At 63.6% G+C, this 41,007-nt stretch carries 36 protein-coding genes, 1 pseudogene and 1 riboswitch; of the genes and pseudogenes, 17 read left to right on the forward strand and 20 right to left on the reverse strand.

Annotated features, from left to right (window positions below):
• From ACK41V_RS16260 to ACK41V_RS16285, 6 genes are all read right to left on the reverse strand, one after another.
• On the reverse strand, positions 1-432 hold a 432-nt coding region (locus tag ACK41V_RS16260; protein WP_409783711.1), incomplete at its 3' end, for a branched-chain amino acid ABC transporter permease.
• A gap of 167 nt (positions 433-599) precedes the next feature.
• The gene (locus ACK41V_RS16265; protein WP_409783713.1) at positions 600-1,811 is read right to left on the reverse strand and encodes an ABC transporter substrate-binding protein; all 1,212 of its coding nucleotides are present in this window, start codon (positions 1,809-1,811) and stop codon (positions 600-602) included.
• Positions 1,812-1,892: 81 nt separating this feature from the next.
• The gene (locus tag ACK41V_RS16270; RefSeq protein ID WP_409783715.1) at positions 1,893-2,477 is read right to left on the reverse strand and encodes an amino acid synthesis family protein; all 585 of its coding nucleotides are present in this window, start codon (positions 2,475-2,477) and stop codon (positions 1,893-1,895) included.
• Between the two features lie 53 nt (positions 2,478-2,530).
• On the reverse strand, positions 2,531-3,172 hold the full coding sequence (locus ACK41V_RS16275) for an amino acid synthesis family protein (RefSeq protein WP_409783717.1): 642 nt from the start codon (positions 3,170-3,172) through the stop codon (positions 2,531-2,533).
• Between the two features lie 20 nt (positions 3,173-3,192).
• On the reverse strand, positions 3,193-4,113 hold the full coding sequence (locus tag ACK41V_RS16280; protein ID WP_409783719.1) for a UPF0280 family protein: 921 nt from the start codon (positions 4,111-4,113) through the stop codon (positions 3,193-3,195).
• A 13-nt stretch (positions 4,114-4,126) separates the two neighbouring features.
• Positions 4,127-5,764 (reverse strand): 6-hydroxynicotinate reductase, encoded by a 1,638-nt coding sequence (locus ACK41V_RS16285; RefSeq protein ID WP_409783720.1) that lies wholly within the window; start codon positions 5,762-5,764, stop codon positions 4,127-4,129.
• 175 nt (positions 5,765-5,939) lie between these two features.
• Here ACK41V_RS16285 and fdxA point away from each other — a divergent pair, with 175 nt between their 5' ends.
• The 4 genes from fdxA to ACK41V_RS16305 all read left to right on the forward strand — a co-directional run bounded on the left by fdxA (position 5,940) and on the right by ACK41V_RS16305 (position 9,327).
• Entirely contained in the window at positions 5,940-6,269 is a 330-nt protein-coding gene (gene fdxA, locus ACK41V_RS16290; protein ID WP_409783722.1) for a ferredoxin FdxA, read from the forward strand.
• Between the two features lie 66 nt (positions 6,270-6,335).
• A complete protein-coding gene (locus ACK41V_RS16295; RefSeq protein WP_409783724.1) occupies positions 6,336-7,112 on the forward strand; it encodes a ferredoxin--NADP reductase in 777 nt (258 codons plus the stop codon).
• A 58-nt stretch (positions 7,113-7,170) separates the two neighbouring features.
• Positions 7,171-7,866, forward strand: coding sequence for a TetR family transcriptional regulator (locus tag ACK41V_RS16300; protein WP_409783726.1), 696 nt, complete (start codon positions 7,171-7,173; stop codon positions 7,864-7,866).
• 273 nt (positions 7,867-8,139) lie between these two features.
• Positions 8,140-9,327 carry an amidohydrolase family protein gene (locus tag ACK41V_RS16305; protein ID WP_409783728.1) on the forward strand — a complete coding sequence of 396 codons (1,188 nt, stop codon included), beginning with the start codon at positions 8,140-8,142 and terminating at the stop codon, positions 9,325-9,327.
• Positions 9,328-9,342: 15 nt separating this feature from the next.
• Here the strand turns inward: ACK41V_RS16305 and ACK41V_RS16310 are convergent, their stop codons facing one another.
• Entirely contained in the window at positions 9,343-10,203 is an 861-nt protein-coding gene (locus tag ACK41V_RS16310; RefSeq protein WP_409783775.1) for a YihY/virulence factor BrkB family protein, read from the reverse strand.
• Between the two features lie 256 nt (positions 10,204-10,459).
• Between ACK41V_RS16310 and ACK41V_RS16315 the strand changes: the two genes are divergently transcribed.
• The 5 genes from ACK41V_RS16315 (at position 10,460) to ACK41V_RS16335 (ending at position 16,656) form a co-directional block, all read left to right on the forward strand.
• The gene (locus ACK41V_RS16315) at positions 10,460-11,272 is read left to right on the forward strand and encodes an IclR family transcriptional regulator (RefSeq protein ID WP_409783730.1); all 813 of its coding nucleotides are present in this window, start codon (positions 10,460-10,462) and stop codon (positions 11,270-11,272) included.
• Positions 11,273-11,392: 120 nt separating this feature from the next.
• Positions 11,393-12,166: an SDR family oxidoreductase gene (locus ACK41V_RS16320; protein WP_409783732.1), complete on the forward strand. Its 774-nt coding sequence runs from the start codon at positions 11,393-11,395 to the stop codon at positions 12,164-12,166.
• Positions 12,167-12,305: 139 nt separating this feature from the next.
• Positions 12,306-13,991, forward strand: a complete 1,686-nt coding sequence (locus tag ACK41V_RS16325; RefSeq protein ID WP_409783734.1) for a long-chain fatty acid--CoA ligase — start codon at positions 12,306-12,308, stop codon at positions 13,989-13,991.
• Positions 13,992-14,026: 35 nt separating this feature from the next.
• Positions 14,027-15,586 (forward strand): class I adenylate-forming enzyme family protein, encoded by a 1,560-nt coding sequence (locus tag ACK41V_RS16330; protein ID WP_409783736.1) that lies wholly within the window; start codon positions 14,027-14,029, stop codon positions 15,584-15,586.
• Positions 15,587-15,714: 128 nt separating this feature from the next.
• Positions 15,715-16,656: a tripartite tricarboxylate transporter substrate binding protein gene (locus tag ACK41V_RS16335; RefSeq protein WP_409783777.1), complete on the forward strand. Its 942-nt coding sequence runs from the start codon at positions 15,715-15,717 to the stop codon at positions 16,654-16,656.
• A gap of 268 nt (positions 16,657-16,924) precedes the next feature.
• On the opposite strand, the gene ACK41V_RS16340 is transcribed toward ACK41V_RS16335, so the two are convergent.
• From ACK41V_RS16340 to ACK41V_RS16360, 5 genes are all read right to left on the reverse strand, one after another.
• Positions 16,925-18,103 carry an ABC transporter substrate-binding protein gene (locus tag ACK41V_RS16340; protein ID WP_409783738.1) on the reverse strand — a complete coding sequence of 393 codons (1,179 nt, stop codon included), beginning with the start codon at positions 18,101-18,103 and terminating at the stop codon, positions 16,925-16,927.
• Between the two features lie 61 nt (positions 18,104-18,164).
• Complete coding sequence (locus ACK41V_RS16345; RefSeq protein ID WP_409783739.1) at positions 18,165-18,872, reverse strand: ABC transporter ATP-binding protein; 708 nt, start codon at positions 18,870-18,872, stop codon at positions 18,165-18,167.
• Positions 18,859-19,623, reverse strand: a complete 765-nt coding sequence (locus ACK41V_RS16350) for an ABC transporter ATP-binding protein (protein WP_409783741.1) — start codon at positions 19,621-19,623, stop codon at positions 18,859-18,861. Before ACK41V_RS16350 ends, ACK41V_RS16345 begins: the two co-directional genes overlap by 14 nt.
• Positions 19,616-20,641, reverse strand: coding sequence for a branched-chain amino acid ABC transporter permease (locus tag ACK41V_RS16355; RefSeq protein WP_409783743.1), 1,026 nt, complete (start codon positions 20,639-20,641; stop codon positions 19,616-19,618). The genes ACK41V_RS16350 and ACK41V_RS16355 overlap by 8 nt, the downstream gene beginning before the upstream one ends.
• A 1-nt stretch (position 20,642) precedes the next feature.
• Positions 20,643-21,506 (reverse strand): branched-chain amino acid ABC transporter permease, encoded by an 864-nt coding sequence (locus ACK41V_RS16360; protein WP_409783744.1) that lies wholly within the window; start codon positions 21,504-21,506, stop codon positions 20,643-20,645.
• Positions 21,507-21,982: 476 nt separating this feature from the next.
• On the opposite strand from ACK41V_RS16360, the gene ACK41V_RS16365 reads away from it, so the two are divergent.
• The 3 genes from ACK41V_RS16365 (at position 21,983) to ACK41V_RS16375 (ending at position 25,987) form a co-directional block, all read left to right on the forward strand.
• The gene (locus ACK41V_RS16365; protein ID WP_409783746.1) at positions 21,983-23,137 is read left to right on the forward strand and encodes a serine hydrolase domain-containing protein; all 1,155 of its coding nucleotides are present in this window, start codon (positions 21,983-21,985) and stop codon (positions 23,135-23,137) included.
• 292 nt (positions 23,138-23,429) lie between these two features.
• Entirely contained in the window at positions 23,430-24,002 is a 573-nt protein-coding gene (locus ACK41V_RS16370) for a shikimate kinase (protein ID WP_409783747.1), read from the forward strand.
• Positions 24,003-24,469: 467 nt separating this feature from the next.
• Complete coding sequence (locus ACK41V_RS16375) at positions 24,470-25,987, forward strand: restriction endonuclease (protein WP_409783749.1); 1,518 nt, start codon at positions 24,470-24,472, stop codon at positions 25,985-25,987.
• A 306-nt stretch (positions 25,988-26,293) separates the two neighbouring features.
• Here ACK41V_RS16375 and ACK41V_RS16380 read toward each other — a convergent pair whose 3' ends face one another.
• The gene (locus tag ACK41V_RS16380; protein WP_409783751.1) at positions 26,294-27,160 is read right to left on the reverse strand and encodes a YihY/virulence factor BrkB family protein; all 867 of its coding nucleotides are present in this window, start codon (positions 27,158-27,160) and stop codon (positions 26,294-26,296) included.
• The gene (locus tag ACK41V_RS16385; protein ID WP_409783753.1) at positions 27,157-27,693 is read right to left on the reverse strand and encodes a pyridoxamine 5'-phosphate oxidase family protein; all 537 of its coding nucleotides are present in this window, start codon (positions 27,691-27,693) and stop codon (positions 27,157-27,159) included. Before ACK41V_RS16385 ends, ACK41V_RS16380 begins: the two co-directional genes overlap by 4 nt.
• Positions 27,694-28,193: 500 nt before the next feature.
• On the opposite strand from ACK41V_RS16385, the gene ACK41V_RS16390 reads away from it, so the two are divergent.
• Positions 28,194-28,673, forward strand: a complete 480-nt coding sequence (locus ACK41V_RS16390; protein WP_409783755.1) for a VOC family protein — start codon at positions 28,194-28,196, stop codon at positions 28,671-28,673.
• A 112-nt stretch (positions 28,674-28,785) separates the two neighbouring features.
• Here ACK41V_RS16390 and ACK41V_RS16395 read toward each other — a convergent pair whose 3' ends face one another.
• Both ACK41V_RS16395 and ACK41V_RS16400 read right to left on the reverse strand, forming a co-directional pair.
• Entirely contained in the window at positions 28,786-29,172 is a 387-nt protein-coding gene (locus ACK41V_RS16395; RefSeq protein WP_409783757.1) for a hypothetical protein, read from the reverse strand.
• A 140-nt stretch (positions 29,173-29,312) separates the two neighbouring features.
• On the reverse strand, positions 29,313-30,245 hold the full coding sequence (locus ACK41V_RS16400; protein ID WP_409783759.1) for a LysR substrate-binding domain-containing protein: 933 nt from the start codon (positions 30,243-30,245) through the stop codon (positions 29,313-29,315).
• A gap of 236 nt (positions 30,246-30,481) precedes the next feature.
• Here ACK41V_RS16400 and ACK41V_RS16405 point away from each other — a divergent pair, with 236 nt between their 5' ends.
• The 3 genes from ACK41V_RS16405 to ACK41V_RS16415 all read left to right on the forward strand — a co-directional run bounded on the left by ACK41V_RS16405 (position 30,482) and on the right by ACK41V_RS16415 (position 34,914).
• Positions 30,482-30,871 (forward strand): RidA family protein, encoded by a 390-nt coding sequence (locus tag ACK41V_RS16405; RefSeq protein ID WP_409783761.1) that lies wholly within the window; start codon positions 30,482-30,484, stop codon positions 30,869-30,871.
• A gap of 460 nt (positions 30,872-31,331) precedes the next feature.
• Positions 31,332-32,678, forward strand: a complete 1,347-nt coding sequence (locus ACK41V_RS16410; protein ID WP_409783763.1) for a PQQ-dependent sugar dehydrogenase — start codon at positions 31,332-31,334, stop codon at positions 32,676-32,678.
• On the forward strand, positions 32,647-34,914 hold the full coding sequence (locus tag ACK41V_RS16415; protein ID WP_409783765.1) for a TonB-dependent receptor family protein: 2,268 nt from the start codon (positions 32,647-32,649) through the stop codon (positions 34,912-34,914). Before ACK41V_RS16410 ends, ACK41V_RS16415 begins: the two co-directional genes overlap by 32 nt.
• A 278-nt stretch (positions 34,915-35,192) precedes the next feature.
• On the opposite strand, the gene metH is transcribed toward ACK41V_RS16415, so the two are convergent.
• From metH to ACK41V_RS16430, 3 genes are all read right to left on the reverse strand, one after another.
• On the reverse strand, positions 35,193-37,931 hold the full coding sequence (metH, locus tag ACK41V_RS16420; RefSeq protein ID WP_409783767.1) for a methionine synthase: 2,739 nt from the start codon (positions 37,929-37,931) through the stop codon (positions 35,193-35,195).
• A 33-nt stretch (positions 37,932-37,964) separates the two neighbouring features.
• Positions 37,965-38,063: riboswitch (S-adenosyl-L-homocysteine riboswitch) on the reverse strand.
• A 49-nt stretch (positions 38,064-38,112) separates the two neighbouring features.
• Positions 38,113-38,871, reverse strand: a complete 759-nt coding sequence (locus tag ACK41V_RS16425) for a hypothetical protein (RefSeq protein WP_409783769.1) — start codon at positions 38,869-38,871, stop codon at positions 38,113-38,115.
• 95 nt (positions 38,872-38,966) lie between these two features.
• Positions 38,967-39,437: a PACE efflux transporter gene (locus tag ACK41V_RS16430; protein ID WP_409783771.1), complete on the reverse strand. Its 471-nt coding sequence runs from the start codon at positions 39,435-39,437 to the stop codon at positions 38,967-38,969.
• Between the two features lie 72 nt (positions 39,438-39,509).
• Here ACK41V_RS16430 and ACK41V_RS16435 point away from each other — a divergent pair, with 72 nt between their 5' ends.
• Positions 39,510-40,463 (forward strand): LysR family transcriptional regulator, encoded by a 954-nt coding sequence (locus ACK41V_RS16435; protein ID WP_409783773.1) that lies wholly within the window; start codon positions 39,510-39,512, stop codon positions 40,461-40,463.
• 213 nt (positions 40,464-40,676) lie between these two features.
• Here ACK41V_RS16435 and ACK41V_RS16440 read toward each other — a convergent pair.
• Positions 40,677-41,007 (reverse strand): annotated as a pseudogene (locus tag ACK41V_RS16440) (MBL fold metallo-hydrolase); the annotation flags it as partial.

The raw sequence follows: 41,007 nt of genomic DNA on the forward strand, positions 1-41,007 counted from the left end.
GGTGGGGAACTGCCGCCCCAGCAGGCTCACAGAACCCGAAAGGCCCGGCGCGCGCGGCCCCAGCAGCTCGTCGGGGCCCCAGAGCCACAACACCGCGTCCTTGATGACCAGCACCAGTGCAAACGTGGCCAGCAGCTGGAACAGCTCGGGAGCCTTGTAGATACGGCGAAGCAGCACCACCTCGATCAGCGCACCGAGCACGCCAACGATCAGCGCTGCGAGCGGCAATGCCACCCAGAAGCCAAACGCGCCACTCAGACGCTCGACCAGCGAGTACGCGACGTAAATGCCCACCATGAAGAACGAGCCATGGGCAAAGTTCACGATGCGGGTCACGCCAAAGATCAGCGACAGACCCGCCGCCACGAGGAACAGCGACGACGCGCTCGCCAACCCATTGATGAGCTGAACGATGAAACCCGAAAAACTCATGTTCGATAAACCCTCAAGTCATCACCACCCGTGTTGCGCATCACTCGCAGCACATGAAAGAAGCCGGACACGCCCCAGCGAACGCCACCGTGAGTCCGGCTGTGCCAGACCGCCGGTAGCGTCTGCGGGGACCAAGGCGCAGCAGGCGCCTCAGGCCTCAGAGGGAATCAATCCACGCTTCGTGATTTCTTCACGTCGGCGGCGGAGGGCTGGTACTTGGCATCGGCGCCGTCCAGGTACACATAGTCCACCATCACGCCCTTGCCGCCTTCGTTCTTGGTGCGACCAACAAACGCGCCCATGGTGGCCTGGTGGTCTTCAGGCCGGTAGGTGATCTTGCCGAACGGGGTGTCCACTTGCAGGCCCTTGAAGGCGGCGATCAGCTTGTCCGTGTCGGTGCTTTTGGCTTTGGCAATACCGGCCGCAGCCGACTTGATCATGCTGTAACCCACCACCGAACCCAGGCGCGGGTAGTCCTTGAACTTGGCCTGGTACGCCTGCTCGAACGCCTTGTGTGCGGGGGTGTTGATGCCGTACCAGGGATAGCCGGTTACCAACCAGCCGTTGGGTGCTTCGTCTTTCAGAGGGTCCAGGTATTCCGGCTCGCCCGTCAGCACGCTGACCACCTCGGTGCCCTTGAAGAGGCCACGGGTGTTGCCTTCGCGCACGAACTTCGACAAGTCGGCGCCAAACAGCACGTTGAAGATCGCGTCGGGCTTGGCGTCTGCCAAGGCCTGCACCACGCTGCCTGCATCGACGCGGCCCAGTGGCGTGGCTTGTTCGGCCACGAATTCCACGTCAGGCTGAGCGGCCTTGAGCAGTTGTTTGAACGCCGCCACGGCGGACTGGCCGTATTCGTAGTTGGGGTAGACCACCGCCCAGCGCTTTTTCTTCATCTTGGCGGCCTCAGGCACCAGCATGGCGGCCTGCATGTAGGTGCCGGGGCGCAGGCGGAAGGTGTACTGGTTGCCGCCCTGCCAAGTCATCTTGTCGGTCAACGGCTCGCCAGCGAGGAAGAAGAACTTCTTTTGCTTGGCGAAGTCGGCCACGGCCAGGCCGGTGTTCGACAGGAAGGTGCCAGCCAGCACGTCGATCTTCTCGCGCGACACCAACTCTTCGGCCACGCGAACGGCGTCACCGGGGTTGGCGTTGTCGTCGCGCGTGATCAGCTCGATCCTCTTGCCGTTGACGCCGCCCGCAGCGTTGATCTCATCAACCGCCAGCTCCATGCCTTTCTTGTAGGGCTCCAGGAAAGCGGGCTGTGCCTTGTAGCTGTTGACCTCGCCAATCTTGATCACACCCTGGGCAAAAACAGGGGCCAGGGTAAGGGCCAGTGCAGCCGCAGCCGTGGCACGCATGAGGTTTCGTCGCATCGTCATGGGGAGACTCCTGAAAGAGGGGTTGGAGAGAGATCGAACGGGGTTGAGACAGGGCAGGTGTGTGTTGTACGCGCGCAGGGCTCAGCGCAGACCATCCACACCCTGGATTTCGGAGGCCGTCAGGCCGCCGACACGTGGCAACGGCCGCCCGCTGTCGGTCACGACAACGGCCACCACGATTTCATTGGCCCGCGGGGCATCGGCCACGCGCGCTTCCATGGCGTCGAAATGGCTGCGCACGTAGGCGGCATCCTTGTGTCCCAACGGCACGTCGATGGCCGTACCGAGGCCGCCCATCTTTTTGCTGGATGGGACCAGGGCAGCGCCCTTTTCTACAGCCACACGCAGTGGTGCGCCAAGTTTGGGGTGCAGGATGGCGGCGGCGTGTTCCAGCTCGCCCGCCTCGCCCACAATGGCCGCCTTGCCGTAGCTGTGCGCGTCCCCTGGCGAAATGCCCAGCGCCTGAACGCAACGATCACCCAACAGGCCACCCAGCTCTTCACCGATGGCGATGAGCTCATCCAGGTTTTCTACATAGCGGCCAGCGAACGGGTTTTCGATCACGGCCATGGCCAGCGCCTTGCGCACGGGCGGTTGCACGTCACGCCCCATCTCTACGCGGACTTCGTCCGTCTGGACGATGATTTTGCGAATCTTGGCAGGCATTTTGGCTCCTTGAAATCTTGTACTTGTGGCAATGGTGAAAGGGCTGTGGCGGCCTAGCGCAGACCGTTCCACTGGCTGATGTCGGCCGCCTTGAGCCCACCCACGCGGGCATGAATGCGGGAACCGGTGGTCATGGCCAGAATGAACACGATCTCATCTGCGGCGGGGGCGCCTGGCACACGCACCTCCATGGCATCGAAATGGCTACGTACATAACTGGCGTTGATGTGCGTGAGCGGCACATCCAGCGCGGCGCCCGGCCCACCCACCTTTTTTGTGGAGGGCACGATGGAGAGCGCATTGGCAGGCTGCCCCGTCTTCTCTTCCGCCTGGCCTTTTGCATAGGCGTTGCGGTCACCTTTCCAGCCCAGCAGTTCGCGCATGGCATAACCGCCAGGCACATGCCAGAGCGCCCCATGCTCCAGTTCTCCGCCCGCGCCCACAATGGCGCCTTTGCCGTAGGTTTCGATGCGGTCTGCGGGCACCCCCATGGCTTTGAGCAGGCGTTGTGCCATGTCCAGGCCTACGTCCTGCAGAGCCTCCATCATCGGGAGGATGTCCGCCTCATAGCGACCCGCGTAAGGGTTGGTCAGCACCGCGCCGATGGCACCACGCAGCAGCGGCACCTCGGCCACCGGCCCAAATTCGTGCCTAATTTCCTCAAGATGGGTGAAAACGCGTCGTATCTGAATCATTTGGAGACCTGTGCAATTCATTAAGCAAATACTGAACCAACTTCAACTTCTGCCTCATTCTTTTCGCCTGTTGGGGCGTACCCCAGTGCCGCGGGGTCGGCTGTCGCCGCATATTGCCCCTGGCAGGTTAGCAACGCAAACCACAGCAGCCCACCAGCCTTCAATTCTCGCGCCTTGTGCAAGCCGCGCTGCAGCGCAGTTTGTACCTGCGCCAGCGGCAGCGCGAGCACATCGACCGTTACGTGCAGCCCGCCCAGGTCGCTGTCGTCGCGCACCAGCCAGGCGGGCATGCGCGATATGCGCGCGTCTTGCACATTCACGGCATTCGCCACGATGGTTGCCGCAGCGTCTGCCTGGGCCGCAGTGTGGGCCAACACCGTGACACTGTCCGCAATCCCCATCGATTGGCTGCGCCCCCGCCACCCGCTGGTGGCCACGCCCCGCACCGGCATGGTGCTGGTGATGCGAAGTTTGCCGTCCAGCACCAAGCCGTTGTGCTGATGCAGCATGCCAAGCCCCGCAATGTCAGACACCACACCGACTGACGCGGATTGACCGGGCGCCAAGTGCAGCGCGATGTCGCCACCATTGTTCACCCACGCTCGGTCAATACCGTCCCGCACATAGCAGTCCAGAATTTCTTGGGCGACGGCCCCCGCCACCGCCGCCATCGAGGTAATGAAGCCCGAGCGATAGGGCGTACACGCTGCCCACATGCGCTGCGCGACCACTCCGTGCACCGGGCAGACGTCGCCCACCGGGGCACGCAAAGCGGGCAGTTCGCCCACCAACTCTTGCAGCACACTAGTGAATCGATTCCACGCGCGTTCATGGGCATCGGCTACGGCGCCTGCGCTGCCGTCTGCGTGGATCACGAGATCGATGGGGCCGTGCTGAAAGTGCCACCGGTTGTCGGGCAGCCAGTTGCGGCAGGCGTGCATGCTGTGCATTTCTTTAACCCAGCAGCGGCGGACGGCCCAGGGGCCACGGGTTGATCGACGGCAGCGTCAGCCAGCTGCGCGCCTGCGGCGCACCTTCGTTGTGCCAAGCTCCGTTTGTCAGCACGTCTCTGAGGCTGCGTATCTGCTCCATGTGGCCACCCAAAGCCTCGTAATCCGTGCTGCGCATGCTGAACTCGATGGGCGCGACGATGGCGGGGGTGGGCACGGTGCCGAAACTGTTGTCGGGCATGCGCAGTACATCGGCCATGACGGTGATGCCACCACCGGGCCACACGTAGGCTGGCGCACCGCCACAGGTCACGTTGACCAACGCGTTTTTGATCGAACGGGTCAACAGCACCGGGTTTTCGGTAACCCCCGCGCGCAAACTGCCACCTGCCCCGCCCAGAAAGAGCACCGACGACAAAGAGGGCTCACAGTTCTCACCGATGCGCTCCACGATTCGGCGGATCTCATCGGGCATCTGGGTCTCTACCGGCGTCAGTTGCTCATCCAGCACATACCAGCTGGCATGCTCCCCGGTCGTCGAGGTCATGAGCAACCGCAAACCAGGCCATGCCACGTCGGCGTTCCAGCCTTCAATGATGGCGAGCGGGTCCGCAATGTCAGTGCCGCCCCATCCTGTGCCTGGGTTGGCCACCTGAAAGTAGCGCCCAGGGGTGGATTTGCGCCCGTGCATCTGGATGCCCGAAGGCTTCATGTCCAGGCACCGGCCAGCCTGGTGCTCCGTCAGTACGCCCGTGATGTGGTCGTCCACCACCACTACCTCATCGGCGTGGCCGAAGAACTGGCGCGCAAAGATGCCGATGGCCGCCGATCCGCAGCCCACGCGCATGCGCTGCTCTGCGACCCCGTTGACGATGGGCGCGCGACCCGCCTGAATGATCAGCTGCGAACCGCCGTCGATGGTGAACTCGACCGCCTGCTTGTTGCCCAGCAGCTGCATCATCTCGGCGGTGATGCGACCTTCTTTTTTGGCGCCCCCGGTCAGGTGGTGCACACCGCCGAGCGACAGCATTTGCGACCCATATTCTGCGGTGGTCACATGGCCCACCACCTCGCCCTTGCAACGCACATTGGCCTGCTCGGACCCGAGGAATCGGTCCGTGTCGATTTTCACCTTGAAGCTGCAATAGCTGAAGATGCCTTCGGTGACCACCGTCACCATGTCTACGCCATCCACCTGGGAGCCTACGATGAACGGCGCGGGTTTGTAGTCGGGGTACGTGGTGGACGAGCCCACCCCGGTCACAAAGACCGCCTCGGTCAGCAAAAGGTCTCCGGACCATGCGGGAGGATCACCTGCAGCCACAGCACTCGCATTCGCCTCCTCTACACCATCGCTCGGGGCTGCCCGGCCTGCAAATGGCACCAGTGTCGGTTCTCCTGCCTCCAGCGTTTTGCGGAGTAGAACGACGGGATCCACCCGCACCAGCACACCCGCCTGATTGGCATAACGGTCGCAGGCACCCGCGCGGCCCTCCGATATCTGACATAACACGGGACAGGCGTTGCATTCCACCTTGGCGGCATTCATGCGCTCGTTGCGTGGTCGTGCCCGCTCAAGGACCTGCGGCAACTCGGGCATGTCCATGCCCGGAAGTCCATCGGTCTTTGTGTGTTCAGTCATCGTAGGGGCCCGTCCATTGCATCGTTTCAACCGCTTGTACGCTCATTGCATTTTGTGTAGCATTCACTTAACTTAAATGTTGCAATCACTACATTTGACGTCAATGTAGCGCAATCAATCCTGGTCTGCAATAGTGTTTTCGCGCACCCTGAAACAGTGCACAAGGAGCCCCAAAATGACGCACGTTGTCACAGACGCATGCATTCGGTGCAAATACACCGACTGCGTCGATGTATGCCCGGTCGATTGCTTCAAGGAGGGGCCGGAATACCTGGTCATCGACCCAGACGAGTGCATCGATTGCGCGGTGTGTATTCCCGAATGTCCGGCCAATGCCATCTATGCCGACACAGACCTTCCCACCGAGTTTGAATCCTTCCTCGAATTCAACAAAAAGCTGGCTCCGGGCCTGCCCACAATCACCAAAAGAAAGCATCCGCTCCCAGATGCGGAACAATGGAGGGTTGTGAGCCACAAGCTTTCCGGCCTGAATGTGAGCGTTTGACGCTATGCACACCGGACTTTCAGCCAGCTTTTCACCCGTTTTTTCAACTTTGCCGACTAAAAAACCATGAGCGCCTTTCTAGAAGAACGCGTCCTGACCGTCCACCATTGGACCGACCGTCTGTTTTCTTTCACTACTACGCGCGACACTGCTCTGCGCTTTTCCAACGGCCACTTCACGATGATTGGCCTGCGCGGCGAGAACGGCAAGCCCCTGCTGCGCGCCTACAGCATCGTGAGCCCCAACTACGAAGAACACCTGGAGTTCCTCTCCATCAAGGTGCCCGACGGTCCGCTGACCTCGCGCCTGCAGCACATCAAGGTGGGTGACACGATCGTGGTCGGCAAAAAGCCCACGGGCACTCTGCTGATCGACTACCTGCTGCCCGCCAAACGCCTGTACATGTTGTCCACCGGCACCGGTGTGGCCCCGTTTCTCAGCCTGATCCGCGACCCCGAGACCTACGAAAAGTTCGAGGAAGTCATCCTGGTGCATGGGGTTCGCGAAGTGAAGGAGCTGGCCTACCACGACTACATCACGCAAGAGCTGCCCCAGCACGAGTTTCTGGGCGAGACGGTGAGCAAGCAACTCAAGTACTACCCCACCGTGACGCGTGAAGCTTTCAAGCACCAGGGCCGCGTCACAACTGTCATCGAAAACGGTCAGATGGCGAAAGATTTGGGCTTGCCAGCGCTCAACCCGGTGGAAGACCGTGTGATGATCTGCGGCAGCCCTGAGATGCTGCGCGACCTCAAGCACATGATGGAAGAGCGCGGCTTCAAGGAAGGCAACACCACCAAGCCCGGTGACTTTGTGATCGAACGCGCCTTTGCAGAGCAGTGACCCCGGCTGGCCTTGAGGACCTGTTCTGAAAGGCCCGCTCCAACCAACTGGATCCGCCATGTCTGCCACCCCCACCAAAAGCCGCACCGCAGCGACCCGCTCTTCGACTGCCCGCAAAACGGGCGTGCGCGAACAGGCGGCGCAGACCACGCGCGACAACATCCTGAAAGCGGCGACCAAGGTGTTCGCGCGCTATGGCTACGAGGGCGGCAGCGTGGAGAAGATATCGAAGGCCGCCAAGTCCTTCGACCGGATGATCTACTACTACTTCGGTAGCAAGGAAGGCCTCTTCATCGAGGTGCTGGAGGAGATCTACCGGCGCATGAACGACTCCGAAGCAACGCTCGATATTCGGTTGGGCGAACCCATTGAGTCGTTGAAAGCGGTGGTGCGGTTTGTCAGCCAGTACTACCGCAAGCACCCCGAGTTCGTCACGTTGCTCAACACAGAAAACCTGCACAAGGGCAAACACATCTCCAAGTCGCTGCGAGCACGCGAATACTCCTCGCCCGCGGTGTCGGTGATCGAGCAGGTGCTGGCCAGCGGTGTTGCGCAAGGCGTGTTCCGCCCCGACATACGGGCGCGCGACCTGTACCTGCTGATTGCATCGATGGGCTACTTCTACCAGTCCAACCGCTACACACTCTCCGCGTTTCTGGGTGAAGACATCGATCTGCCCGACGCCGTGGCGCATTGGGATGACTTCATGATTGATGTGGTGCTGCGCACCGTGAAGGCAGAGGCAGCGCGCTAGGGCGCTGTCGTGACAGCCAGGGGCCTGAAGCTTCCCCTGGGATGCAGCTCCAGCGCGCTCTGTGGCCCTGCGCTCTCTTCCCGCCATCTCTTTGCGTGCAGGCTGCCGCGTGGTGCCGCCCATGCGGCACACGGCCGTATTTGTTCTGCGTCCAACGCTGCGTAGCGCCTTTGCATATTGCACGACTGCGCCCTCTTATGTAGTATTCCCTACACGAATCGCAACGCGCACGCAGCGCAGTGCACGCCCTTCTTCCACCCGACTGGTACCCCCATGGCAGACATCTCCACCCAGGCCACCTCCGGCAAAGTCGTTATCAAAAACATCGGTCTGCTGCTGTCGGGCGATTTGGACCACCCCATCCTCGACGCCGACACCATCGTGGTGAACGATGGGTTGATCGTGGCCGTGGGCCGCGAGAAGGACTGCGACACCGAACATGCGCGCACCACCATCGACGCCCGCCAGACCTGTGTGGCGCCCGGCCTGATTGACAGCCACGTGCACCCGGTCTTCGGTGATTGGACGCCGCGCCAGAACCAGATCGGCTGGATCGACTCCACCATGAACGGCGGCGTCACCACCATGGTGTCAGCGGGCGAGGTGCACCTGCCCGGCCGTCCAAAGGACATTGTGGGATTGAAGGCCCTGGCCATCACGGCGCAGCGCTCGTTCGACAATTTCCGTCCCGGCGGCGTGAAGGTCATTGCGGGCGCCCCGGTCATCGAGAAAGGCATGATCGAGCAGGACTTCAAGGACCTGGCCGATGCCGGTGTCACACTGCTGGGTGAAGTGGGACTGGGTTCCGTCAAGGCCGGATACGAAGCCAAGCAAATGGTGGACTGGGCGCGCAAACACGGTATCCAGAGCACCATCCACACGGGTGGGCCGTCCATCCCTGGCTCGGGCCTGATCGACAAAGACGTGGTGCTGGAGGCCGACGCCGATGTGATCGGCCACATCAACGGCGGCCATACCTCCCTGCCCTGGAAGCACGTGTGCGAGCTGTGCGAGAAATCATCCCGCGCCATCGAACTGGTGCACAACGGCAACGAGAAAATCGCCATCCAGGCGGCACGCGCGGCCATCGAGCTGAAATGCCCCCACCGCGTGATCCTGGGCACCGACGGGCCCGCCGGATCGGGCGTGCAGCCCCTGGGCATGCTGCGCATGATTGCGCTGATATCGAGCTTTGCCGACATCCCCGCTGAACTGGTTTTTTGCTTTGCCACCGGCAACACCGCCCGCATCCGCAACCTCAATTGCGGCCTGATCGAAGTGGGCCGTGCCGCCGACTTTGTGTTCATGGACCGGGCGCAGCACACTGCAGGCGCCACGCTGCTGGAGAGCGTTCAGTTGGGCGACATTCCCGGCATTGGGATGGTCATGATCGACGGCTTGGTGCGTTGCGGGCGCAGCCGTAATACGCCACCAGCCACCGAGATCCCGGTCGTCCTGTAGACGGCGTCCAGCCTGCTACGGGGTTTGCGGCAACCGTTCTTTCGCAACACGTTCCAGCTCGTCGTGGAAAGCCTGCGCGCAGCTGGCGGAGAACAGCAACACCGCCGACGAGAAGAAAATCCACATCAACAAGACCACCAGCGAGCCTGCGGCGCCATAGGCAGACACCACTGCGGCCGTAGACAGGTACCAAGCCAGCAACTGCTTGCCCACGGTAAACAAGGTGGCGCCCACCACCGCACCGGCCACGATGCAACGCATGGGCGGCTTGGTGCCAACTCCGATGCGCATCAGCCCGACAAACAGCGCCACGGCAAATCCAAACGCCACGGCCTCATTCACGATCTGCATGATCGGTGCCAAAGGGGCGAAGGCGAAGCGCGCACCCGCCCAAACCCCCACCAGATTGATCACGGTAGACATCGCCAACGACACCAGCAGCAAAAAACCAAGCGCCAGCACATACGCCAGGCCGCGCAGCCGCAATGACGCCAGGTGCCACCAGGCGGCGCCCTTCGGAGCTGGGTCTTTGCCGCGCCACAGCTGCCCAAACGCCGACTGCAGTTCCACAAACACCCCGGTGGCCCCCGAAAGCAGCACCACAAAACCAATGATGGATGCCAGCCGCCCCTCAGAGGGCTCCTGCGCACTCTGCAGCGCCTGGCGGATCACGTCAGCCACCTGCTGGCCCATCACCGCTTGCACTTGGCTGATCAGGCTGGACTCCAGGTAGCTGCGGTCCATCCACCAGCCCAGCACGCCCACCAACAAAATCAGCAGGGGCGCCAGGCTCAACATGCCGTAGAAGGACATGGCAGCGCTCATGCGCAAGCCTTCTGCGTCCAGCCACATCTGTGCCGCACGCACAAACGGCATCACCGGGCGCCAGAAAGGCGCGAGAGACTGCACGAGGCGCTGAAGGCCTGAGGGAGGTTTTTGAGATTGTTGAGGCTGTGAGGAATCGGAGGCGTTCATCGCCCAAGCCTAGCGGTGTTGGGCAGATCTGCCCACCCTCCGTCCGCCCTTCAGGAAGTAGGCGGCATCCCACATCCGCGCACAACGATGCCAATGCCCACACACCCCTGCGCCCACCGCGACAACCGTGCCCGGAGGGCGTCGACATAATGCGCGCATGCCATCGCCCCACCGTGCACCCCCATCGCGCGCAGCCGCGCCGCTTGCGGGTGCGGACCGGCATTTTGTGACCGCCCTGGCGCGTGGCCTTGATGTACTGGCGTGTTTTCGTGCAGGCGACAAACTGCTGGGCAACCAAGAGATCGCGCAGCGCTGCCACCTGCCCAAATCCACCGTGTCGCGCCTCACCGCCACCCTGACCCGGCTGGGCTACCTGATTCATGTGGAAGAAAGCGGCAAGTACCGGCTGGGCACAGCCACCCTGTCGCTCGGTAGCGCCATGCTGGTGCGCCTGGACGTGCGCCAGGTGGCGCGCCCGTTGATGCAGGAGCTGGCCGACTTCGCGCGCGCCGAAGTGTCGATGGGCACGCGCGACCGGCTGTCGATGATCTACGTGGAAAACTGCCGCAGCCAAGCCCTGCACACCCTCAGCCTGGACGTGGGTTCGCGCATCTCGCTGGCCACATCTGCAATGGGGCGGGCATGGCTGGCGGCAGCGACAGCAAATGAGCGCAGCGCCGCCCTGGCCCAACTGCAGGCGCGCGACGAGGCGGCGTGGCCGCAGGTGCAACCGGGCATCGACCAGGCCTTGCAGGACTATCGCAACCTGGGGGTCGCCACCTCGTTTGGCGACTGGCAGAAAAACGTGAACGCCATTGCCCGCAGCTTTCAGCCCGGCGGTGGCCTGCCGCCCATGGTCATCAACTGTGGAGGACCCTCTTTCAACGTCACACAAGACGCCCTGCTGACCGACGTGCGCCCGCGTCTCATCGAAATCGTGGCGCGCATCGAAACGGCGCTGTACCGCTGACCCTGGGCGTTACTGAGTGGGCGCGCCATGGAGTGTCCAAAGTGACAGCCTCTACGGCGCTGCCTCGCTAGCATGCGGTTGCATAGAACAACGACCCGCCTACCCAGGAGACAACACACCATGAGCGTCAAACAACTCTTCGATCTCACCGGCCAAGTGGCTTTGGTCACCGGCGGATCTCGCGGGCTGGGCCTGCAGATGGCCGAGGCCCTGGGCGAAATGGGCGCCAAGCTCGCCATCACGGCGCGCAAGGCCGACGAACTGGCCGAAGCCAAGAAACACCTGGAAGGTCTGGGCTACGAGGTGCTGACGGTGGTGAACGACCTGCAAAAGACCGCTGAAATCCCCGGCCTGGTCGACCAGGTGCTGGAGCGTTTTGGCACCATCGACATCCTCGTCAACAACGCGGGCGCCACTTGGGGTGCCAAGGCTGAAGACCATCCTGATGCCGCATGGCACAAGGTGATGGACCTGAACGTGAACGCGCCGTTTTTCCTCTCGCGTGAGGTGGGCAAGCGCTGCATGATTCCCAACGGCAAGGGCAACATCATCGTGACGGCGTCGGTAGCAGGCATCAAAGGCACGCCACCGGGCATGAACACCATCGCCTACAACACCTCCAAGGCGGCGGCCATTCACTTTGCGCGCACGCTGGCTTCGGAATGGGGCCACTATGGCATTCGTGTCAACGCGATCTGCCCCGGCTTTTTCCCGAGCAAGATGGCCAGTGGCCTCATCGAGAAACTGGGGCCTGCGATGATCGAGCGCACTCCGCTGCGCCGCATTGGTGGCGAGGAGGACCTAAAGGGCGCGGTGGTGTTCCTGGCGTCCGATGCGTCGCGGCACATCACCGGCCACGCCATCGTGGTGGATGGTGGGGCGAGTTTGATTTAACCCCCTGAGGCGCTGCGCGCCTTCCCCCAGGGGGACGACGCCCTCGCTGCGGGGCGGCCCTTGCTCGGCGTCCCTGGCGTGGGTTGTGACCGTTGCACTGAGCGCGCCCCAAATCACCGAAGAAAGAGACTCAAGTTCCATGTCTGACCGCCACCTCGCCCACTGGCCTCCCGGCCTGTCGCGCCACCTCACGCTGCCGCAGACGAACCTGTTTCACAATGCGGAGGTGTCGGCCGCGCGGTTTCCGGACAAGCCGTTTCTGGTCTTCTACGACACGCTGGTGACGTTCCGCCAATTTCAGCAGCAGGCCGAGCACATTGCCGGTTTTCTGCAACAGGTGTGTGGTGTGAAGGCGGGCGACCGGGTGCTGCTGTACATGCAGAACAGCCCGCAGTGGATTCTGGCGTTCTACGGCATCTTGCGCGCCAACGCGGTGGTGGTGCCGGTGAACCCGATGAACATGACGGACGAGCTGCGCCACTATGTGCACGACAGCGGCGCCACCGTCGCGTTTGTGCCGCAGGACCTGCATGCGCAGGCGCAGCCGCTGGTGAGCACAGCGGCAGGCGAAGGCGGTCTGCAGCACCTCATTGTTGCGGCCTACAGCGACTACCTGCAGGTGACCACCGACCTGCCTGTGCCTGCATTCGTCTCAGCGCCTCGCCAACCCATCGATGCCCCGGGCGTGACATTGTGGAGCGACATGCTGGCGCAGCAGCGCACTCCCGGCCCGCTGACCGCCGGGCCGGACGACCTGTGCGTGATGCCCTACACCTCGGGCACCACGGGCCACCCCAAGGGCTGCATGCACACCCACCGCAGCGCCATGAGCACGCTGGTGGGCGGGGCGCAGTGGTTCTCGCGCACGCAGGACGCGACCTATCTGGCCGTTCTGCCGCTGTTCCACGTCACCGGCATGTCGGGCAGCATGAACGGGCCGCTGTTTGTGGGCGCCACCGTGGTGGTGCTGCCGCGCTGGGACCGCGACGCCACCGCGCAGCTCATGCAGCGCTACCGCATCAGCATCTGGCAGGCGATATCGACCATGGTGGTGGACTTTCTGGCCAACCCCCGCATTGGCGACTACGACATCAGCAGCCTGCAGGCCATCCGCGGCGGTGGCGCCGCCATGCCCAAGGCGGTGGCGCAGCGCCTGAAGGAGCTGACGGGGCTGGACTATGTGGAGGGCTATGGCATGTCTGAAACCATGGCCGCCACCCACATCAACCCGCCCCACCGCCCCAAGCCGCAGTGCCTGGGCATCCCCGTGTTTGACGTGGATGCGCGCGTGGTGGACCCGGCCACCTTTGCCGAGCTGCCCCCGGGCGAAATAGGCGAGATCGTGGTGCACGGCCCGCAGGTGATGCAAGGCTACTGGAACAACCCACAGGCCACCGCCGACAGCTTCATCACGCTGGACGGCAAGCGCTTTTTGCGCACTGGCGATCTGGCGCAGGTGGACGAAGACGGCTACTTCTTCATGGTAGACCGGCTGAAACGCATGATCAACGCGTCCGGCTACAAGGTTTGGCCCGCCGAGGTCGAAGCCATGATGTACGCCCACCCCGCCATCCAGGAGGTGTGTGTGATTGCCGCGCACGACGAGCGACGGGGCGAAACCGTGAAGGCCCTGGTCGTGCTGCGCGACGCCTTCAAGGGCCAGGTCACCGAGCAGGCCATCATCGACTGGAGCCACGACCACATGGCCGCCTACAAAAGCCCGCGCATCGTGCAGTTTGTGGACAGCCTGCCCAAGTCGGGCACAGGCAAGGTGCAGTGGCGTGAGCTGCAGGAGCAAGAAAAAAAGCAGGCAGCCGCGCGCTAAGGCCCCACGCTTTTTCTTCCCAACCGGTGATCTGCATGAACATTCCCGCCGTCCCCACACCATCGCCCGCAGACCCACCCTATCGCACCGTCGCCGACCAGGTGCGCGACCACGCGCAGGCCCGCCCCGACCAACCCGCGCTGGTGCAAGGCGATGAGGTCATCACCTACAGCCAGCTCGAAGCTCTGATGGATCGCATCGCCTGCGGGCTGCAGCGCGACGGCCTGCAGCCCGGCGATTGCATTGCCCTGTGCGGCGCCAACTCGCCGTGGCAAGCGGCGATGTTCCTGGGCGCCTTGCGCGCGGGCGTGGTGGTGGCGCCCGTGGCGACGAGCAGCACGCCCGCCAGTCTGGCCTCGATGCTGCACGACGCGCAGACGCGCTGGCTGGTGGTGGACGGCACCGCCAACGACGTGCTGCCTGCAGACCGCCTTGCGCAGTGCATCGCACTCACGCCAGACGCGCCTGGCGTGCCCTTGCACGAGTGGCTCCCCGCGCCCGGCAGCAAGCCCACGCCCGTGGATGTTCCACGCGAGGCACCCTTCAACATCATCTATTCATCGGGCACCACCGGCACGCCCAAAGGCATCGTGCAGTCGCACGGCATGCGCTTCTTGCACGTGGTGCGCGGTGCTCGCTATGGATACGGGCCGGGCACCGTCACGCTGCTGGCGACGCCGCTGTATTCCAACACCACGCTGGTGGTGTTCTTCCCCACGCTGGGCTGGGGCGGCACCGTGGTGCTGATGGGCAAGTTCGACGCCACGCAGTACCTCGCGCTGGCGCAGTCGCACCGGGTCACGCACACCATGCTGGTGCCCGTGCAATACCAGCGCATCATGGCGCTGCCGTCCTTTGGCTCGTTTGACCTGTCGGCGTTTGAAGCCAAGTTCTGCACCAGCGCACCGTTCGCCTCAGCGCTCAAGGCCGATGTGCTGGCGCGCTGGCCGGGCCAGCTGATCGAGTTCTATGGCATGACCGAAGGCGGCGGAACCTGCATCCTGGAGGCCCATGCCTACCCCGACAAGCTGCACACAGTGGGGCGCCCGGCCGACGGCCACGACATCCGGTTGATCGACGATGCCGGGGCCGAGGTGCCTGCGGGCGAAACTGGCGAGGTGGTGGGCCACTCCGGCAGCATGATGACCGGCTACCACGGCCAGCCCGCCAAAACACGCGAAGCCGAGTGGTACGCGCCGGATGGCAAGCGCTTCATCCGCACCGGCGATGTCGGCCGCTTTGATGCCGACGGGTTTCTCACATTGCTAGACCGCAAGAAAGACCTCGTCATCTCGGGCGGCTTCAACATCTACCCGAGCGATCTGGAGGCGCTGTTGCGCCAGCACTCCGCCGTGGCCGATGCGGCGGTCATCGGTGTGCCTTCAGCGCAGTGGGGCGAAACCCCGGTGGCCTTTGTGGTGCCACAGCCCGGCGCAGCGGTGTCGGCCAGTGCGCTGATGGAATGGCACAACGCGCAGGTCGGCAAGACGCAACGCCTGGCAGACCTGCAATGGGTCGATGCGCTGCCTCGCAGCGCGATTGGCAAGGTGCTCAAACGGCAACTGCGCGACACCTACACAGGCCCCGCAGCCTGAACAAAAACAACCACCAGGAGACAGCGATGAAAGCCTCTTCCCCCACCCCGACCACACCCGCAGGGCAACACGACGACCACGCGCTTGGCAAGACGTCCATCAACCGCCGTCGCTTCTCGGCAGGGCTGATGGCCGCCGGGGCCGCTGTGGCGGCACCGGCCACCTGGGCGCAGAGCTGGCCCGCCAAGCCGATCCGCATCATCGTCCCCTACACGCCCGGCGGCTTCACCGATGTGACGGCGCGCTTGGTTGCGCAAAAGCTGCAGGAGCGGCTGGGCCAGACGGTGGTCATCGACAACAAACCGGGCGCCAACAGCATCATCGGTGTCGACGCGCTGGCCAAGTCTGCCCCCGACGGCCACACCTTTGCAGTGGTGATCGCCGCCTACGCGGCCAACACCACGCTGTACCCCAAACTGCCCTACGACCCGCGCAAGGACATTGCTGCGGTGTCGCTGATCGGCATCTCGCCGCTGGTGGCGGCCGTGGGCAACGACGCACCTTTCAAGAACGCCGCCGACCTCGTGGCGTTTGCCAAACAAAACCCCGGCAAGGTGAGCTTTGGCTCCAGCGGCAACGGGTCGGCGGCGCACCTGTCGAGCGAGTTGCTCAAGGCGCTCACGCAGACCTACATGGTGCACATCCCCTACCGCGGCGCTGCCCCAGCGCTGACCGACCTGATGGGCGGGCAGATCCAGCTGTTTCTGGACGCCGCGTCGGGCCTGATCCCGCCGGGCAAGGCGGGGCGCGTGCGCCTGATTGGCGTAGCCAGCGACAAGCGCCTGCCCGCCCTGCCCGATGTGCCCACCTTCATCGAACAAGGCATTGCCGGGTTCACCGGCAGCACCTGGGCCGGGCTGCTGGCGCCCGCGGGCACGCCGGCGGCCATCGTCAAGCGTGTGGCCGACGAGGTGGCGGCCATCGTGAAACTTGATGACGTGAAAGCCCGGCTCGATGCCATGGGCACCATTCCAGTGGGCAGCTCACCCGCGGAGTTTGAGAGCTTCATCACCAGCGAGACCGGCAAATGGGGCAAGGTGATCCGGGACGCCAAGGTCACGGTGGACTGAGGGATTCTGCGCGGCAGCAGGCCTCATTTGCACGGGATTTGTTGCTACTCTATTAATAGCTATTGGCGCTTATGGAATAAGCGCTAGAGGCCAAAAACACCAATATTTCCGCTTCAAGCGCCCTGCAGGCCAGCCAAGTAGGTCGGGTTAGCGCAGCGTAACCCGACCTACGAGGCTTCAAAAGCCCAAGCAAACAAAAAGCCCGCTGGATGTCCCAGCGGGCTTTTCTTGGAGTGCCAACAGGGCTCGCGGCCCTGCCCCAATCTGTTTACTTGGCCAGGTCCGTCAGCTTGATTTCCTTCACCTTGCCACCCTCCACCACCGCCACGCGCGTGTTGGCGGTGGAGCCACCGCGTTCGTCCACGCCGTTCATCTCGTGCGGGTTGTGTTCGCTGGGCAGCGACTTGAAGGCCTTGTCCAGCTGCGCGCGGATGGCGGCTGCGTCCGTCGTGCTGCCTGCCAGCTTCATGGCCATGGCCGTGGCGTGCACGGCCGTGTAGTTCAGCGACACCTCCGAGCTGGGGTCGCGGCCAGGGTTGGCTTTGCGGAAGCGCTCGACAAACGCCTTGGTCACGGGCGAGCTGTCTTCCACCACCGGCAGCACGCCGATGGAGCCCTCCAGCGGGCCGTAGCCGCCGGTGATCTTGCCAATCTCGTCCATCTTGGCCTGGTCGATGATCACAAAACCGCCCTTGAAGCCCAGCTCGCGCGCCTGCTTGATCACGAGGCCCGTGGGCTCAGAAGCGCCGCCCACAAACAGCACGTCGGGCTTGGAGGCCAGCACGCGGCTCACGCCGCTGTAGAAGTCGGTGGCGCGGTTGTAAGACATGGGGTTCTCGGCCACCACCTTGCCACCGGCGGCTTCCCAGGCGGGCTTGAACGCGGCTGTCCAGGCCTTGGCGTAATCATGGTCGGCGTTGGCAATGGCCATGTTCTTGCCGTACTTGGTCATCGAATGGTTCACAAACGGCTTGATGTACGACGTGAACTCGGGCGGGATGCGCAGCGTGAGCTTGTTGTTGCGCTCGGTGATCTGCGGCACGCTGGTGTACGACAGCAGCAGCACCTTCTGCGCCTCGTTGGTGGCCATCACCGCAAAGCTGCCGCCCGAATGCGGTACCAGCACGGCGGGCGCCTTGTGTTCTTGCACCAGGCGCTGGGTGTTGATGGCGGTCTCGGACGGGTTGTACTTGTCGTCCAGCGCCACGATTTCGAGCTTGACCTTCTGGCCGCCCACTTCCAGGCCCTTGGCATTGATCTCCGCCACGGCCATTTCCATGCCGCTGAGCACGTTCTTGCCGTACAGCGCGGCACCGCCGCTGAGCGGCCCGGAGTAGCCGATCTTGACGACCTGCTGGGCAAAGGCGCTGTGGCTGGCGCCCAGCAGTGCGGCCACGGCGAAGGCGCTGGCACCGAGTCGAAGAATGGTCTTGCGTTTCGTGATCATGCTGTTTGTCTCCTTGGGGTTGGTCTGCGAAAAGTCGTTGTCTTCGTCTTTGTCCACGGCGCTACGCACCGATGTATGCACGGCGCACTTCGTCGTTGTTCATCAGGCTTTCAGGGTCGCCTTCCATCACGATGCGACCGCTTTCGATCACGTACGCGCGGTGGGCGATCTTGAGCGCGGCAAACGCGTTCTGCTCGGCCAGCAGCACGGTGGTGCCAGCCTGGTTGATGCGCTGAATGACCTCAAACGTCTGCTTGATCACGAGTGGCGCCAGGCCCAGCGAGGGCTCGTCCAGCAGCAGCACCTTGGGCCGGCCCATCATGGCGCGGCCAATGGCCACCATTTGCTGCTGTCCGCCGCTGAGCGAACCGGCGGGGTCGTCCTTCTTCTCGGCCAGGATGGGGAACAGCGCAAACACTTCGTCGAGCACTTTTTTGCTGCCCGCCGTGTCGCCGCGGTGCACATAGGCGCCCAGCATCAGGTTCTTTTGCACCGACATGCCCGGGAACAGCTTGCGCCCCTCGGGGCACTGCACCACGCCGTTGGCCACGATCTGCGAGGGCTTCATGCCGACCAGCTCCTTGTCGCCGTAGCGCACGCTGCCGCCCGCTGCGCGGTGGATGCCACTGATGGTGAGAAAGATGGAGCTTTTGCCCGCACCGTTGGCACCCAGCAGCACCACCAGTTCGCCTTGTTTGGCGTGCAGGCTGACGCCGTTGAGCGCCTGAAAGCTGCCGTATTTGAGCGAGAGGTTGTCAAGCTGGAGCATGTTCGCTCCCCAGGTAGGCGTCGATCACGGCCGGGTTGGCGCGAATCTCGGCGGGAGTGCCTTCGGCAATTTTTTCGCCGTAGTTCAGCACCAGAATCCGGTCGGCCAGGCTCATGATCATGTTCATCTTGTGTTCGATCAGACACACCGTCAGGCCGTTGGCCACCATCTTGCGGATGAGGTTGGCCAGGCCTTGGGTTTCGTCGGGGTTCACGCCGCCTGCGGGCTCGTCCAGCAACACCAGGCGCGGCCCGGTCGACAGCGCCAGCGCAAAAGCCACGCGTTTGCGCTCTTCTTGCGAGATGTCGCCCGCGATGCGGTTCTCCAGGTGCGAAAGGCCCACAAAGTCGAGCGCCTCGCGCGCCTTTTCGCGGCAGATGCGCTCCTCCTCGCGCAAGCGGCTGGAGTTGCGCAGCACATCGAGCAGGCCCGACTGCGTGCGCAGCCGGTGGCCCACGATGAGGTTGTCCAGCACGGTGGCCATGTCAAACAGCGCCGTGGTCTGAAAAGTGCGCGCCACGCCCAGGCGCGCCACCTGGTCGGTGCGCAGCGACGTCACGTCGCGCCCGTCCAGCGTCACCGTGCCCGACGTAGGCCGGTGCGTGCCGCTGATGAGGTTGAAGAACGTGGTCTTGCCCGCACCGTTGGGGCCGATGATGGCGTTGATCTTGCCCGCCTCGATGGTGGTGCTGACGTCGTTGACCGCCGCCAGGCCGCCAAAACGTTTGGTGAGGTGTTCGATCTTAAGCACGGTCACCTCCCGTTGCCGTTGCCGTTGCCGTTGCTGTAGCGGTGGTGGTGCCCGACCGCTGCGGTGCCGTGCGCTGTGCGGCCCGGCGCGCACGCCAGCCCAGGTACGTGCCCACAATGCCGTGGGGCACAAAAATCACCAGCAGCACCAGGATGGGGCCGAACACCAGAAAGCGGTACTCCTGCAAAAACTGCAGGTACTGCGTGAGCCACGGCATGGCCAGCGCCCCCAGCAACGGCCCCAGCAGGGTGCCCAGACCCCCGATGAGCATGTACATGGTCATGTCAAACGTGTGCTCCACCCCCGCCACACCGGGGCCGATGAAGCGCACATACCCCGCATACAAACCACCCGCCAGCCCCGCGTAAAACACCGACAGCATGAACGCCAGCACCTTGTTGCGCATGAGGTTGATGCCCAGCGACTCGGCCAGCTCGTCGCTATTGCGGATCGCCATGAACGTGCGGCCCAGCAGCGAGTTGACGATGCGGCGCATGGCCCACATGCCCACCACCAGCCAGAAGAACGCCAGGTAGTACAGCGCCAGCGGCGTATCAAACGTGATGCCGCCAATGGGCGACGGCGCCGGAATGCCGATGATGCCCACCGTGCCGTGCGTGAGGCTTTCCCACTTCTCGATCACCAGAAACATGATGTAGCCCACGCACAGCGTGAAGATTGAAAAGTAGTGCCCCTTGAGCCTCAGCGACAGAATGCCGATGAAGAACCCCAGCACCGTGGTCACCACACCCGACAGCGCAAACGCCACCCAGAACGGCACCTGGTAATCCACCGTGAGGATGCCCACCGTGTACGCCCCCACGGCCATGAAGCCGCTGTGCGCCAGGTTGAACTGCCCGGTGTAGCCCGTGATGAGGTTGAGCCCAATGGTGGCAATGGCAAAGATATAGGCGGTGCCCATCACCGTGAGGTGGTAGTCATTGCCCGCCATCAGCGGAAACGCCAGCCCCGCCGCAAACAGCAGGGCCCAGCCCCACTTGCCTTCAAGGTATGCCATGTCAGTGCGCTCCCTTGGTGAACAGGCCCTGCGGGCGCACCGACAAAATCGCCACCAGCAGCACAAAGGCGATGATGTCTTTGTAGTCGGTGGAGATGTAGAACGCGCCAAAGCTCTCGGCAAAGCCGATGATCAGCCCGCCGATGATGGCCCCCGGCACGCTGCCCATGCCGCCCAGAATGATGATCACAAACGCCTTGGTGATCACCAGGTGCCCCATGGCCGGGTACACCAGGTTGATAGGCGCGTACAGCGTGGCAGCAATGGCCGCCAGCATGCCCGAGATGGCAAAGGTGAGCATGGCCACGCGGTTGGCGTCGATGCCCACCAGCGATGCGCCATCGCGGTTTTGCGCCATGGCGATGATGGTCGATCCCATCACGGTTTTGGTCAGGAACAGGTGCAGCACCACCATCAGCACAAACGCCGCCGCAATGATGAGCAGCCGCTGCACTGGCGCCGTAACACCCGCCAGGTCGATGATGCCGTTGTAAGGCGTTTGCATGCGATGAAAATCCGCACCCCAGATGGCCTGCGCGCCTGCCTCCAGAAACAGCAGCACACCAATCGCTGCAATCATGGGATGCAGTCCCGAGGCCTTGCGCAGCGGGTGGAACACCAGCCGCTCCGATAGCACCCCGATCATGGCCACCGCAACGGCAGAACCCGCCATGGCCACCCAGTAGTTCCATCCCCAGGCGGCCATCAGGTGCCACGACACAAAGGCCCCCGCCATGTAGAACGCACCGTGCGCAAAGTTGGGCACGTGCAGGATGCCGTACACCAGGGTCAGGCCCAACGCCACCAGGCTGTAGATGCCGCCGAGCGTGAGCCCGTTGAGCACTTGCTGCAGAAACAATTCCATCAGCCGACCCTCCCGGTGCGCCGTGCGCCGCCAGCGCGTGGCACTGGTTGCAGCAGGGCCTGTGGCCGGGTGATTGGGGCGTCCCCGCGGGGGCGTGTCTCCATCGTCTTGCTCCTGGTAGGTTTGCAGACAGGCCACTCATTGGCAGCAGCCCGGCATGCCCCGTGTGCTGGTGTGGCCCGCTGGCCCGGCGCAGGTTGCTGGGTTGCTGGGTTGCTGGGTGGCATGGCGCCATCACATTCAAGGCGTGTTCAGCTTAGTAACGAAGCCCCGCAACCCCAACCTTCAATTCCGCTGTGCAGAACATTTCAGGGTAATCACCCAGCGTTTGGCAGGCGTGCAAGTCATGTGTGCGACTTTGCACAGCCCTTGGCAGACACAGACTGAAACACCTGCCGCCGTATGCCTGTCACGTGCCCGGTTCTGCACTGCAGAATGAAATGCCACCCCAGCCACCCCGCCACCCCTGGAGCCCCATGCCAACGCCCCCATTTGCCAGCCTGCGCACCGCTCTTCAAACCCACGTAGACCAAGGCCTGCTGCCCGGCGCGGTGGCGCTGGTGCACCACCAGGGCCGCACGGTGCTGCACGAGGCCATCGGTGCGCAACACCCAGGTGCCAACGGCCAACCCGGGCCCGCCATGGCCGCCGACACGGTGTTTCGCATTTACTCCATGACCAAGCCCATTGCCTCGCTGGTGGCACTGATGCTGATGGAAGAAGGCCGCCTGCTGCTGTCGCAGCCCGTGTCGCACTACCTGCCCGCCTTTGCAAGCCAGCGGGTTTTCGACGAAACCACCGGCCAGACCGTGCCCGCCCAACGCGAAGCCACCGTGCACGACCTGCTGCGCCACACCGCAGGCCTGAGCTACGCGTGGGAGGCGGGCACCGTGCCCGACGCCTACCGCGCCGCCCGCATCGGATCACGCCGCCAGACCAACGCCGAGTTGGCCACCGCACTGGGCCCGCTGCCGCTGGTGCACCAGCCCGGCAGCCGCTGGGAATACAGCCGCGCCACCGACGTGCTGGGCGCCGTGCTGGAGGTGGTCGAGGGCGAACCCCTGGGCGCCCTTCTGCAGCGCCGCGTGTTCGGCCCGCTGGGCATGCGCGACACCGGGTTTTCAATCCCCCCGCACAGCCAGCATCGTTTGGCCGAGCCCTTTGCACGCGACCCACAGACCGGTGCCGACGTGGCGCTGATTGATGTGTCCGCGCCCCCCGTGTTCGAGTCCGCAGGTGGCGGGCTGGTGTCCACCGCCAGCGACTACGCGCGGTTTCTGCAACTCATGCTGGGGCGCGGCACCGCGCCGGGTCCCGACGGGCCTGTGCGCCTGGTCAGCCGCGCCACGGTGGACTTCATGACCGCCGACCACTTGGGCAGCAACATTGCCGCAGCAGGCGACATCCTGCCCCCCGGCTACGGCTTTGGCCTGGGCGTGGCGGTGCGCAAGGCAGCCGGCCAGGCCACCAGCCCCGCATCGGCGGGCGCCTACAGCTGGAGCGGGCTGGGCGGCACGTTCTTCTTTGTCGACCCGGCGGAAGACCTGTTTGCCATCCTGCTCACGCAGGCGCCCGGACAGCTGCGCTACATGTGCGAGCTGTACCCGGCACTGGTGTACGCCGCACTTTGATCAGCATTCGCGCTTGATCCATCCCAACCGTTCGGGCTGAGCCCTTCGACGGGCTCAGGACAGGCTTGTCGAAGCCTCGCGCGTCGCTTCGACAGGCTCAGCGTGAATGGGTTGGTTGTTTTGAACGCAAATCGGTATGGCAAGCCCCACCGGACAACACAGTGTCATGCGGCGGCTGGCGCCAAAGGCAACCACCGACCCCGGCTTACACTCTGCCTCCAGTCACGGCACGCATGCAGCAGGCCCACCGCCCCACTCGCAGGCCCGTCCACCAGATCTCTTTTTTCTATCTATGCAGATTCGCTGCGCACTGGTCGGCATGCCCGGCTCGGGCAAATCCACCATCGGCCGCCAGCTGGCCCACCGGGCCGGGGTGCCGTTCATTGACCTGGACCACCGGCTGGAGCAAACCATCGGCACCAGCATTCGCAGCTATTTCGAAGCCGAAGGCGAGGCCAGCTTTCGTGACCTGGAAGCGCAGGTGCTGGCGGAAGTGACACAAACGCCCGGCGGCATGGTCCTTTCCACCGGCGGCGGCGCCGTGCTGCGCCCAGAAAACCGCGCGGTGCTGCGCCAGTTTGGCAACGTGTTGTACCTGCGCGCGTCGCCTGAAGAAATCTACCGGCGCGTGAAACACGACAAGACCCGCCCCCTGCTGCAAGGCGGCAACCCCATGGACAAGCTGCGTGAGCTGTATGCAGTGCGCGACGTCCTGTACCGCGAGACAGCGCACTTCGTGATCGAAACTGGGCGGCCGACGGTGAGCACGCTGGTGAACATGGTCATGATGCAGTTGGAGATGGCGGCGGGGGCGCAGGGCGCGCAAACAAGTACCCAGCCATTGCACACGAATGCCCCGAGGTGATTTCCTATCAGCTGCCGGATTTCATCGCGCAATTCTGAACGGCATGAGCTAACGAAGCATGCGCTGCATCGTTAGCCGATAACTTCAGATGTGTGTTTTCGCTGATGGAATGCAATTCAGGCGGAACGGCTGCTGGCTACGGTCACCTGAAGAACTTCGCTTAACTACTTGTAGCGGCAGAGTTGCTCCGGCAACATGGGGAGCAAGAGAAGCGAGGGAACCAGTCATCCGTCTTTCGACGGAGTCGGTTTTCCGTAAGCTTCAGCAGCAAGTATTACGGCATGTAGGTCAAAAAATGCTTCCGTGCTAGGGAATGTCGAGGCATTCCCTGAGAAATCCGAGCAGTTGAGGACAACACCAAATACAAGGGGGGCGAAATGGGGCGACGAAGCGGTTTTGAGGGATTTCTCCGCGCTACGGCGCGCGCAGTGGCGACTGCGGAGCGTGAGCGTCAGCGCGACATTCGTATGCGGCTGACCCAAGCACGGCAGATTGAGCGCCATCAGCGTATGGCACAAGCGCAGCAGAACCGCGATGAACGGACCGCGCAAAAGCTTGCAAAGGCTCAGTACCTGGAGGATCGCCAAGGAGAAGCTGATGACCTCAACGCTGAACTGCAGGATCGGCAGGCCGAACTGCAGGGAATTCTGGCGCACACGCTTTCGGTAGATGATCGGATCGACTTCGACGCGTTGCGGCCATCGACGGAATTTGAAGCCTTTACGCCGCCTCTGGAGCTTGCACCAAGTCGCGCTCCAAGGGCTCCACAGGTGCCTCCGCCATCTGGTCTGCGCAAGCTCATTCCTGGAGCCGCCAAGAAACATGCCGCTGCGTTGGTTAAAGCAGCTTCTGATCATGAGCTGGAAGTTGCGCGCTTCAACCAGACCGAAGCTACCAAAAGAGAGCGATTCACCACGCTTAAAGTGGAATACGACCAACGCAGGTGTCTCTTCGAAGCAGAGGTCCAACGCCGCAATGCCGAGGTAGACGAATTCCAAACGGCGTATCGGGCAAAGGAACCGGATGCCGTGGTGGCCTACAACGAGATGGTGCTAGCACGGTCGGAGTACCCGACAGAGGGATTTCCGCAAAAATTCCGCGTCGCCTACGTCCCAGATTCTTCAGAATTGATTGTGGAATACGACCTTCCTGAAGTGCAGGCGATTCCCAAGGAAAGCGAGTACCGGTACGTTAAGACCAAGGATTCCATTGAATCCAAGGCCCGCAAACCCGTAGAAATCAAGCAGCTCTACCAAGACATCGTTGTCTCCATCACGCTGAGAACCCTGCACGAATTGTTCGAGGCCGATCAGGCCGACGCGCTCGCCTTGGTCACTTTCAACGGGATGGTGGACACACACGACCCAGCTAACGGGAGGGCAGTACGGGTAGCGGTGATATCGGTACGCGCGCCAAAAATGGAGTTTCTCGGACTTCGACTGGACAAGGTCGAGAAGGTAGCCTGCCTGCGAAACTTGGGCGCCCAGGTCTCCAACCGCCCTGACGAGCTGCAAGCAGTCAGACCCATCGTCGAATTTGACATGGTCGACAAGCGCTTCATCGAGCAAGGGGATGCTCTTTCGGGACTTGAAACGCGTCCCAACTTAATGGACCTGACTCCAGCTGCCTTCGAGCAGCTTGTTTCCAATCTCTTCAGCAAGATGGGACTCGATACCAAGCTTACGCGCAGTTCGCGGGATGGTGGAGTCGACGCGGTCGCCTTCGATACCCGTCCCGTGCTCGGCGGAAAGGTAGTCATTCAGGCCAAGCGCTATCGCGACACAGTCGGAGTGAGTGCAGTGCGGGATCTGTATGGGACCATGCTCAATGAAGGAGCGAACAAGGGCATTCTGGTCTGTACGAGTGGTTATGGACCAGATGCTTACAACTTCTCCAAGGACAAGCCGATTGAGCTGATTGATGGCGGTGGACTGCTATATCTGCTGCGAGAGCATGCGGGTACTGTTGCACGGATTGCTGTTTGAATGGCATGCCCAACCTCCCTATGCGTAGCGCTTGTGCGGCGGCTAAGCGTGCCTTCGAGGCCATGATGGAGATGTGCAAGATTGACGTTGCGGCCATTGAGGCGGTTTGGCGCGGGTGATTGCCACTTGGCTTGTTAAGGCAGCCTGGTTCGATTCTTTAGCTAAATTGGCCTCTAGCGCTTATTCATCAAGCGCTAGCAGCTATCTATTTGATAGTGATAATTCCCCGCCCGCCTTCCCTCACCACCGGCGCATGCAGTCGTCCCGCGCCCAGATGTAACGGATGGCGGCGTCAGAACCGCTCGATCAGGACTTCGCTTTCTCGCGCAGCACCGCATTGATCTCCGCGCCATAGATCAGCGTGCTCGCGCTGATGTACAGAAACACGAGGGTGGCGACCACGCCTGCAAAGCTGCCGTATATCAAGGCCAGCTTGCCCGCCGTGCGAAGCGTGTACGAAAGCGTTGCTGCAGCGGCCACCCAAAGAGCGGCGCCCACCAGCGCGCCAGGTAGCACCGTGCGGACGCGCTGTGGAATGTCGGGCAGCCAGCCGTAGAGCAGCGCGTACAAGACAACGAGCGTCAGGTAGGCGGCGCCGTATCTCACGCTGTCGTAGAGCCAGATCACGTCTGCGCCGTCCGCTGCCATGTTGGTGACGACAAAGTGCCAAACACGGGGCATGACGATCACGGAACTGAAGATCAGCAGCAGGCCCGAGCCGACCACCACGGTGAACACCGTGGACTTGATGCGCGCCTTCCAAAATGGCAGGCCCCTGTCGATGCCGTAGGACCGATTGAGCGCCGAACGCACCGCCTGCATGCCAGAGGAACCGGTCCACAGCGTGATGGCCAGCCCCACCGTGACCAGTGCCTGGTTGCGCTGGGCCAGCACCTGCTGCACCACGGGTTGCATCGCGTCGCGCACCAGGGGCGGCGCGTAGCCCAGCACCCGCTCGGCCATCGCCGCCGCGTCACCCGGCTGGCCGATAAACCCCGCCGCAGCCGACAAAAGAAGCAGCAGCGGGAACATGGCCAACACCGCAGAAAAAGCCAGGCTGCCAGCCTGGTTCGCGCTTTGGTGCAAGAAGTAGTTGCGTACCGCTAAAAGGAGGATGCCCACCACCGGAAGATCGGTGATGGTGCGGCCCAGGCGCCGCAGGCCCTGCATCATGGGTGAAGGCGGCCTTCCACCGAGTCGTCCAGCGTCTTGCCGATCGCAGCACCGATGACCATTTTGGTAGCGGCTACAAGACTGCCATGTTTGGTGTCCCAGTAGTAGCCCGAAACCGGAGCGACCTCGATCACCGTGACGCGCGGATCATCCTTGCCTTCGGTGAACCAGGTTTTCATGATGGGGTCCCACAGCTCATCGATCAGCGCCCGGTCGCGGTGGATGCTGGCTGTGCCGTCCAGCACCAGAAAGCCCGAATGCTTGGAGCCCTGCATGAAGATCCGCACCTGGGGATCGGCCTCAATCTCGCGGTTCTTGTGGCTGTCGCCCGCGCTCAGAAACCACAGGTGGCCCGCCTCGTCCACCTTCTCCACACCCATGGGGCGCGTCCCGCGCGTTTCGCTGTGGGGCGCGTTGGTGCAGAAGAAACAGGACTTGGCATCTTCGGCCATTTCCCGGATTCGCTCCGTGGCGTCGGTGCCGCTCAGGTGCTTGTGGGTGTCTTCGGGCTGGTTCTGGTTGATTGAATCCATGGCGCGATCTCCGGTTGCGTTGAAAAAGATCGATTGGGCCCAAACCACCTGGCGAGCGCTGTAGGAGCCCGACCATTGACATTGCCCTCCCGCGCGGTTGCAGTCCCTGGGGGTTCCATTTGGAGCTTAGGCAGCCGGGGTCCTCTGGGACGCACAGGCAAGGGCGCGCACATTCGCTCGACCTCCATTCCTACAAAACACGCCACACGGTTGAGCCAATCTCAAGGTTCAAACTTTGAAAGGATTGTTCTTATGCGCAAAATGATCTTGATGGCGGTAGCCGGTTATCTGTGGAAAAAGTACAGAGGCCAAAAACAGGCCAGTCGCAACTACGGTAATGCTGCACCTGCACAACCAGCGACCGCAGATCGCCCATAGCGGCCTGGGCGGTGGCGCACATGCCTGGAGCGCAAACTGCATCGCGACGGATTTCAGTTTGCGCGACGGGCAAATAGCGGCTGATCCAAACGCCTTGCTCTTCAAGTCTGGAGATCTTCACCATGCCCAGCAAAAACACGATCTGCCTCTGGTTCAACGGCAAAGCCTTGGAAGCGGCCACGTTCTACGCCGACACCTTCCCGGACAGTGCCGTGGGCCGCGTGATGCATGCACCGGGCGACTACCCCGACGGAAAACAAGGCGACGTACTGACCGTGGAGTTCACCGTGATGGGCATCCCGTGCCTGGGGCTGAACGGAGGCCCGACATTCGCACACAGCGAGGCGTTCTCGTTTCAGGTGGCCACAGACGACCAGGCGGAGACGGACCGGCTGTGGAACGCCATCATCAACAACGGTGGCCAGGAAAGCGCGTGCGGCTGGTGCAAAGACCAATGGGGGCTGTCGTGGCAGATCACGCCGCGGGTGCTGACAGAGGCCATCAATGACCCAGACCGCGCAGCGGGCAAGCGTGCCTTCGAGGCCATGCTGGAGATGCGCAAGATTGACGTGGCATCGATTGAGGCGGCTTGGCGCGGGTGATTGCCGCTTGGCTTGTATAAGCCGTTTGGTTCAGATTTTTTTGAGCCAAATTGGCCTCTAGCGCATATCCATAAATCGCTAGCAGCTATTTATTCAATAGCAAAGACCACTGTCAGCAGATGCTGCCCGCAATGCCTTTGCCGTTTTTCAGATCAAAACCAAAGTAGCAGCTGTAGTCCGACTTGGCGTACACGAAGCACTGCAGATGGCCTTTCACGCGCGCACGGGCCTTGGGGTCGGAACTGCATTCGTTTTTCACGTCGGGGCCCATGTGGTCGAACAGGTCACGGGCGGCTTTTCCTTGCACGTAAAAGGACACCTTGGCTTCTTGTGCGGTAGGCATGCTGGGGTCGCCCAGGCCACCCGAATAGATTGCCATCTGCGCGTTGATGGGCTTGAACGCAAAGGCCCAGTCTGCGGCAATTGCGGCAGCACCCAACAGCGTGAGCAGCACGCCTACGGTGGCAATGGATGTCTTCAAATCACGTGTCTTTCGCATGGTTCGGTGTACTCCTGTAGCGGTCGTTTGGTCAGGCGCCTGCGTGTTGATGCGGGCGTCACGTTGATAAAAAATAAATCAAATCAGTCTGTAGCGCTTATCCATCAAGCGCTATCAGCTATTTAATCAATAGCATTGCTTCACTGACCCGCCCCACGCGCCCCCACCGGCGCATGCCGCGCCATCAGCTCCGCCACCCAATCAATGAACACCCGCAGCTTGGCGCTAACGTGCCGTTGGGGCGGGTAAGCCACGTACAGGGGCATGGGGTCCATCGTCCAGTCTTCAAACAGCGGCACCAGTTCGCCGCTGGCAATGTGGGGGCCCGCCATGTAGTCGGGCAGCCACAACACGCCCATGCCGGCCAGGCCTGCGGCCAGGTAGGCGTTGCCGTCGTCCACGGCGCACACGTAGCGGCCCTGGGCTTGCACCTGCTCTGCGCCGCGGCGCATCGAAAACGGCAGCGGTTTGCCGGTGCGGGCCCACAAGAACCCGACGGTGTAGTGGTGCTGGCTGTCCTCCAGCACCTGGGGGTGCTCGGGCACGCCTGCGCGCTGCAGGTAGCTGGGGGCGGCGTACACGCGCAGGGCGAGGTCGCCCACGTGGCGGGCGATGAGGGCGGGGTTGGTCAGGGTGCCGCCGCGCACCACGCAGTCGACGTTGTCGCCCACGATGTCGACCACGCGGTCGCTCACGCCCAGGTCGAGCTGGATGTCGGGGTATTGCGCGTGGAACGCGGGCAGCGCGGGGATGAGGATGAGGCGGGCCAGCGGGCTGGGCACGTCAACCCGCAGGTGGCCCCGGGGCGCAGCGGCTGCGGTAGAGAGGCTGGTTTCGGCATCGTCCACATCGGCCAGCAGGCGCACCACGCGCTCGTAGTAAACCGCGCCGTCCGCCGTGACCTTGACGGTGCGTGTAGTGCGGTGGAGCAGCTTCACGCGCAGGCGGGCTTCCAGCTGTTGCACCAGCTGCGTGACGGTGGTGCGGCTCATGTGCAGGGTGTGGGCGGCTTTGGTGAAGCTGCCGGACTCCACCACGCGGGCAAAGGCCTGCATTGCGTCAAATCGGTCCATGGGGGGGTTGCTCCTGGGGTGCTGCTGCGATGGTGCTGCTGACCGCAGCTTGGCGGCGACGAGGGTGCGTGCGCGCTGTGGGGGTGCCGGCCGGTGGGGCTTATGGAGGTCGTGATTGTTTGGATTTTACGAACAGTGGTGGACAGACTTGCCTGTTTATCTGGCGTACAGGGCGCCCTAAATTCAGTTCATCAACAACCCCGGGCCGCCGGTGGCCCACGATGAAGGACTTTTTTATGACCCAGCGCGATGTTGTGTTTCCCCCCGGCCGTCGGGCCCTGTACGAACTCCACCGCTATTCGCCCGCCGTGCGTGCCAATGGATTTCTGTTTGTCTCGGGCCAGGTCGGCAGCCGCGACGACGGGTCGCCCGAACCCGACTTTGAAGCGCAGGTGCGGCGGGCGTTCGACAACCTGAAGGCCACCTTGCAGGCGGCGGGGTGCGGGCTGGACGACATCGTGGACGTCACCACGTTCAGTACCGACCCCGAGAAGCAGTTCGAGACGGTGCTGGCCGTGAAGGATGAAATCTTTCCGCAGGCTCCGTACCCCAACTGGACGGCGTTGGGTGTCAACTGGCTGGCCGGTTTTGACTTTGAGATCAAGGTGATTGCGAAGCTGCCGTAATGCGGCTTGAAGGCGGACTATGGATTGATTCGGCCCTTTGCCCTTGGTGCATCAAGTGCCGTTCAGGCTGAGCGTGTCGAAGCCGGGCCGCATCCATAACGTCTTGGAGGCTGTTGGCTCTGAGCGTGTCGAGCGGCTGTTCACAGGGGGCGCCCTGGCTTCGACGGGCTCAGCCCGAACGGATGGGGAAGGGATCGTAGTTGCAAACACGTCGAAATTTTGGTCAAAATGGCCTCTAGCGCTTATCCAATAAGCGCTAGTAGCTATCAATTTGATATTCATGGCGATAGAACCCACGTGCGCTTCAAGGGGCCGCCACGCGATGCGCAGCCCTGGCTTTCGCATCTTTTGGCCTGCGCCCAACACCCGCGTGGCAGTCACCGCCGCCCCTGTCTACTGCGCGCGGATTTGCGGCCTTGACCTACAAACGCGAAAGAAATGGCTGTCCAATACTGGGCGAATGAACACGCACCGCCTCCACGCACCCTCCTCCTTTCGCCCCTGGTGGCCGCTGTTCGCGGCACTGATCGCAGGCACCACCGTGGGGGCGTCCGCACAGACATCTCCGGGCGTGGGTGCCAACCCGCAGTTGCCGCCCCCCGACAAAAACCTTCTGCTGCCCACCGTCAACATTGCGCCTGCCGAGGGCTGGCCCCAAGGCACACAGCCGCAGGCCGTGGCGGGCTTTCGGGTAACTGCGTTTGCGACGGGACTGGACCACCCGCGCTGGGCCTACACCCTGCCCAACGGCGATGTGCTGGTGGCCGAGAGCAACAAGCCCGATCCCGAACCAGGCGCCAAAAACGTGCACGCCGACGGCCTGCGCGGCAAGGCGATGGGCCTAGTGATGAAACGGGCAGGCGCTGGCTCCCCCAGCGCCAACCGCATCACGCTGCTGCGCGACGCTGATGGCGACGGCGTGGCCGAAACCCGGTCCGTGTTCATGAAAGACCTGGTCTCGCCGTTTGGCATGGCGCTGGTGGGCAACCAGCTTTACATCGCCAATGCCAACGCCATCGTCAAAGTGACCTACGAAACCGGTCAAACGTCCAACGCCTCGCCCGTCACCAAGGTCACCGACCTGCCTGCGGGGGCCAACCACCACTGGACCAAAAACATCATCGCCAGCGCCGATGGCAGCAAGCTGTATGCAACCGTGGGGTCCAACAGCAACATCGGCGACAACGGCATGGAATCGGAACAAGGCCGCGCCGCCATTTGGGAAGTCGACCTGGCCAGCGCCAGCAAGCGGTTGTTTGCCACCGGCTTGCGCAACCCCAACGGCCTGGGCTGGGAGCCCCAAAGCAAGGCACTGTGGACCGTGGTGAACGAGCGCGACGAACTGGGCAACGACCTGGTGCCCGACTACCTGACCTCGGTAAAAGACGGCGCTTTTTATGGCTGGCCGTGGAGCTACTTTGGCCAGAACGTGGATACCCGCGTCAAACCCGCCAACCCGGACATGGTGGCCAAAGCGATTGCACCGGACTACGGCCTGGGCGCGCACGTAGCGCCGCTGGGGATGACTTTTTCTGACGCGCGCATGCCTGCGGCGTTTGCCAGCGGCGCCTTCATCGGCCAACACGGCTCCTGGAACCGCAAGGACCTGGCGGGCTACAACGTGGTGTTTGTGCCGTTTACAGGCGGCAAACCGTCTGGCCCGCCGGTGGAGTTTTTGCGCGGGTTCCTGAACCCGGAAGGCAAGGCGTATGGCCGACCCGTGGGCGTGGCGCTGGATGGCAAGGGCGCACTGCTGGTGGCAGACGATGTGGGCAATGCCATCTGGCGCGTGGGACGCGCCGAATGACCGCACGACCCACGCTACCAGCGCCACCCGCGCCCCGCTGCCGCTTTTGCAGCGCCGTGCCGTGTTTTTGACATCCGTTCCTCTGGTGTATCGACGTTGGCAGGGGCTGGCCCCATTGCTGGCCAGCTGGGCGTGTGCGGCTGCGCATGCGCAGACCCCAGCGCTGAACGATCCAGAAAAGAAAACCACTGACCCGGCAGCCAACAACGCAGCCGCTGCAGCCACTCCCACTGTTCCCGCGCTGTCCACGGTCGAAGTGGTCGACAGCGCCCAGGCCCAGCGGCGCTTCGACAGCGCCGCCAGCCACACCAGCGTGGCGGTGGACGGGTTTGCGGCCACCACGCCGCTGGTGCACTTGTCTGAGATCCTGGCCGGGCAGGCAGGGGTGGTCGCGCAAGACCGCGGCAACTACGCGCAAGACCTGCAGATTGCCGTGCGCGGTTTTGGCGCCCGGTCCACCTTTGGCGTGCGCGGGGTGCGGGTGCTGGTGGACGGCATTCCGGCCAGCATGCCCGACGGCCAGGGCCAGGCGGCCACGGCGCACCTGCCGTCGGCCGCGCAGGTCGATGTGCTGCGCGGCCCGTTGGCGCAGCTGTATGGCAACGCGGCGGGGGGCGTGGTGCAGGTCACCACGCGCGACCCGCGGCCCGGCGGCGCGGCCCAGGCGGGCGTGGCCGTGGGTTCGTACGGCCAGCGGCTGGTCGATGCGTCGCTCGACTTTGGCGACCAACGCCTGGGCGGGCTGGTGGACCTGTCGCACTTCGAAACCAACGGCTGGCGCGCGCACAGTGCGGCCCGGCGCACCCACTTCAACGGCAAACTGGTGGCGCGCCCCGATGGCCGCACGCGCATCACTGCGTTGCTCAACCTGTACGACCAGCCGCTGGCCCAAGACCCGCTAGGCCTGGACCTGGCCCAGTTCCAAAGCGACCCGCGGCAGGCGGTTGCCGTAGCCACCGCGTTTGACACCCGCAAATCGGTGGCGCAAAACCAGCTGGGCGTGGTGCTGGAGCACCAGCTCAACACCGTCGACAGCCTGCAACTGCGCGCCTATGGCGGCACGCGCCAACTGACGCAGCACCTGTCCTTCAGCGGCGCCGCGGCCAACAGCGCCGGGGGCGTGGTCGACCTGGACCGCGGCTACCACGGTGTGGGCATGGCCTGGACGCGCGCGCTGCGCATGCCGTCGGGCCTGCCCCTGACGTGGACCGTGGGTATGGATGCCAACCGCATGTCCGAACACCGCCAGGGGTTTGTGAACCAGTCGGGCGCCAGTGGCGACCTGCGGCGCAACGAAAACGACCGTGCCACCAACACCGATCTGTACGCGCAACTCGACGCCTGGATTTCGCCGCGCTGGCGCGCGGTGGCGGGGTTTCGGGCCAGCCAGGTGCGCGTGGAGGTGGACGACCACTTCATCACCCCCGCCAACCCCGACGACAGCGGAGGACGCACCTGGCGCCACACCAGCCCGGTAGCGGGGCTGGTGTGGAGCGCGACCGACACGCTCAACCTGTACGCCAACATCGGCCGGGGTTTTGAAACCCCCACGCTATCTGAAATGGCCTACAGCAGCGGCAACTCCGGGCCCAACTTTGGCCTGTCTGCCGCGCGCAGCCGACAGTGGGAGGTGGGCGCCAAATACAAGGGCGAGAACCAGCAACTGGACGTGGCCTGGTTTGACACACGCAGCCGCGGCGAGATCGTGCCGGTGGAAACCGTCAACGGCCGGTCGGTGTTTCAAAACGTGGACAACGTCCGCCGCCGCGGCCTGGAGCTGGCGTGGCGCGCCGAGATGGGCGCGTGGACGCCGCGTGCCAGCTACACCTATCTCGACGCTTATTTTGGCAACCCCTACACGGGCGCGGGCGGCGCCGCCATCGCAGCGGGCAACCGGCTGCCGGGTACGGCGCGGCACATGGCGCAACTGGCCGTTGACTACGCCCCCACCCCGCGCTGGCGCGTGGGCGGCACGGTGAACCTGGCTGGGGCGGTGTTTGCCAACGACACCAACACCGCCTCGGCCCCCGGCTACGCCGTGGCGGGCCTGAACGCTGGCTATCAGCTGGGCAACGCAGCGCCAGGCAGCACCCGCTGGCAGGTGTGGGCGCGGCTGGACAACCTGTTCAACCGCCGCTACGCGGGCACGCTCATCGTGAACGACGGCAACGGCCGCTTCTTCGAGCCCGCAGCGGGCAGGCGGCTGATGGTGGGTGTGCGCGCGCAGTTTCTTTGAGCGGCGAGCGCCTGCTTGCCGCTGGAATTCGGGGGCCGCTGCCTACCGGCACTGCAAGGGCGGGTAAGTCGAAATATGAGTCAAATACGCTTGATTAGCTAGATGCCTCACATTTGCCCCAAACCGTTCGGGCTGAGCTTGTCGAAGCCAGGGCGCTTTTTGCGAACAGCCCTTCGACAGGCTCAGGGCGAACGGTCTATCTGAGGCAGCCTCCCCATCAGTCAAATATGGCTCTAGCGCTTATCCAATAAGCGCTAGCAGCTATAAATTTAGTAGTCTCAAAGGTTGGGCGCCAGCAGGCGGGTCAACACCGCCTCGTCCATCCCCCGGCGCTGCGCCATGTCGTGCAGTTGGTCTTCGCCAATCTTGCCGACGTTGAAATACACGGCGTCGGGGTGGCCGATGTAGAAGCCGCTCACGCTGGCGGCGGGCATCATGGCCAGGCTTTCGGTCAGCGTCATGCCGACTTCACCACACTGCAGCACGTCGAACAGGTCGCTCTTGGCGCTGTGGTCGGGGCAGGCGGGGTAGCCGGGCGCGGGGCGGATGCCGCGGTACTTTTCGGCAATGAGTTCGTCGCTGCTCAGCTGCTCGCCCGCGGCGTAGCCCCACAGGTCGGTGCGCACGCGCTGGTGCAGGCATTCGGCAAACGCTTCGGCCAGGCGGTCGGCCAGGCTCTTGAACATGATGGCCGAGTAGTCGTCCAGCTGGTCGATAAACGCCTTTTCTTTCTTCTCGATCCCCAGGCCCGCCGTCACGGCGAACATGCCCGCGTAGTCGGCAATGCCGCTGGACTTGGGAGCGATGAAGTCGGCGAGACAACGGCTGGGGCGGGTCACGCCGTCGATCACATGCTTTTCGGTCTGCTGGCGCATGCCGTACCAGGTCATGGCGACCTCGGTGCGGGTCTCGTCGGTGTAGAACTCGATGTCGTCATCGTTCACGCTGTTGGCGGGGTACAGGCCCATCACGCCGCTGGCAGTGAGCCAACGGCCTTCGATGATCTTTTTGAGCATGGCCTGCGCGTCGGCAAACACGCGCGTGGCTTCCACGCCCACTACTTCGTCAGCCAGGATAGCGGGGTACGGACCGGCCAGGTCCCAAGTCTGAAAGAACGGGCCCCAGTCGATGTATTTGGCCAGCTCGGCCAGGTCAAAGTTCTTGAACACCCGACGGCCCAGCGCGCGCGGCGCTGTGGGCTTGAAAGCGGCCCAATCCATGGACGTCTTGTTGGCGCGGATTTTGGCCAGCGACCACAGCGGCGTGGCCTTTTTGTTGGCGTGCTGGGTGCGCACCTTGTCGTAGTCGGCGTTGAGTTCTTGCACATAGGCGTCCACGCCGTCGCCCAGCAGGCTTTGCGCCACGCTCACGCTGCGCGAGGCGTCGGGCACGTAGACCACGGGGCCTTCGTAGTGCGGCGCAATCTTGACGGCCGTGTGCACGCGGCTGCAGGTGGCGCCACCGATGAGCAGCGGGATCTTCTTGATGCGAAAGTGCTCGTCTTTCTGCATCTCGCCCGCCACGTACTGCATCTCTTCAAGGCTGGGGGTGATGAGGCCCGAGAGGCCCACGATGTCGGCGCCCTCGACCTTGGCGCGCGCCAAAATTTCGTGGCAGGGCACCATCACGCCCATGTTCACCACTTCAAAGTTGTTGCACTGCAAGACCACGGTGACGATGTTCTTGCCGATGTCGTGCACGTCGCCCTTGACGGTGGCGATGATGATCTTGCCCTTGCTGCGCACGTCACGCCCGGCCAGTTCGTCCTGGCGCTTTTCTTCCTCGATGTAGGGGATCAGGTGGGCCACGGCCGACTTCATCACCCGCGCGCTTTTCACCACCTGGGGCAAAAACATCTTGCCCGCGCCGAACAGGTCGCCCACCACGTTCATGCCGTCCATGAGCGGGCCTTCGATGACGTGCAGCGGACGCCCGCCCTTGGCGAGGATGGCCTGGTAAGCCTCTTCGGTATCTTCGGTGATGAAGTCGGTGATGCCGTGCACCAGCGCGTGGGAGAGGCGCTCGCCCACGGTCTTGGGATTGTCCGGCGTGCCGCGCCATTCGAGCCGCTTGCTCTCGTCCTTGGCGCCGCTCTTGGCGGTTTCGGCGATCTCGACCAGGCGTTCACCGGCGTCAGGGCGGCGGTTGAGCACCACGTCTTCCACGCGCTCGCGCAGCACGGGCTCCAGGTCGTCGTACACGCCCACCATGCCCGCGTTGACGATGCCCATGTCCATGCCCGCCTTGATGGCGTGGAACAGGAAAACGGTGTGGATGGCCTCGCGCACGGGGTCGTTGCCGCGAAAGCTGAACGACACGTTACTCACGCCGCCCGACACCTTGGCGCCCGGCAGGTTCTGCTTGATCCAGCGCACGGCTTCGATGAAATCGACCGCGTAGTTGTTGTGTTCTTCAATGCCGGTGGCCACGGCAAAGATGTTGGGGTCAAAGATGATGTCCTCGGGCGGGAAGCCCACGTCATCGACCAGGATGCGGTAGGCGCGTTCGCAGATTTCGATCTTGCGTTCGTAGGTGTCGGCCTGGCCTTTTTCGTCAAACGCCATCACCACCGCAGCGGCGCCATAGCGGCGCACCAAGCGCGCCTCGTGCTTGAACTTGTCCACGCCCTCCTTCATGGAGATGGAGTTGACGATGCCCTTGCCCTGCACGCAGCGCAGGCCCGCCTCGATCACGTCCCACTTGGAGCTGTCGACCATGATGGGCACGCGCGCAATGTCGGGCTCGGACGCGATCAGCTGCAGAAAACGCACCATGGCCGCCTTGCTGTCGAGCATGGCCTCGTCCATGTTGATGTCGATGATCTGCGCGCCGTTTTCGACCTGCTGGCGGGCCACGGCCAGGGCCTCTTCGTACTGGCCGTTCAAAATCATGCGCGCAAACGCCTTGGAGCCGGTGACGTTGGTGCGCTCGCCAATGTTGACGAACAGCGTGCCCTCGCCGATCAACACCGGCTCCAGGCCGGACAGCTTCATGGGGGACGACTCAATAGCGGACATAGGGCTTACTCACCTGTGCAGGAACGGCAGAAAAACAGGTGAGCGTCGTTGCGAAGGGGTGCACGCGTGCGCGCCATGCCCAAGCCTGACGGCCGATCCTGTGACGGGGCCGCTGCAACGCTCCTTGGGCGAAACCGGCATTTTACCGGCCCCGCGCCTGTCACGCGGCCCCTGTGCGCGGTCAGCGCACCGGCAGAAACTGCAGAAAACTTCCGCCCACAATGCCGTGCACGTAGCTGATGGCGGCACGGCGGTATTTTTCGGTGGTGAAGTTGGCCAGCAGATCCAGCCGCGCAATGATCTTGCCGAACTCGCGCTCAAAGCTGAGGTTGCGGCCCTGGGGCCCCATTTCATCGGCCAGCAGCAGCGGCTGGCCCTGGGCGTTGCGCCGCTGGGCCAGCAGCCACACGGCGGTCTCCACGTTGCGCGCGGCGTTGTACAGGTGCTGCGCGTCAATGCCGTCGAGCAGGAAGAATTCCGTCTTGCCGCCATGCGCTGTGATGATCATGTCGGCCGTGGCATGAATGAACGCCGCCACGCGGTCGCCCGCAAACTCGGGCGCCAGCGCCAGGCCCAGGGCGGCGATGTCGCGGCGCCCTTGCAGCGGCGCCCAGGGCTGGCGCTGCGCGATGGCCGCACGCACCTGCTCGATGGCCTGTTCGCGGCTTGCCGTGCCACTTTTGCGCCACTCGGCCGGGTTGCGGCGGTAGAGCTTGTCCATCAGCCGGTACAAGCCCTCCAGGTTCTCCTGCATGGCCAGGGTCGCGATGCGGTTGGCATCTGACTGCGCCAGTTCGGCCGCAGAGGTTGACGCACCCCGGACCTCCCCGCGCGGCGCTGGGGCCGTGCTCACGCAGCCTGACAGCAGCGCACACAGCAGCACGCCCGGCAGTGCAGTGTTGGGAACAGCGGAGAAGGAATGGCGAAGGAGCCCGTACATGGTGGGCTCATTATCTGCAGCCTCAGCATGCCAACCAACCCACTGCGGGCCGTGTTCACACTGTTTGACGATGGCGCGGACGGGCCGGGACAGGATCAGGCGGCAACGGCCTCTGGGGGCGCCATGGCCGACGCAGGCAGGCCAAACAGGTGGTCGAACACCCAGTTGAAGACAAAGGTGTAGCAAAGGAAGAACACGATCAGCCCCAGGTCCATCACAAACGCGTGCCACAGGGTGATGTCAAACCACCAGGCAAACAGCGGCACCAGCGTGAAGACCAGCCCGCCTTCAAAACCGATGGCATGCGCCACGCGCCGTGCCACGCTGCGACCGCGCACAGGCTGGCGAGACTCCCAGCGCTCAAAGGCCCAGTTAAAAACGAGGTTCCAGACCACGGCGATCACCGAGGCCGCTGCGGCCACCACGCTGGAATGGCCCGCGCCCTGGCCCGAGAGCAGCGCCAGCCCGGCCGTGGCGGCTGCGATGGCGATCAGCTCGTACAGGCTCACATAGATCACGCGGCGCTTGATGCCCTGCAGGCTGAAAAGAGAAGGTTGCTTGTCCATGGCCGTGACTTTATGTGCCTGTGGCTGATATATAAAGTCAGCTTGTTTCAGTTTATTTGATAGATCACACCCATGGCCTTCTCTTCTGACAGCGTGCAGGTGTTCCTGGCAGCGCTCGACCACGGCTCGTTTTCGGCCGCCGCGCGGTCGCTGTCGCGGGTGCCGTCGGCCGTCAGCATGACGATTGCGCACCTGGAGGCCGAGCTGGATGTGCAGCTGTTTGACCGCAGCGGCCGCGAGCCCCGGCCCACCGCCGCCGCCCGCGCGCTGGAGCCACAAGCCCGGCTGCTCGCCGGGCAGTTGCAACAGCTCAACGCGCAGGCGCTGGCGCTGACGCAGGGGCTGGAAGAGCGGCTGACGCTGGCCATCGCCCCCGAGCTGCTGGCCGCCCGCTGGACGGGCCCGCTGGCCACGCTGGCATCGGAATACCCGCTGCTGCAGGTGGAGGTGTTGACCGCCCCGCAGGTGGATGCGCTGGCGCTGCTGCACAGCGGCCGCGCGCAACTGGCGCTGGTGTTCGAGCGGCCCAGCATCGACGGGCGCGAGGGTTTTCAGGAAGTGGGCACCGAGACGCTGGTGGCCGTGATGGCGCCGGACCACGCGGTATTGCAGGGCACGCGCGCATTCGCCCTGGCCCGGGGCGAGCCACCCGAGCGCGCCATGCTGCGCGAAGAACACCTGACCACCACGCGCCAAATCGTGGTGGCCAGCCGCGACCTGGCACAGACCGACCCGCGCTTTGTGTTTGCCCGCCACCACTGGCGCACCGACAACCACCTGGCCGCGCTGGGGATGATCGAAGCGGGCCTGGGCTGGGGCTGGCAGCCCCGTGCGCTGGTGCAGCCGCGCATCGAGGCGGGGCGGCTGGTGGAGATGCCGTTTGAAAACCTGAGCAACGGCACGGCGCTGTGGGTGGATGTGGTGTGGTCTAAGGAGCGGCCCCTGGGCTTGGGCGCCGCGCGTTTTGTTGCGCTGATGCGGGATAGCGCAGCGCCCCGCAACACGCCAGACACCCAGGCGGGCTGAGCCAAGAAATGGAGGCCAAACTGCCTGGCTAGGTAAATGCCTCAGACAGACCGTTCGTCCTGAGCCTGCCGAAGGGCTGTTCGCAAAAAGCGCCCTGGCTTCGACAGGCTCAGCCTGAACGGATGGGGCCCATCTGAGGCAGGTAAATTTTGAGTCAAATTGGCCTCTAGCGCTTATCTATCAAGCGCTAGCAGCTATTGTTTGAGGAGCATTTTAATTCACCGCCCCGCCCGGGTACGCCCTGCATTCGCCATCCTCGGGCACCCACAGGCGGTGCGCCCAACCGCCCTGCTGCGCCAGCGCCCGCACAGACTCGCGCGAGGTGGGGCAGTGGTCCAGCGCCTCCAGGTGGTTGACCACCAGCGCGCCGTGGGTCAATTGCGCGGCCTCGGCCATGTCGGCGGCGTCCATCAGGATCTCGGCGCCCACATCAAACCGGGCGCCCCCGGCGGGCAACACCGACACGTCGGGCTGCAGACGCGCCAGGCAATCACGCACCGTGGTGGTCAGCACGGTGTCGCCCGCCAGGTACACGCTGGGCTCA

It is taken from the genome of Acidovorax sp. (assembly GCF_046291265.1).
Classification (GTDB): Bacteria; Pseudomonadota; Gammaproteobacteria; order Burkholderiales; family Burkholderiaceae_C; genus Acidovorax.

Excerpts from the sequence above, each read along its gene's own strand:
- ACK41V_RS16265 (WP_409783713.1), bottom strand. The coding sequence starts at position 1,811 with ATGACGATGCGACGAAACCTCATGCGTGCCACGGCTGCGGCTGCACTG.
- ACK41V_RS16270 (WP_409783715.1), bottom strand. The coding sequence starts at position 2,477 with ATGCCTGCCAAGATTCGCAAAATCATCGTCCAGACGGACGAAGTCCGC.
- ACK41V_RS16275 (WP_409783717.1), bottom strand. The coding sequence starts at position 3,172 with ATGATTCAGATACGACGCGTTTTCACCCATCTTGAGGAAATTAGGCAC.
- ACK41V_RS16280 (WP_409783719.1), bottom strand. The coding sequence starts at position 4,113 with ATGCACGCCTGCCGCAACTGGCTGCCCGACAACCGGTGGCACTTTCAG.
- ACK41V_RS16285 (WP_409783720.1), bottom strand. The coding sequence starts at position 5,764 with ATGACTGAACACACAAAGACCGATGGACTTCCGGGCATGGACATGCCC.
- fdxA (WP_409783722.1), top strand. The coding sequence starts at position 5,940 with ATGACGCACGTTGTCACAGACGCATGCATTCGGTGCAAATACACCGAC.
- ACK41V_RS16295 (WP_409783724.1), top strand. The coding sequence starts at position 6,336 with ATGAGCGCCTTTCTAGAAGAACGCGTCCTGACCGTCCACCATTGGACC.
- ACK41V_RS16300 (WP_409783726.1), top strand. The coding sequence starts at position 7,171 with ATGTCTGCCACCCCCACCAAAAGCCGCACCGCAGCGACCCGCTCTTCG.
- ACK41V_RS16305 (WP_409783728.1), top strand. The coding sequence starts at position 8,140 with ATGGCAGACATCTCCACCCAGGCCACCTCCGGCAAAGTCGTTATCAAA.
- ACK41V_RS16310 (WP_409783775.1), bottom strand. The coding sequence starts at position 10,203 with ATGCCGTTTGTGCGTGCGGCACAGATGTGGCTGGACGCAGAAGGCTTG.
- ACK41V_RS16315 (WP_409783730.1), top strand. The coding sequence starts at position 10,460 with ATGCCATCGCCCCACCGTGCACCCCCATCGCGCGCAGCCGCGCCGCTT.
- ACK41V_RS16320 (WP_409783732.1), top strand. The coding sequence starts at position 11,393 with ATGAGCGTCAAACAACTCTTCGATCTCACCGGCCAAGTGGCTTTGGTC.
- ACK41V_RS16325 (WP_409783734.1), top strand. The coding sequence starts at position 12,306 with ATGTCTGACCGCCACCTCGCCCACTGGCCTCCCGGCCTGTCGCGCCAC.
- ACK41V_RS16330 (WP_409783736.1), top strand. The coding sequence starts at position 14,027 with ATGAACATTCCCGCCGTCCCCACACCATCGCCCGCAGACCCACCCTAT.
- ACK41V_RS16335 (WP_409783777.1), top strand. The coding sequence starts at position 15,715 with ATGGCCGCCGGGGCCGCTGTGGCGGCACCGGCCACCTGGGCGCAGAGC.
- ACK41V_RS16340 (WP_409783738.1), bottom strand. The coding sequence starts at position 18,103 with ATGATCACGAAACGCAAGACCATTCTTCGACTCGGTGCCAGCGCCTTC.
- ACK41V_RS16345 (WP_409783739.1), bottom strand. The coding sequence starts at position 18,872 with ATGCTCCAGCTTGACAACCTCTCGCTCAAATACGGCAGCTTTCAGGCG.
- ACK41V_RS16355 (WP_409783743.1), bottom strand. The coding sequence starts at position 20,641 with ATGGCATACCTTGAAGGCAAGTGGGGCTGGGCCCTGCTGTTTGCGGCG.
- ACK41V_RS16360 (WP_409783744.1), bottom strand. The coding sequence starts at position 21,506 with ATGGAATTGTTTCTGCAGCAAGTGCTCAACGGGCTCACGCTCGGCGGC.
- ACK41V_RS16365 (WP_409783746.1), top strand. The coding sequence starts at position 21,983 with ATGCCAACGCCCCCATTTGCCAGCCTGCGCACCGCTCTTCAAACCCAC.
- ACK41V_RS16370 (WP_409783747.1), top strand. The coding sequence starts at position 23,430 with ATGCAGATTCGCTGCGCACTGGTCGGCATGCCCGGCTCGGGCAAATCC.
- ACK41V_RS16375 (WP_409783749.1), top strand. The coding sequence starts at position 24,470 with ATGCGGCTGACCCAAGCACGGCAGATTGAGCGCCATCAGCGTATGGCA.
- ACK41V_RS16380 (WP_409783751.1), bottom strand. The coding sequence starts at position 27,160 with ATGATGCAGGGCCTGCGGCGCCTGGGCCGCACCATCACCGATCTTCCG.
- ACK41V_RS16385 (WP_409783753.1), bottom strand. The coding sequence starts at position 27,693 with ATGGATTCAATCAACCAGAACCAGCCCGAAGACACCCACAAGCACCTG.
- ACK41V_RS16390 (WP_409783755.1), top strand. The coding sequence starts at position 28,194 with ATGCCCAGCAAAAACACGATCTGCCTCTGGTTCAACGGCAAAGCCTTG.
- ACK41V_RS16395 (WP_409783757.1), bottom strand. The coding sequence starts at position 29,172 with ATGCGAAAGACACGTGATTTGAAGACATCCATTGCCACCGTAGGCGTG.
- ACK41V_RS16400 (WP_409783759.1), bottom strand. The coding sequence starts at position 30,245 with ATGGACCGATTTGACGCAATGCAGGCCTTTGCCCGCGTGGTGGAGTCC.
- ACK41V_RS16405 (WP_409783761.1), top strand. The coding sequence starts at position 30,482 with ATGACCCAGCGCGATGTTGTGTTTCCCCCCGGCCGTCGGGCCCTGTAC.
- ACK41V_RS16410 (WP_409783763.1), top strand. The coding sequence starts at position 31,332 with ATGAACACGCACCGCCTCCACGCACCCTCCTCCTTTCGCCCCTGGTGG.
- ACK41V_RS16415 (WP_409783765.1), top strand. The coding sequence starts at position 32,647 with ATGCCATCTGGCGCGTGGGACGCGCCGAATGACCGCACGACCCACGCT.
- metH (WP_409783767.1), bottom strand. The coding sequence starts at position 37,931 with ATGTCCGCTATTGAGTCGTCCCCCATGAAGCTGTCCGGCCTGGAGCCG.
- ACK41V_RS16425 (WP_409783769.1), bottom strand. The coding sequence starts at position 38,871 with ATGTACGGGCTCCTTCGCCATTCCTTCTCCGCTGTTCCCAACACTGCA.
- ACK41V_RS16430 (WP_409783771.1), bottom strand. The coding sequence starts at position 39,437 with ATGGACAAGCAACCTTCTCTTTTCAGCCTGCAGGGCATCAAGCGCCGC.
- ACK41V_RS16435 (WP_409783773.1), top strand. The coding sequence starts at position 39,510 with ATGGCCTTCTCTTCTGACAGCGTGCAGGTGTTCCTGGCAGCGCTCGAC.